Raw genomic sequence first — 55704 nt, 5'->3', positions numbered from 1 at the left:
CGAGGGCACGATCCCGTGCCACCCGCTCGACGTGCAGGACGCCCTCATCCACTACGCCCGCAAGGGCGCCATCATCAACTCCACCTACAACCTCTAGGCGCTCGCCATGACGATCGTGGGATCCGTCGCGGCCAACTTCACCCGCGACCTCGACCAGAACTACGCGCTCATCCAGGCGCTCGTGGAGGAAGGCGAGGGAGAAGCGGGTCGAGTTCCTCGCACTGCCCGAGGCCGCGATCGGCGGCTACCTCTCCTCGCTCGGCAACCACGGCGACACGATCCGCACCACCACGCGGTCGATGCCGCCGGCGATCTCGCTGGACGGGCCGGAGCTGCGCCGCGTGCGTGAGATCGCGGGCGACCTCCTCGTCGCGATCGGCTTCTGCGAGCTCGACGAGGACGGCGAGACCCGCTACAACGCGGCGGCGCTGCTGGACGGCGGGCAGATCTACGGCAGCTACCGCAAGGTGCACCAGCCGCTGGGCGAGCACCTGTCGTACTCGCCGGGGCCGGGCTATGCCGTGCACGACACCCCGGTCGGCCGGGTGGGACTGCAGATCTGCTACGACAAGGCCTTCCCGGAGGCGGCGCGCTCGATGGCGCTGGACGGCGCCGAGATCATCGCCTCGCTCTCGGCCTGGCCCGCCGCGCGCACCGCGACCGCCGAGAACCTGCAGGAGGACCGCTGGACCTACCGGTTCAGCCAGTTCGACATCGCCCGGGCTCTCGACAACCAGGTGTTCTGGATGGCGTCGAACCAGTCGGGCACCTTCGGATCGCTGCGCTACGTCGGCAACGCGAAGATCGTCGATCCGGGCGGCAACATCCTCGCGACGACGCTGCTGGGCTCCGGGATGGCGGTGGCCGAGATCGACGTGCAGGGCACGTTCGAGGCGATGCGCGGAGGCATGTTCCACCTGCGTGACCGCCGCCCCGACGCGTACGACATCGACCGGGTCTGGAGCGGAGGGCTCGTCCATGCCCGAGATGACCTTCTCCGTCCGCTGGCCCGACGGTGTCGAGGAGCGCTGCTACTCGCCGAGCCTGGTGATGCACGACTTCCTCGCCGCGGGCGAGAGCTACCCGCTCCAGGAGTTCGTCGGCCGCTCGAGCGAGGCGCTGCGCATCGCGAGCGACCGCGTGCGAGCGAAGTTCGGCTTCGCCTGCACCTCCGCGATGCAGCAGGAGGCGGACATCGTCGCCGCGGCCGCCCGCTTCGACGGCGGGCACGTCCGCGTGCTGGCCATGGATCCGCCGGCGGTGCCGTCGTGACCGCGCTCGAGAACGGCCGGCACGTCGAGGTCGCGGTGATCGGAGCGGGCCAGGCCGGTCTCTCGATCAGCCGCCTCCTCACCGACGACGGAGTGGACCACCTCGTGATCGAGCGCGACACGATCGCGCACGACTGGCTCGACCGGCGCTGGCGGAACTTCACCCTGGTCACCCCGAACTGGCAGTGCCGGCTGCCCGGGTACCCGTACGACGGCGACGACCCCGACGGCTTCATGACGCGCGACGAGGTGCACGCGTGGGTCCGCCGCTACGCCGAGTCCTTCGACGCGCCGGTCGCCGAGGGCACCGAGGTGCTGCGGATGCGCGAGCAGGAGGGCGGCGGGTTCGAGGTCGTCACCTCGCGCGGGACGATCACCGCCGACCGCGTCGTCGTGGCGACGGGCGGCTACCACCGGCCCGTGCTGCCGGCCGTGGCGCAGCGCCTCCCCGACTCCGTCGTGCAGCTGCACTCGGCCGACTACCGCTCGGCCGCGGACCTCCCGGACGGCGGCGTGCTCGTCGTCGGATCGGGTCAGTCCGGCGCGCAGATCGCGGAGGACCTCTTCCTCGAGGGCCGCGAGGTGCACCTGGCGCTGGGCACGGCTCCGCGGGTCGCCCGCTTCTACCGCGGGCGCGACTGCGTCGCCTGGCTCTCGGACATGGGCGTCTACGACGTGCCCGTGCACGCGCAGGTCGGCGGGCTCTCGAAGCGGGAGTCGACGAGACCACTACGTCACGGGGCGCGACGGCGGGCGCGACATCGATCTGCGCGCCTTCGCCCGCGACGGCATGCGGCTCTACGGCCGGCTGCAGAAGGTCGACGGCGGCGTGCTGCGCTTCGCCCCGACGGCGGAGGCGTCGCTGGACTACGCGGACTCGGTGGCGGAGTCGATCAAGAACGACATCGACGCGTACATCGAGCGCTCGGGAGTGCAGGCCCCTGCGGAGTGCGCGGTACTCGCCCGTCTGGCGCCCGGAGCGCGAGATCGAGGAGGTCGATCTCGCCGCGGCCGGGATCACGAGCGTGATCTGGGCGGTCGGCTTCCGCTCCGACTACTCCTGGGTGCAGGTCGGGGCCTTCGACGGCTCGGGCCACCCGACGCACCGACGCGGAGCCACGGCCGTCCCCGGCCTGTACTTCCTCGGCCTGCCGTGGCTGCACACCTGGGGCTCCGGCCGGTTCGAGGCCGTCGCGCGGGATGCGGAGCACCTCGTCGGGCTGCTGCGTGCGGACGCTCCGTCGCCCCGGTTCGCGGGCGCCGCGGTACGGTGACGCCGACCGGCCGCGAGCGCGGGGCCGGGAGGCGGGAGTGGGGACCATGACGACGATCACGATGGCCGCGGTGGCGGCGCACTTCGGCCGCGATCTCGAGCGCACGCTCGTGAAGCTGCCCGGGATCATCGGCGGCGCCCGCGAGAGGGGGTCGACCTGCTCGTGCTGCCCGACGCGACGCTCGGCGGCTACCTGCTCGACCTGCACCACCCGGGACCGGACGACCTGCCGCAGGCCGTCCGAGGTGGACGGGCCCGAGGTGGCCGCCGTCGCTCGGATGGCGGGCGACACGACGGTGTGCTTCGGCATCGCCGAGCGGGCGCTCGAGCGCGGCGAGGTGCGCCGCTACAACACGGCCGTCTGCGTGCAGGGCGGAGTCGTCGTCGGCACGCACCGCAAGGTCCATCTGCCGCTGGGGGAGTCGGAGGTCTACGCGGCCGGAGATCGTTTCGGCTCGTTCGACAGCCCGGTCGGGAGGATCGGCATGATGATCGACTTCGACAAGACGTTCCCGGAGTCGGCGCGCTCGCTGGCACTGGATGGCGCCGAGATCCTCTGCTGCCTGAGCGCCTGGCCCGCGAGCGTCACCGACCGCTCCGACCGCATCCGCAACGACCGCCAGGCGCACCTGTTCGACCTCTACGACTGCGCGCGGGCGGCCGAGAACCAGGTGTACCTCGTGTCCTCGAACCAGACCGGGGTGCTGGGCGGGCTGCGCTTCCTCGGCCAGGCCAAGGTCGTCGATCCGGCGGGGGAGATCGTCGCGAAGACCTGGGCCAAGGGCGGGCTCGCGAGCGCGTCCGACGATGTGTCGGCCGCGGTGGCGCGCGCCCGCCGCAGCATGGACCACCTCCGCGACCGCGCGGAGCACAGCTACCACCCGGCCGTGCGCCTCGCGCCGGGACTCGACTAGAGGGAGCCCGCCCGTGCGGATCGCGCTGCTGACCTACTCCACCCGGCCGCGCGGCGGAGTGGTGCACACCCTCGCCCTGGCCGAGGCGCTCGCCGGCCGGGGTCACGAGATGACGGTGTGGACGCTCGGGCGCGGCGGCGACGAGGCCTTCTTCCGACCCGTCGATCCGGCGGTGCGGGTGCGGGTCGTGCCGTTCGCGGCCCGCGACGACGAGAGCGTCCGGCGACCGCATCGTCCGCCCCCTCGCCGCGATGGCCGCGGCGCTGGGCGGGCAGGCCGACGTGGTGCACGCGCAGGACTGCATCTCGGCGAACGCGGCGCTCGACGCGCACTTCGCGGGGCCGGGCGGACTGCTGCGCACCGTGCACCACCTCGACGAGTTCACGACTCCGGCGCTCGTCGCGTGCCACGAGCGCGCCCTGATCGGACCGTCGGCGCTGCTCTGCGTCTCGCAGGCGGTCGCCGACGACGTGGCTCTGGGGTGGGGGCGGCGGGCGGAGGTGATCCCGAACGGAGTGGACGCGGCGCGGTTCGCGGCGGCGTCCGGGAGCGACGCGGCGCTGGCGTGGCGCGCCCGGCTCGGCCCGTACATGCTCGCCCTCGGCGGCATCGAGCCGCGCAAGGGCAGCATCGACCTGCTCGGGGCGCACGCCGGCCTGGCTCCGGGCACGGCGCTCGTGTTCGGCGGGGAGAGACGCTCTTCGACTACCGGCCCTACCGCGAGGAGTTCGAGCGGCGGGCCCGCGAGCTCGGGGTCGCACCCGTCGTGCTGGGCACGCTGGCGGAGGAGCACGTCGCGCCGCTCGTCGCCGGTGCGTCGGTGCTCGGCTTCGTCTCGACCAAGGAGGGCTTCGGCCTCGCGGCGATGGAGGCACTTGCCGCAGGGGTGCCGGTCGTCGCCCGCGATCTGCCGGTCCTGCGCGAGGTGTTCGGGGACGCGGTGGCTTACGGGGCGGACGTCGAGGGGATCCGGGCCGCACTCGCCGCGGCGCTCGACGAGGTCGGCACCGCGCGACGGTCGGGCGCTGGCGTTCTCCCACGACTGGCGCGATGTCGCCGCTCGGCACGAGGACCTCTACCGCCGGCACCTGGACCTCTGATGCGCCGCTCCTTCTCGCGCTGCCCGACGGCGCTCGCCGACGCGAGCCGGAGCGGATCGTGGTGATCGCGGACGACCGCACCCTCACCGCGGGCGAGCCCGAGGCCGAGAGCACACGGCTCGCCCGGTCCTACCTCGCGCGGGGAGTGGCGCACGACTCGCTCGTGGCCGTCTCGCTCCCGAACACGGCCGAGTTCGTCGTGGTCTGCGCGGCGGTCTGGAAGGCGGGCGCGACTCCGCTGCCCTGTCGCGGGACCTCTCGCCGCGCGAGCGGGCGGAGATCGCCGAGCTCGCGCGCCCGGCGCTGACCGTCGGCTTCGCGCTCGACGAGGTGCCGTCGGTGCGGCCGGGCACCGCGCGGACCCGGCGCTGCCCGATGCGCCGCTGCCGGACGCCGCCGCGTCCTCGTGGAAGGCGCCCGCCTCCTCCGGCAGCACCGGCCGCCCCAAGATCGTGCTCGCCACCGCACCCGCCGTCATGGACCCCACGCAGCCGGTCGCCGCGTTCCTGCCCGGAGGGTGCAGCTGGTCACGGGGCCGCTCAGCCACTCCGCGACGTTCACCTACGCCTTCCGCGGGCTGCTGACGGGTCAGCGGCTCGTGATCCTGCCGCGCTTCGACGAGCGCAGGGTGCTCGCCGCGATCCAGGAGCACCGGGTCACCTGGGCGCTGCTGGTGCCCACGACGATCCACCGGCTGCTGCGGTGGCCGGGGCACCGCGACGCCGACGTGTCCTCGCTCGAGACGGTGCTGCACCTGGGCTCGCCCTGCCCGCCGGCGGACAAGCGCGGGCTGATCGACTGGGCTGGGCGACCGGACGGTGGTCGAGGTGTACGCGGGCAGCGAGTCGAACGGGTTGACGATGATCCGCGGTGACGAGTGGCTCGAGCGGCCCGGCAGCGTCGGCCGGCCGATCGGCGGAACGAGGTGCGCATCCTCGATGCGCACGGTGCGCCGGTGCCGGTGGGGCGGCCGGGTGCGATCTGGATGCGGCGCGGCGCGGATCCGGCGTACCGCTACCTCGGCGGGGAGTCGCGGCGGAGCGACGACGGCTGGGACACGCTCGGCGACCTCGGATCGCTCGACGCCGACGGCTGGCTGACCGTGCTCGACCGTGCCGACGACCTGGTGCTCCGCGGCGGGGTGAGCATCCACCCGGCCGAGATCGAGCGGGTGCTGGAGGAGCACCCGGACGTGCGCGGCGCCGTCGCGTTCGGCGTGCCGGACGAGGACCTGGGGCAGGCGGTGGAGGCGGTGGTGGACATCGCCCAGGGCGGACGTGGGGCGGAGGAGCTGCTCGGCGTTCGCGCAGGAGCGGCTGGGGCGCGCACGGACGCCGCGGGCCCTGCGGCTGCAGCAGGAGCCGGTGCGCAGCGACGCGGGGAAGGTGAACCGGCGGCGGCTGGCCGAGGGTGAGCGCGCTCCTCCAGAAGTCGCGGTATCGGCGCGCGCTCACCGCAACTTCTGGAGGAGGAGCGCGAAGCGAAGAGGAGGAGCAGCCAGAAGAAGGAGAAGGGCGGGGCAGCCCGGACCGTCAGGCGCGCGGGCAGTGCAGCTGCGTGCGCTCGCCCGAGCGGTCGATCCCTGGTAGCAGCGCCATCAGGCGGCCGCAGAGCGAGGCAGACCGGGTCCGCGGGGGCGACGTAGGGCTCCTCCGGACGGCGCCGATGCCGACGTGGGCGGGCCCGGTGAAGGTAGATCGCGCCGTTGATCCGGTTGTAAAGCCCGGCTTGCCGTCGAACAGGTTCATCGGGTTCGGCGTCCGCTCGCGACGGTCCTCGCGTTCTTCCTTCGTGCCATAACCATTAGTATACGAACTAATCGCGGCAGGAGCCAGGAGTCGCGGGCCAGGAGTCACGGGATTCTGCTGTCGAGCGGTCGGCATCCGGGTGGCAGACTGACCGGATGAGTGCAGCCGTGCCGGCGACGTCCGGCTCGGACGCGCGAGTCGTCGGGTCGACGACGCGATCTCCTTCTACACGGACGCCTACCGCGGTTCGCGGTTCCGGGCGGAGCCGCTGCCCGACTCCTTCTTCTTCCGCTACACGGCGCTGGGCGACGAGCGGGTGAGCATCCGGACCTCGGAGTTCCGCGGCTCGGTCCGCGGCGAGATCGCTCCGGAGGGCGAGTACGTCGTCTCGTGGCTGCACGCGGGCCGCGGGATGATGGACGTCGGCCGGGACGAGACTCCGCTGCAGCGCGCCCGCCCCGCCGTGTTCCCCACCGGGCGCCCGTTCGAGTTCGACTTCGGCGAGTACGACCAGCGGCTCGTCCACGTGGACGCGGAGTTCCTCGAGGGCTCGCCGCGGAGTCGACGGGGACCGACGTGGCCCCGCCGTCTTCGACCACCACGCGGTGCCCCACCCCGCGGCGGTCGGCGAGTGGTGGAGCGCGGTGAACGACCTCTCGGGTCTGCTCGGCGGCACGGCCACCGTCCTGCAGCTGGCCGAGGCCGATCGGGGCGTGGCGCTGCGCCTCCTCGCCGCGTTCCCGCACCGGCCGGTGCGCATGCCGACCAGATCCTCCGACCGCGGAACGCGCACCTCCTGCGTGCCGCCGAGTTCGTCCACGCCTTCGCCTCGTCGCCGATCTCGCTCGCCGACATCGCCACCGCGGCGGCGCTCACCCCGCGGGCGCTGCAGCTCGCGTTCCGACGGCACTTCGGGCTCACCCCGCTGGGCTACCTCCGCGACGTGCGGCTCGACCGCGCGCGCGACGAGCTGCTCCGAGCGGAGCCGTCCCGCACGACCATCTCCGCGGTGGCGGCGCGGTGGGGATTCCCGAACGCGGGGCGCTTCGCCGGTGCCTACGCGCAGCGGTTCGGCGAGTACCCGCTCGAGACGCTGCGACGGGGGCGCTGAGGCTCGGCAGCCGAGCCGGTGCTCAGGGTCCGCCGAGCCGGTGGTCGATGCGGTGGTGGTCCGGCGTGAACCCGTGGTCGACTCCCCAGAGCACGGCCTGCGTGCGGCTGGTCGCCCCGATCTTGCCGTAGACGCTGCGGATGTAGGACTTCACCGTGTTGGGCTGAGGTAGGTGAGCGCGGCGACGTCGGCGTTGCTCTTGCCCTGGGTGATGAGCGCCAGGATCTCGGACTCGCGGTCGGTGATGCCCTCGTGCCGTCCCGGCCAGTCGAGTCCGGGCGCGCTCCGGCCCGCTGCGGAGGATCGCTGACGACCACCTCACCGGCCGCGACCCGCTCGAGGCGGTCACGAGATCGCGCGCGGGCAGGGTCTTCGAGAGGTAGCCGTGACACCCTGCTCGAGCGCGTCGGCGACGAGCGTCGGGCGAGTTCCAGGTGTAGACGACGACGTGGCGGGCTCGCGGGTTGCGCACCAGGCCGGCGATCTCGTCGTGGTCCGACTCCGGCTGCGCGAACGAGTCGTACAGCACGATGTCGATGGAGTCGGACAGGGTCGCGTTCGCGTCGATCTCGGCGACGAGCACGCGGTGCCGGTAGTGGTCGAACATGTGGGCGAGGCCGGTGAGGACCACGTCGTAGTCGTCGACGAGCGCGACGGTGAGGGCGCGGTCCGGGACATGGCTCGGACGCTACCGCACGGTGCTGAGCGGAGACCACACCCCAGGGGTGTACCGGTAGAGCCCTGCGGGTGGGACTGTTGCCTCAGGCCCCGCGCACGCGGGGCTCCCACGCGGACCCGGTCCGCAGAACGGAAGGTGACCATCGTGATCGGTCTCATCATCAGCATCATCGTCGTCGGTCTCATCGCCGGAGCGCTGGCGCGACTGGTCGTCCCCGGACGCCAGAACATCAGCATCCTGATGACCATCGTGCTCGGCATCGTCGGCTCGTTCGTCGGCGGGTTCCTCGGGTTCCTGATCTTCGGTCAGGACGCGGGCGACGGCTTCCTCCAGCCGGCCGGCATCATCGGCTCGATCATCGGGGCGATCATCGTCCTGCTGGTCTACACCCGCTTCGCCGGACGCTCGGGCTCGCGCCGCTGAGCATCCGACGCCGTTCCTGATCGCTGAGGTTTCGGACCGAGCCGGACAGGGAAGGGGAGGAGTGCACCTTCCCGGATCCGGCCCGCCGGTTCCGCAGCACCGAGAGGAACACCCCGTGGTCGCCATCGCCCCCTCCGAGCGTTTCGACGGAGTCGAGAGGATCGCCGTGCTGCGCGGCGGCGGTCTCGGCGACCTGCTGTTCGCGCTGCCCGCCGTGGATGCGCTGGCCGCCAGCCTACCCCGACGCCTCGATCACCCTGCTCGGCACCCCCGCGCACAAGGTCCTGCTCGAGGGCGGAGTGTCGCCCGTGGCGGACGTCGAGGTCCTCCCCGTCGCCCAGGGCGTCCGGGACGGCGAGGGCGAGGATCCGCGGGTCGTCGAGGACTTCACCGCCCGGATGCGCGCGCGCTCCTTCGACCTCGCCGTGCAGCTGCACGGCGGCAGTCGCTACTCCAACCCGTTCCTCTCGCGGCTCGGCGCCCGGCACACCGTCGGCTGCCGCACGCCCGACGCCGCCGAGCTGGAGCGCACGATCCCCTACGTCTACTACCAGCACGAGATGCTGCGCGCACTCGAGGTCGTCGGCCTCGCGGGCGCCGGGCCGTGCGGCGCCGAGCCTCGAGCTCCACGTCGACGTCGAGCGGCGCGACCGGCTCGCCGCGACCCTGGGCGGAGACGGCCCGCTCGTGCTGATCCACCCGGGGGCGACGGATCCTGCCGCCGCTGGCCCTCCGAGTCGTTCGCCGCGGTGGCCCGGGCCCTGCTCGAGGACGGAGCGCGCGTGCTCGTCGTCGGAGACGACTCCGATGTGCCCGCGGCCGACGATCGTCGAGCCGCCCCGGTGCCGAGTCGTGGGCCGGGCGCGTGGAGCTGCGCGACCTCGCTCCGCTGCTCTCGCTCGCCGATCTGGTGCTGGGCAACGACAGCGGGCCGCGCCACCTCGCGGCGGCGGTCGGCGCTCCACCGTCGGCGTCTTCTGGGTGGGCAACGCCATCAACGCGGCACCGCTGGGTCGCCAGCGCCACCGCGTGCAGCTGAGCTGGACGACGGCCTGCCCCGTCTGCGGTCGCGACAGCACCCAGGTCGGCTGGACGGCTCCGCGCTGCGAGCACGACCCGTCCTTCGTCTCGGACGTGCGGATCGAGGCCGTGCTGGAGGACGTGCGCGAGGTCCTCGCCGCCGCCCGGTGAGACGCGAGATGCCACTCCGGGACGCCCGCGACGGCGTGTCGCGGACCGGAGTGGCATCTCGCGGTGACCCCTAGGGGATCAGAAGGCTCACGGCCAGGACGGCTCCTCCTCGTGCGTGATGACGAGCTCGCGCACCTCGCAGCCCTGCGGCTGACCGAGGACGAACATGACGGCGTTCGCCACGTTCTCGGGCTCGTTGAGCAGGGCGTCGGGGCCCGGCTTGTACTGCGCGTCGCGGTCGTCGAAGAAGCGCGTGCTTCATGCCGGACGGGATGAGCGTCGTGACGCCGATCTCGCCCTTGGTCTCGGCGGCGAGGGCGCGGGTGAAGCCGAGGACGCCGAACTTCGACGCGCAGTACGCGGTCGCGTCCGAGACGGCCTTGATCGCGAGCGACGAGGCGACGGTGACGACGCGGCCGTGCGTCTCGGTGAGGAACGGCAGCGCCGCCCGGACCACCGCGGCGGTGCCGAGGAGGTTGACCGAGATGACGCGCTCCCACTCCTCCGGGTCGACGTCGACGAGGCGGCCGCACCGGTCGATGCCGGCGGCGGTGACGACGGCGTCGAGTCCGCCGTGCTCGCGGGCGATCTCGACGACGGCCTTCTCGGCCTCGCGGGTCTTCGCGACGTCCACCTGGTAGGCGGCGACGCCCTCCGTCACGGTCCGAGACGTCGCGGTCGAGCACGATCAGGGTGCCGCCCGCGGCGGTGACGGCGGCCGCGACGGCGGCGCCGAGGCCCGAGGCGCCTCCGGTGATCAGGACGCGGCCGATGGGGGTGGGGGTGAGACTCATGATGTCCTTCTGGGTGACGGTGCGACGGGTCGCGGAGGGCTCGCCGTCGCGGGGCGGGAGTGGTGAGGTCAGCCGACGCGGGCGAAGTGCCGCGGCGAGGTGGGTGGTCGATCGGCCCGGGTGGTACGGCACGGTGAGCACGCGCCCGCCCCACTCGGCGACGGTCGCGGTCTCGGGCAGGGACTCGGCGGAGTAGTCGCCGCCCTTCACCCAGACGTCGGGGCGGATGCGGCGCAGCGCCTCGTCGGGGGTGTCCTCGCCGAGGACGAGCACCGCGTCGACGCACTCGAGTGCGAGCAGCAGGTCGACCCGGTCGTCCTCGGGGATGATCGGGCGCGACGCCCCCTTGAGGCGGCGGACCGAGTCGTCCGAGTTGAGGCAGACGATCAAGCAGTCGCCCAGCGCCCGTGCGGCCGAGAGCGTGCGGGCGTGGCCCGCGTGCAGCAGGTCGAAGCAGCCGCCGGTCGCGACGACCGTGCCGCCGGCGCCGCGGACGGCCTCGGCGACGCGCAGCGCGTCGACTCCGGCGCTGTGCAGCACGGCGGTGTCGGTCGGAGCGGCGAGCGAGGCGACGCCTCCCGCGAGGAGGTAGGCGCCCGCGTCCGCGACGGCGTCGCTCACGGCCTGGGAGGGCGTCGCTCCGCCCGCGAGGGCCACGGCGGCCGACGCGGCGAAGCGGTCGCCCGCTCCGCACGGATCGGTCGGCGGCACGGAGGCGGCCGGGACCACCACGGGCACACCGGCGCCGCGCGAGCGCACCAGAGCCCCGCTGCCGCCCATGGTCACCGCGACGGCGCCGCACCGGCGCTTCGAGCAGGGTGGTGGCGGCCGTCTCGGCGAGGGTGACGCCGCGTCCGCTCGCGCCCGAGAACCCGGTCGCCTCGGCGAGGTTCGGAGTCGCGAGCGTCGTGCCCGCGACGGGAGCGGTGCGCGCGCGGGTGCGGATCCCACACCGGGGGGACCGCGAGTGCGTCGAGAGCCGCGCGGAGCGACTTGTCCTCGGTCAGGCGGCGGCCGTAGTCGGCGACGACGACGGCGTCCGCGCCCTGGAGCGCCTCGAGCATGCCGTCGGTGACGGTGGGGACCGGCGGGCGCTGCAGCCGCGGTCGAACCGCACGACGGCCTGGCCGGAAGCGGCCACGCGGGTCTTGACGGGCGTCGGCGCTCCGGACGGCCCGCGACCAGGCGGATCCCGTCGAGGGCCCCGCGCAGCTCGGCCACGTCGGCGTCGGAGTCGTCGGCCAGGGCCGTCCCGGGGTGACGTCGTGCCCGTCGCGGGCGAGCATCCGCGCCACGAGTCCGGCACCGCCGGCGCGCACGCCGCGCGTCGAGACGTCGACGACGGGCACCGGCGCGTCGGGGCTCAGCCGCTCGGCCGGCCCCGAGAGGTCGACGTCGAGCATCACGTCGCCGACGACGGCGATCCGCAGGCGCGCGCTCACGCGGAGGCTCCCGTGCGGACGCGGATGCGGTGCTCGAAGGCCCGGCAGAGCGCGTGCACGAGCACGAGCTGCGCCTCCTGCACGTTCGCGCCGTGTCCCTCGAGCGCGATCGCCTCGTCGCACGCGTCGGTCAGCGGGTTGGGCCCGTCGCCGGTCAGCGCCCAGGTGCGGGCGCCCGCCGCGCGGGCGGCCTCGGCCGCGTGGAGCAGGTTGGCGCTGCGTCCGCTGGTCGAGAGCAGCACGACGACGTCGCCGCTGCGCGCGTGGGCCGTGACCTGGCGCGCGAAGACGTGGTCGAATCCGTAGTCGTTCCCGATCGCTGTCAGGCTCGAGGTCTCGGCGTGCAGCGAGATCGCCGAGAAGGGGATCCGGTCGCCGTCGAAGCGGCCGACCAGCTCGGCCGTCGGATGCTGGGCCTCGGCCGCCGAGCCGCCGTTGCCGGCCGCGAGCAGCCGCGCGCCCGAGTGCAGGCGGTCGGCGAGCTCGACGCCCCAGGCGACGATCTGGTCGGAGTGCCGCTCCAGCTAGCGCGACGACGTCGAGCGAGGCGGGCGATGTGGTCGTCGACGATCCGCCGGGCGGCGTCCGTCGGGGTGTCCAGCACGGTGTCGATGCTCATCGTCGGGGGCCGCCTTCCGGGTCTTCGAGGAGTGGGAGGTGCGGGGGGCGCCGGTCGGGACGGCCTCCCCGTCGCCGAGTCCGGCGAGAGTGGTGCGGTAGGCGCGCTCGGTGTCCGCGGCGACGCGGTCCCAGGAATAGCGCGACTCGACGCGCTCGCGGCCGGCGGCGCCGTACGCGCGGGCGCGCTCGGGGTCGGCGATCAGAGCGGCGAGGGCGGCGGCCAGGGCGGCCGGATCGCGCGGCGGCACGTGCACCCCGGTCACGTCCTCGACGACCGTGTCGATGAGCCCGCCGACGGAGGACGCCACGACCGGTCGGCCGCACGCCATCGCCTCCAGCGGCACGATGCCGAACGGCTCGTACCACGGCGCGCAGACGACGATGTCGGCCGAGCGGAGCATCGCCGGCATCTCGGTCTGCGACAGCTGCCCCACGAGGTGGACGCGGTCGGCGACTCCGAGGCCCTCCGCCACGCCGTGCAGGCGCTGGTACTCGGGATCGGCCGCGAGGGCGTCGCCCGAGCCGAGCCGCCGACGATGACGAGCTCCGCGTCGTGGCCGTCCTGCACCAGACGCGCGAGCGCCTCGATCGCGTGGCCCATGCCCTTGCGGGGCATCGAGCCGCCCGATGCTCATGAGCCGGATCGGGCGGGTCTTCTCGGCGACGGGGCCGTCGGGGGAGAAGCGCTCCAGGTCCACTCCGCACGGCACGACCGAGATGCTGCTCGTCGGCACGCCGGAGCCCCTTGAGCTCGAAGGCCTCGTCGGAGCAGGTCGCCACGATGCCGTCCGCCTTCTGGCCAACCCTCGGCTCCAGCCAGGCGCGCTCCTCGGGGCTCGTGTCCTGCGCGCCCTGCTGGCGGCGCTTGACGACTCCGAGTGCGTGGAAGGTGTGGAAGACGGGCACGCGGCGGCCCGTCGCGCTCCACGCGCTCGGACGCGTCGAGCGCGGCGACCCCGGACATCCAGAAGTGGCTGTGCACGAGATCCGGGCGCGAGTCGAGCCAGTCGTTCGCGAGGTCGACGGCGAAGTCGCCCATGAAGGGGAGCAGCTCGATCCTTGGACACCTTGGCGGCCGGCCCGGCGTCGATGTGCACGACCTCGACCCCTGAGGTGAAGGGGACGCGCCGGGGGAGGGAGGGGTCGTCGCGCCGGGTGTAGACGGTCACGCGGTGACCGCGGCGGGCGAGCGCGTCGGCGAGGGCGGCGACGTGCACGTTCTGGCCGCCCGCATCGACGCCGCCGAGCGTCGCCAGCGGGCTGGCGTGCTCGGAGACCATCGCGATCGCGAGCGGTCGGGTGGTGGTGGTGTGCGTCATCGGGTGCTCCCTCCTCGGATCCCTGCGGCGGTGAGCGTCCGGCCGGTGCGGCGCGGACGATCGGAGAGGACCTCGTCCCAGTCCCGGTGGAACCGGGCGAGTCCGTAGCGCTCGAGGACGCTCTCGCGGGCGATCGCCCCGGCGGCGGCGGCCCGGCCCGGATCCTCGATCAGCTCGCGGGCGGCGGTGGCCAGTGCGTCGAGGTCGTTTCGAGACGGCACCGGCGCCCGCCGGGACCGCGCGGCCCGCCTCGGTCGTCTCGAGCGCGACGACCGGCATGCCCAGGTGCATCGCCTCGAGGAGCGCCAGGCCGAGCGAGGTCCAGCGGAAGGAGTGCAGGTAGACGCGGCGGCGGGCGAGCTGCGCGTGCATCTCGCTCGTGCGCACGTCGCCGAGCACGTCGAGCCGGCCCTCCGGGAAACCGGGCAGCTCGGTCAGGCCCTCGGTCTTCATCCCGAAAACGTCCAGCGGGGCGACCTCGGCGAAGCTGGGACAGCAGATCGGTGCCGGTGACGCGGTTGCGGCGCACCGGCTCGTTGACCACGACGCCGAAGTGCGCGAGCTCGCCCGTGTAGAGGGCCCCGGGTCGTGGATCCCGTGCTCGATCACCGTGGTGGACGTCGAGCCCGTGTCCCACATCAGCGCGTTGAAGTGCGTGACGTGCACCAGGAGGAGGTCGTCGCGGTCGGCGAGCGGGTGCCGGCTGGTCGGAGCGTCCCCGCGCGGTGTTGTGCTCGACGTACACGGCGGGTACGTCGAGGCCGAGCGCCGGCCGAGCAGCCGCTCGGCCTCGGCGAGCTCCTCGGGACGCTGCAGCACGACGACGTCGACGTCGGCGTCGCGCAGGTCCTCGGGTGCGATCTCGATCGCGTTCGGCCAGTCGCGTCCGCCGGTGCCCAGGCCCCAGCCGTCGCGGGCGTCCGTGGTGGGGAGCAGGTACTCGTGGTCGCCGCGGACGAACGCGTCCGCCCAGCCGCCGTGCACGTGCCAGAGGAGGATCCTCATGCCATCGCCTCCGTCGTGGTCGTGGTGGAGCGCCCGAGGGCGCGAGTCGCAGGACGGCGGCGACCGCCTCCTCGGCGCTCACCCCCGCCAGACAGGGGTGGCCGGGCACCGGGCGGACCCGGGCGCGGGAGCCGGCGCATGCGGCGCCCTGATCGCCGAGGAGCTCCACGGGCACGCCGTAGGGCGCCCAGCGGATCGCGGGGACGACGGGCGAGAAGAGGCTGACGACCGGAGTGCCGACGGCGGCGGCGAGGTGCGCCGGGCCGGTGTTGCCGCTGACGACGACCTCGGCGCGGGCGAGCACCTCGGCGGCGCCGGCGAAGTCGGTCGCGCCGCCCAGATCGATGCCGCGGGTGCCGGCCACTTCGGCCGTGAGCGCGCGCTCGCCGGGTCCTCCCGTGACCGCGACGGCGACGCCCGCGTCGGCGAGGAGCTCGACGGCTCGCGCCGCGTTCGCCGCGGGCCAGGCGCGCGCGGGCACCGCCGCTCCGGGGTGCACGACGACGTAGGGGCCGACGCCCTCGAGCGCGGCGGGCAGGACGCCCTCGTGGCGCACGCGCAGCCGTCCGTCGTCGCCCTCGGGCAGCACGAAGCCGGCCGCCGCCGCGATGGCGAGCGCGCGCTCCGGCCTCGGGCTGGTCCTCCTCGAGGGTCTCGCCCGGCACGAGCCGCACGTCGAGCAGGGCGCCGGCGAAGTCGACGGAGGCGCCGCTGATCCGCTCGACGCCCGCCAGGCGCAGCAGCAGCGCGAGCGGCAGCGGGGACTGGTGGAAGGAGGTGAGGATCACGGCCTCGTCGGGGGCGAACTCCTCGACGATCGCGTTCAGCTCCTCCACCAGCGCGCCGTCGACCGGTCGCGACGCGTCGCCGATCCACGGGCACCACCAGGTGCGGACGCTCGTCGGGCCGGGCAGCAGCGCCGCGGCGGGCGCCCCTGGGGGCCTGCGAGCAGCAGCACCTCGGCGTCGGCGGCGATCGCGCGGACGGCGGGGCCGCAGAGGAGCACGTCGCCCGCGCTGTCCAGGCGGGCGACGAGGACCTGGCGGGTCATGCCGTGTCCCCCTCGTCGGGCTGCATGGCCAGGAGTAGCTCGACGGCCTCGAGGAGTGTGTCGGCACGCAGCGTCGCGGCCGCCACCTCCTCGGTCCAGGTGATCCGGGGTCGGGACCAGCACGCCGCGCGCGCCGGCGTTCGCGGCGGCGCCCACATCGGCGCCGATGTCGCCGATGACGGCGAGGGAGTCGGCCGGCAGCCCGAGGGCCTCGGCGGCGCCGAGCACCATGCCGGGAGCGGGCTTGCGGCAGTCGCAGCCGTCCTCGGGGCCGTGCGGGCAGAGCATCCAGACGTCGAAGCCGCCGAAGAGCTCGTCGACCCGGCGGTTGACGGCCTCGGCCTGGCCGCGGTCGATGATGCCGCGGGCGATGCCGGACTGGTTGGTGACCACTCCGATCGCCAGGCCCGCCTCGCGCGCGCGCTCGACGGCGTCGAGGCGGTGGGCATCGGCTCGACCCGCGCGGGGTCGCCGTTGTAGGGCACGTCGACGACCAGAGTGGCGTCGCGGTCGAAGAGGATCCCGCGCAGTCGCGGGGTCCGCTCGAGCTCGGCGGTGCCGCGCTGCTCGTTCGGGTGCATCGGGTCGGTCACACCGTTCTCGTACCCTGCTTCTCCTCCTCGTAAACGGTGCCGAGGAGAAGTGGTGCCGCTCGAGGCGCGTCGGGATCGGGGCCCGCGCGTCTGAGCGTCCGGGGACGGGGTACGGGACGTCCGACAGGAAGGAGGCGCCGTGCGCGCTCTCACCGAACCGGACGGCACCCCGGAGGTCCTCGCGCTCCGCGCGCTCAAGCTCGGCGACATCCTCGTGGCGGTGCCGGCGCTCAAGGCGCTGCGCCGCGGCTTCCCCGAGCACCGCCTGATCCTCGCCACCACGCCCTGGCTCGAGCCGATCGTCGACCTGATCGACGGGCTGGACGCCCTGGTGCCCACTCTGCACGGTCTCGACGATCCACTGCCGATGGCCGCCGGCCGCGTCGAGCTCGGCGTCAACCTGCACGGCAACGGTCCGGAGTCGCGGCTGCGCCTCGCCGAGATCGAGCCGGAGCGGACGCTCGAGTTCCGCGTGCCGGCGCTGGATCCCGACGCGAGCCACGACGACCCGCGCCCGCTCTGGATCGACGGCGAGCTCGAGCGCGCCCGCTGGGCCCGCCTGGTGAACTCGATCGGCCTCGACGCCGACCCCGAGGACGTCGGCATCGCCGTCCCGGACGCCGCGCCCGCGTCGACGGCGCGGCCGTCGTGCACATCGGCGCCTTCTACGGCTCCCGCGAGTGGCCCGAGGAGCGCTTCGCCGCGGTCGCCCGCTCGCTCGCCGGCCAGGGGCACCGCGTCGTCTACACCGGAGGAGCGAACGAGGCCGATCGCGCCCGCCGCGTCGCCGAGCTCGCCGGCACCGGGGAGGTGCTGGCCGGGGAGGTCGACCTGGTCGAGTTCGCCGCCTGGTGGCGGCCGCCGAGACCCTGGTCACCGTCGACACCGAGGCCGCGCACCTGGCGTCGGCGTACGGCATCCCGTCGGTCGTGATCTTCGGACCGGCGCCGCCCGAGGCCTGGGGCCCGCCCGTGAGCGGCCCGCACATCGTGCTCACCGACGCGTCGCTCCGCAAGGGCGACGTCTTCTCCTCCGAGCCTGACCCGGCGCTGCTGGCCGTGCAGACCGAGGACGTCCTGGACGCCCTCGCCTCGCTGCCCTCGCGTGCCGAGGCCCACCTCAGGCGGACCGCAGGCGCGGCGCCTGCCGGACGGGCGTGACGGTGGCGACCCGGGCGCGGGGCGAGCGCGGCTGATGCTGGCGCGAGGGGCGCCCAGCCGGTCGGCGAGCTGCGCGAGGATCCGCCGCTGCAGGCGCGAGACCTGCATCTGCGTCGTCCCGAGCGCGTCCGCGATCTGCTGCTGGGTCATCTCCTCGACGAAGCGCATCCGGAGCAGCTCCCGCTGCCCGTCCTCGAGCTCCGCGAGGGCGGACGCGAGGCCGTGGCGGCGGTCGATGGCCGCGAGGTTCTCGTCGTCGCCGCCGAGGGTCTCGCCGAGCCGCACCCGCCGTCGCCCGTGCCGACGGTCTCGTCCAGCGAGAGCGGGTGGCTCGCCGAGCGGGCGTCGGCGACCTCCGCGGCATCGACTCCGAGGCGCAGAGCGATCTCGTGATCGGACGGGTGGCGCCCGAGCTCCTGGGACAGCTCGTCGGCGACGAGGCCGGAGCGGCGGTGCAGCTCCTGCACGCTGCGCGGCGGCCGCACCATCCAGCCGAGGTCGCGGAGGTGGCGCTTGAGCTCGCCGGTGATCGTGGGCACCGCGAAGGCGGCGAAGCTGTCGCCGCGCTCCGGAGCGAAGCGGCGGGCGGCCTTGACGAGCCCGACGTACGCGACCTGGCGGAGGTCCGCCCAGTCGCCGCCGGCGCCGCCGCCTCGGGAGACGCGCCGGGCCATCGCCTCGGCCAGGCCCAGGTGGTCCAGCACGATGCGCTCGCGGATGCGGTCCCCTTCAGCACCGTCGGCGTCGGCGGCCTCGCGGAAGAGCGCGAGAGCGTGCGAGCGTCCTTCTCCTCGCGGGCCGGATCCATCGCGGTGGCGCGAGACGTGGCGACGTCGAGATCGGTCGTGCTCATCCGAATCCCCTTTCCGGGCGTGCTGGTGCGAGGTCCGGGGCATGGCGGATGCGGTGCGCTCCTCATCGAGCGGCCCCGGAGAAGCGCTCTGCACAGAGCACCACTGCTCCTCGGAGAAGGCGAGTCCGTTGACGCGGAGCACTGCTTCGCGATAAAGGGCGTGGGAGCGCGGTCATCCGGCCGATCCGCGGACCATCCCGTCCGTGCTCGGGGCCGGCGGGCCTCGGAACCGGCGTCAGGACGGAGTGCGCACCTCCGGGACGCCCCTTGTCCAGCCCGACGGCACGGCGCCCGCCGCGGCTAGAATCGCGGGCGTATGTCTGAGCTCACCCCGCCCTCCGATCGCGCCGCAGCGGCGCGCCCGTTCACGACCGCGACCGGGAGCGACGTGCGCGTCCGCTTCTGCCCGTCCCCGACCGGGACGCCGCACGTCGGCCTCATCCGCACCGCCCTGTTCAACTGGGCGTACGCGCGTCACACGGGGGGCACGTTCGTCTTCCGCATCGAGGACACCGACGCGGCCCGCGACAGCGAGGAGAGCTACGAGCAGATCGTCGACGCGCTGCGCTGGCTGAAGCTCGACTGGGACGAGGGCGTCGGAGTGGGCGGGCCGCACAGTCCGTACCGTCAGTCCGAGCGCACCGACGTCTACCTCGACGTGATCCAGCGCCTGCTCGCCTCGGGCCACCTCTACGAGAGCTACTCCACCGCCGAGGAGATCGACGCCCGCAACGAGGCCGCGGGCCGCGCCAAGCAGCACGGCTACGACAACTTCGACCGCGGTCTCACCGAGGAGCAGCGCGCCGCGTTCCGCGCCGAGGGCCGCAGCCCCGCGCTGCGTCTGCGGGTCCACGACGCCGACCTCTCCTTCGACGACCTGGTCCGCGGCGAGATCACCTTCCCGGCCGGCTCCTTCAGCGACTTCGTCGTCGTGCGCCCCAACGGCCAGCCGCTCTACACGCTGGTGAACCCGGTCGACGACGCGATCATGCAGATCACGCACGTGCTCCGCGGCGAGGACATCCTGCCCTCCACCGCCCGCCAGATCGCGCTGTACCACGCGCTGATCGACATCGGAGTGACCACCTTCGTGCCGCGCTTCGGGCACCTCCCGTACGTGATGGGCGAGGGCAACAAGAAGCTCTCGAAGCGCGACCCGTCCTCGAATCTCTTCCACCACCGCGACCGCGGCTTCATCCCCGAGGGCCTGGTGAACTACCTGGCCCTGCTCGGCTGGTCGCTGACCCACGACCGCGACGTCTTCTCGATCGACGAGATGATCGCCGCGTTCGACGTCGCCGATGTGAACCCCAACCCCGCGCGCTTCGACCTCAAGAAGGCCGAGTCGATCAACGGCGACCACATCCGCCTGCTCGCGGTCGACGACTTCACCGAGCGCACCGTGCCGTACCTGATCGCCGCGGGCGTGCTCGAGGGCGAGCCGACTCCTGCGCAGCGCGCGTGCTCGACGCCGCCGCGCCGCTGGTCCAGGAGCGCATCGGCCTGCTCGGCGAGGCACCCGGCATGCTGGGCTTCCTCTCACCACGGCCGACGCGCTGACCTACGACGAGGACGCGCTCAAGGGCCTCCCGGCGAACGCGGGCGACGTGCTCGCCGCCTCGATCGAGGCGCTGTCCGCGGTGCCGGAGGGAGTGGCTGACCGCCTCGATCCAGGCCGCGCTCGCCTCGGCCCTGATCGAGGGCCTCGGGCTCAAGCCCCGCATCGCCTACGGACCGCTGCGCACCGCGATCTCGGGTCGCCGCGTCTCGCCCCCGCTGTTCGAGTCGATGGAGATCCTCGGCAGGGCGGAGTCGCTCGCGCGCCTCTCGCGCCTCGCCGACCGCACCTCCGCCTCCTCCGGACCGGTCTGAGCATGGCCGAGGCGGTGGGAGGTCAGTACGACGTCGTCGTGATCGGCGCGGGTCCGGCCGGTCTGTCGGCCGCGCTGAATCTGGCGCGCGCCCGCCGCAGCGTGCTGCTGCTCGACAGCAACCGTCCGCGGAACGCCGCGACGCTGCACTCGCACGGCTTCCTCACGCGCGACGGAGTCTCTCCGCTCGAGCTGCGTCGTCTGGGCCGCGAGGAGGTCGAGAGCTACGAGGCCGCCGAGGTGCACAACGCCCTGGTGACCTCGGTCGAGCGCTCCGGAGGCGAGTTCCTCGTCTCCGCGCGCGGCGTGCGCGGCGCAGCGGACCGCGCCGTCGTGGCCACGGCCGTGGTCGTCGCCGCGGGCCTCAGCGAGAAGCTGCCCCGCCTGCCCAGCCTCCGCGCCTACTACGGCACCGCGGTGCACAGCTGCATGGAGTGCGACGGCTACGAGAAGGCGGGGGAGCCGCTCGCCCTGATCGGCGAGACGTCCGATCTCGCCGAGCGCGCCATGCTGCTCTCGCAGTGGAGCACGGATCTGGTCGTCTTCACCAACGGCATCGGAGTCGTCAGCGACGCCGACGAGTCCCTGCTCGGCTCGATCGGCATCCGCGTCGAGCGCCGCCCGGTCGCCGACCTCGCGGGCGAGCGCGCGGAGATGACCGGCGTGCTGCTGGAGGACGGCGACGTGATCCCGCGCACCGGCGCCTTCGTCCGCCCGATCTGGGTCCCCGTCCTCGAGTACCTCGAGGCCGCCGGCCCCGAGACCGATCGCGACGGGTTCCTCCTCGTCGATGCAGGCGGACGCCGCGTCGGTCCCCGGCCTCTACGCCGCCGGCGAGGTCACCGCCCCCGGCCCGCAGCAGCTGATCGTGGCCGCCGGCTCCGGAGCGCCAGGTCGCCTCGGCCGTCAACCGCGACCTCGTGCGCGCCCGCCTGGGCGAGGCCGCCCCCGAGTCCGAGGCCCACGCGATCCACGAGGCCGGCGTCGATTTGAGCGGCGTGCGCCCGTAGGGTAGTGTTCTTCCTCGGCGCCGGAAGTTCTTCCGGTCGCCGCCTGGCCTCCTCCCTCACCTGTGGATGGCCATTGGGGTATGGTGTAATTGGCAACACGGCTGATTCTGGTTCAGTTGTTCTTGGTTCGAGTCCAGGTACCCCAGCAGTTCTCCGGCTCCGCTTCAGCGTGAGCGTCTCCGTCCGGCCCTTGTCGAAGGGCTTTCTCGGCGTGCGATCCGCGTCAACGCCGTTGTTCCGCGTTCGCCGCGCGGCCGCTGCCGCTCGATCCCGCAGTCCGCTCGACGCGAAGCGGGCTCGTCCGTGCGAGCAGGCCCCGGCACGCGCCCACTCGGCGCGGTCGGCCCCTCCAGTGGACGCGGAACGGGCTCGACGGTTTGTCCGAGCCCCGATCCCGGGCGATTCGCTGCGGGGCGGATGCGCCGCTCCAAGCACGCGGAACCCGATCCGTCCAGACCGTTCGGCTTCTGCGCAGCGCGAATACGCTGGCGCCATGAGGGCTGAGCGCGCGCGGAGGCTCGGAGTCGCGCGGAGCTTGGAGCCGTGGGCGTCGCCCTCGCCGCGCTGCTTCTGCTCGCCGGCTGTTCCGGCGACTCCTTCCGCGCCGACTTCGCGCGGACCTTCGGCAGCGACGAGGCGGTCGCCGATCTCGAGCTCTCGACGGTCGACAACATGCCCTTCACCGGCGGAGTGAGCGCCGAGGTGGTGGCGCGCGAGGACCTCGACGACGCCGGCCTGGAGGCGCTGGCCGGTCGTCTGAGCGCGTTCGCCTCCGAGCGCCCGGTGGGCGACGTGCGGGTCGTGCTCGACGCGGAAGGGCTCCAGCCTCCCCGTCTCGGGCGACGCGGATCTCACCGCCGGGAGGATCGCGGCGGCACTCGAGCTGCGGGACGACGCGCGGGTGTCGTCCGTCGCTCTGACCGCGGACGACAGCGACGATCGCGTGAGCGGGATGAGCCTCCTCCTCTCCGGGACGGCGACGGCGGAGGACGTCTTCGCGTTCGCCCGGGACGCCCCCGATCTCCTCCCGGACGCCGCGTCCGTGCACGTCAGCGTGCAGGCTCCGATCGGTCAGCGCTCGTCAGCGGCGACCCGGGCGAGTGGATCGACGCTGCCGAGGGCACGTGGTCCGCGGTCTCGGCGGCGGTGCCCGCGACAGGATTCCGGGCCGCGCCCGAGCGGCTCGAGGTGACGCTGGCCGACGAGGCCGACCTCGCCGACGCGGAGTCGGCGGCCGCGTCGACCGGCGGCCCCGCGGTCGCCTTCTCGAGTCCGCTGGTCGCGCTCGGCGACGGCGGCACCGGAGTCGCGGCCCGCGCCGTGCTCGCCGCTCTCGCCCCTGAGATCCTCCTCGACGTCCGCTCGGTCTGGACGGACGACGACCGCCTCCGACTGGCCGTCGACTCGCCCGACCGTGCCGCGGCCGTCGCGGAGGCGGTGTCCGCGGCTGCCGGGTCCGCCGATTTCACCACCCTCACCATCACCGTCGGCGAGGGCCCGGCTCTCGAGATCAGCGCCGCTCCTCGCTCCTTCGGCGGCGCGGTGGCCGGGGCCTCGGCGCTGCTCGCGACTCCGGGCGTCACCGCGGTGTCCAGCTCGGATCGTTCGGTGACGGTGACGGCCTCGAGGGACGACAACGACCTCGAGCGACTGCTCTCTCCGGCCCGGAGCCTCGCTCCCGAGAGCGCCCGCGTCTGCGTGCAGCGCCCCGACGGCACCGGCGTCTGCGACACCTCCTCCGAGTGACGGCGCCGAGTCGTGGTCGCTCCGCGCCGCGGCCTGCCGTCCTCCGCTCCGCCTCGAGCCGACGCATGACACGATGAACCCGTACATCGCTCAGAGGCACGTCTCCGGCGTGTCCCGAGAAGGGGGAATCTCGTCCATGCAATCCGACCTGCTCTGGATCGTCATCGCGGGGGTCGTCGCCGGCGCCCTGCTGCTGCTGGCACTCATCGGCTTCTTCATCTTCCGCGCCTGGTACCAGGTGCCCCAGGCCGACGAGGCGATCGTGATCGTCGGCAAGAAGCAGAAGGGCGATGACGGGCTGACGTCCAACATGACCGTCATCACCGGCGGCGGCGCGTTCGTCAACAAGCTGACCCAGCGGTCGGACCGCATCTCGCTGCGGTCGCGGCAGATCAAGATGGAGCCGGTCGCGCAGACCAAGAACGGGGTGACGATCCACCTCGCCGGCGTCGCGCTCGTGAAGATCGGCTCCACGGCCGACCAGGTACGCGCCGCGGCCGAGCGCTTCGCGTCGCAGGACCAGTCGATCGACGTCTTCACGACCGAGCAGCTGGAGGGCGCCCTCCGCGGTGTCGTCGCGAAGCTGAGCGTCGAGGAGGTCATGCAGGACCGGCAGAAGCTCGGTGACGAGATCGCCGAGGGCATCAAGGGCGACCTGCTCGCGCAGGGCCTCGTCCTCGACTCGTTCGCGATCCAGGGGGTCACCGACCGCAACGGCTACATCGAGGCCCTCGGCGCCCAGGAGATCGAGCGCGTCCGTCGCGAGGCCGACGTCGCCCGGATCAACGCGGCGCGCGAGGTCAAGGCCCGCCAGCTCGCCACCGACGAGGCGAACCTGATCGAGCAGACCGCCTACGACAAGAACACCGCCGCGGCGAAGTCCGAGGTCGGCCGGGCGAACGCCGAGGCCGAGCAGGCCGAGAACCTGGCCCGCGCCGAGCGCGAGCAGGCCGTCCTCGTGCAGCGCGCCGAGAACCGCCAGGCCGAGCTCGACGCCGACGTCAAGCGCGTCGCGGACGCCGAGAAGTACCGCCGGCAGACCGAGGCCGACGCCGACGCCTACGGCCGCGCCAAGAAGGCCGAGACAGACCGCCAGGTCGCGCAGCAGGTGTCCGACGCCGAGGCGTACGCCGTTCAGCGCCAGGCGGAGGCCCGCCAGGCGTCCGCCGCGGCGGAGGCCGCAGCCGTGAGTGCTCGCGCCGAGGCCGAGGCGCACGCCCTGCGGGCCAAGGCCGGCGCCGAGGCCGAGGCCCTGCGCGCGAACGCGACCGCCGAGGCGGAGGCGATCCGCGCCAAGGGCGAGGCGAGCGCGGCGGCCATCGCGGCCGAAGCGGAGGCGCTCCGCGAGAACCAGGAGGCGATCCTGGGACGCGAGCTCATCGGGCAGCTGCCCTCGCTCATGTCCGAGTTCGCCAAGGGCTACCAGAACGTCGGCACCGTCACGCTGATCGGCGGCGACACCGCCGGCACGCACATCGCCCGCGAGCAGGCGGCGAGCCTCGCCGCGACCTTCGACAGCGTCAAGTCGGCTACCGGAGTCGACCTGGGGGCGATCCTCCAGGGCCAGGCATTCGGCCGCGGAGTCGGCGCGGCCGCTCAGGGGCGGGCCAGTCGGACCCGACCGCGGTGCCCTCGACGAGCTGAGCCCAGCCGTCAGGCCGTTCGACCCGGTGCCCGGATGGAGGTGCCGGGTCGGGCTGCCGCGCGGACTCCGGGTCCGACCGGGCACGTTCTGCGACGGTCTGTCTCCTTCGGCGCTTTCCGTCATACGATATTCGGCATGAGCGACCGAGAGACGATCGACGGCCGGCCCGTGACCGAGCAGCAGATCGCGGACTGGGCGGCGGAGGCCGAGCGGGGCTACGACGTCGGCGCTCTCCGCTCCCGCGGGCGGGGTCGTCCGGCCGCGGCGCCGAGCCGTCGCAGGTCGTCGCCCTGCGCCTCACCGCCGAGGAGCTCGCCGCACTCGACGAGCGCGCCGCCCGGGAGCACAAGTCGCGCTCCGAGGTCATCCGCGAGGCGCTCGCCGCTTCTGCGGCGTGAAGGTCCACGACGCCGCCCTCAAGCGCGGAGTCGCGCCGCAGGACGCGATCCTGGCGGCGAGTCAGGCGGTGTGGGTCGAGGAACTCGACGACGACTCGCCGGCGCGCCAGCTGCGGCTAGGGTTCGATTCGAGCGGGCGACTGCTCGAGACGGTCGTCCTGACCTTCGACAGCGGCAACGAACTCGTCATCCACGCGATGAAGGCGCGTCCCGGGATGATCGACCTCCTGCCCTGACGGCACGACCTGTTGTTACGCGTGATCGATCCGTCAGTCCTGACGCTCAGTCACGATCGATTCGTCACGAACAACCGCTCAGGGTGGGGATGCACCGGCGCTTCATGACGGATCGGATCACGCCGTCACTCCGAAGCGGACCGAGTCCCTGCGGTATCGCAGGGCGTCGAACTGCGGCCGCCCGAGCGGACCGCGCCCGACTCAGAAGTAGCGCCTCAGGTGCTCCCTCAGCGCGTCGTCGCACACGTACACGTACGTCCCGCGGATCCCTCGCGTCAGCAGCACCGTGTAGATGTTGCGGACGTACGCCAGCAGATCCTCGTCGGAGTACGTGATCCCCAGCTTCGGGTTGTTCTCGCGACCCTTCGTGTCGTGGTAGTTCGAGCGGTCGAAGACGATCCGCTGCGCGACCGGATCGAAGCGTAGGTCGCGTCCGATGATCACGCCGGCGTAGTTGAGGTCGTAGCCCTGGACGGTGTGGATCGAGCCGACCTCGTCGATCGCGCCGGGGGAGTTGATCCAGTCGCGCTGGGTCTGATTCCACCGCAGCGACAGACCGTCGATCTCGATGTCGAACGCGTCCTTCTGCTTCTTGGTGATCCACTTCCAGGCGTACCCGGCGACGAGGCGGGCGAGGCCGTGCTCCTGCTCGCGGAGCAGCAGCTCCCGGCGCAGCTCGTGCACGTCGTCGAAGAAGCGCAGGTCGTATCCGCCGAAGTCCTCGCGCTGCGGAAACGGATTGTCGGACAGCACCGAACGCACGTACCCGACGTAGTCCTTGTCCGCGGCGATGCGCATCTGCGAGCGGAGCGGGTACATCCGGCTGGTCGCGGAGGCTTCTGCGAGAAGACTCCGTGTCACCGCTGCAGGGAGGTCCATCGGGCGGACCGTCTGAGCCGTGTCGAGCATCAGGATCACGTGCCTGCTCTGCGCCCGGATCCAGTCGAGCTGCGTGTACTCGAGCGCGTCCTCACCGAACAGAGTCCTGTTGATGTCCGCGAACGTCTTGTTCAGGGGGCCGGAGGGCTGGTTCGCCCGCTGGCTCAGCCGGTGCGCCTCGTCGACGAGGAGGAGGTCGAAGGGCTCGGCGCTCTTCCCCACCTCGAACGGCGTGAGCACCAGATCCTTCGACAGCCCTGGCGTGAGAGTGAAGACCCGCGCGATCGATCCGCGCAGCGACTGCTGCGGAACCACCAGCCCGATGCGGAGCATCGACAGCAGTTCCCGGTGCCCCGGCGTGAAGAAGTCGCTGAAGACGGAGTCGCTGTCCAGCGGCTCCTCCGGATCGTGCCGGCGGATGTCCTGGAGCAGCTTCATCAGGTAGATCGCGACGACGGTCTTGCCGGTTCCGGGATCCCCTGCACGACGACGGTGCTCCGCTCGCCCGACTCGAGGTCGGCGAAGAGGCCCTCGAGGATGTCCTCGACGGCGATCGCCTGATCGTGGTTGAGCGCCTTGAACGGCGACAGCTTGAAGAGGTCGCTGTTGATGATCTCCGGAAGCGTCCGCTGGAAGAGGTGCTCCTCGGTGCGCAGGACCTCGAACACCTCGTCGAACGTCCGGCGGTAGGAGTCGCGGTCGAAGTAGTCGGCGTCGGTGATACCCGCGTTGTGGTTCAGCACCTGCAGCCGGCCCTCGCCGGAGAGCATCCGCAGGAGGAAGGACTCGAGATCGAGGCACGCGGACTTGTTGAAGGTGTCGTCCAGCACGACCCGCACGCGCTCGAGTCGGCTCTTCTCGGGGGAGTCCAGATGCTGGCGGAGTCGTCCCTCCGCATTGAGGGACTCGCCGACGTAGACCTCAGCCGCACTGTCCAGCACGTACACGACGGGCCAGTTGCGATGCCGCGGGTCGGCGGCTCCCCACGCACGGACCTGATCGGAGTCGAAGGGCAGGTGCTCGAGGCTAAAGCCGGTCAGTACTTCGCGCTCCGTCCGCGAGCCTTGTCGACGGGGTACTTCTCGCGGGTCCTCTGGAGCTTCGCGAGGACGATGTCGTCCGCGTCGACTCCGAGCCGGTCGGCGAGCAGGAAGCAGTACGTCAGCACGTCCGCGAGCTCGTCGACCGCCGAGGGCAGGTCGCCCTCGCCCCACTGGAAGCACTCGAGCAGCTCGCCCGACTCGATGCTGATGCTCTTCGCGAGGTTCTCGGGGAGTGGAACTGCGCCCAGTCGCGCTCCTGGACGAACGAGCGGAGGGCATCGAGGACATCGTCACCGGGCATGGCTGCCAACCTATTCGACAGGCGGCGTCCCCGCTCCCGCGAGCCGGCACCTGCCCGGTGGTCGCGAAGCGGTCCTCGAAGGACGAGCAGACCCCGGATCGGGTCGACTCGACGTGGTCTCGGTCGCCCAGTGGACGCAGAACGGCTCCGACGGCCCGCTCGAGCCCCCGATCGCGTCCACTCGGTGCGGCGGTGATCGGCGGCGACCAGCGAGAAGGGCCCTTGCGCCCGACGAGCCCGGCCCGGGCGCCGCACTCGCCGACCGCTGCACCACGGCGGCTGCTACCTCGATACCCGGAGTTCCTTCCGCACCTGCACCGCCGTCGTCTCGTAGCCGAGCGACTCGTACAGCCCGCGGGCGGTCGTGTTGAAGCCGAAGACGTTGAGGGCCAGCGCCCGGTAGCCGAGGGCGAGCGCGTGCTCCTCGGCCAGCAGCATCGCGGCCCGCCCGAACCCGCGGCCGCGAGGGGCTCGTCCACCTCGACGTCCCAGATCCAGGCGACGCCGTCGAGCTCCTGCGGGTGGGGCCCCACCCAGATCACGCCGACCGGGACGCCGTCGTCGAGGATCCGCAGCACCTCGTGACCGGGTGCGAGCCGGCCGTCCGGGAAGAGGCGGTCGTGCGAGGCCTGCGCGTTCCGCTCGGCCGCCGCCTCGTCGTCGCCCGCGCGGAGGCGGTCGTCGACGTACGACGCGCGCTGCGCGGTCATCCAGGCGGCGAGATCGGAGGGAGGGAAGGGCGCGAGAGAGACGGTCACCGCACCACGGTCGCACGCCGTCGCCCGATCCGTCCCGGACCGGACACCGCGCGCGCCCGATCCGACCCGACCGTCACTGCGCGCGGCCGGTCCGCCCCGACCGCCACCTCACGCGACCGATGAGTCACTCCCGGACGCCGTCCTCGACCGATCCGTCGCGAACGGCCGCTCGTCGCGAGCACGCACCGCCGGTCGCGACGGATCGCCTCGGTCTCGCCGTTGGACACGATCTGCGGCTCTCAGAACCTCAGAGCAGCAGAAACCGCCCAATGGCGGCCGCTACGACCGGTCCGCGTCCTCGCGCGCCGACACCTGGTCGGCGTGCTTCTTCTTCCCGAAGCGGGTCGCGAGGAACAGCAGCGATCCGACCACGACGTACCCCGCGGTGCCGAGCCACACCACTCCGGTCTGCTGGGTGAGCAGCACGATGCTCGCGATCGTCGCCAGGATCGGGACCACGCGCGGCACCGAGAAGTGCGGGTGGTCGACGCGGTCCTTCTTCAGCACGAGCACCGAGACGTTCGCCGAGATGAAGACGAGGAGCAGCAGCAGCACGGTCGTCTCCGACAGCGTGCCGACATCGCCGAGGACGCTCAGCAGCATCGTCACGCCGCCGACGACGAGGATCGACACCCACGGGGTGCGGCGGTTCGGCAGGACGCGTCCGAAGGCGCTCGGCAGGAGCCCCGCCGTGGCCAGGCCGAAGCCGACGCGGCTCGCCATGACCATGAAGAGCAGTGCGCCGTTGGCGATCGCGACGAGCGCGATCAGGCCGAACAGCCAGGGCGGCACTCCCACCCCGCTGGCCGCGACCACGTCGAGCAGGGGTCCGGTGGACTCGGCGAGCTCGTCGATCGGGAGCACGATGACGGCGCCGAGGGCGATCAGGAGGTAGACGACGGCGGCCGTGAACAGGGCCGCGAAGAGCGCGCGCGGGTAGACCTTCGAGGGGTTCCGCACCTCCTCCGCCATGTTCGCCGCGGCCTCGAATCCGAGGAAGGAGAAGAAGGCGACGATGGAGGCGGCGAACGCGCCCTGCAGCGGAGCGACCTCGGGGTTGAACTCCAGGACCCGGGAGAAGTCGCCGTTGCCGGCGCCGAAGAAGATCGCCGCGCAGACGATCACGATCACGAGGCCGCTGACCTCGATGACCGAGGCGACGAGGTTCGCGGTCAGCGACTCCTTCACTCCGCGCAGGTTCACGAGGGTGAGGATCGCGATGAAGACGAGGGCCGTGGGCACGGGAGGCACGTCCAGCAGAGCGCCCAGGTAGTCGCCCGCGAAGGCGTTCGCGAGGGCGGCGGCGGTCGTGATGCCCGACGCCATCATCAGGAAGCCGACCAGGAACGAGAGGTACGGCTTGCCGAACGCCCGGTCGACGTAGCGGGCGGCGCCGCCGGCATGCGGGTACTTCGTGATCAGCTCCGCATAGGTGCCCGCGGTCAGCAGGGCGATCACCAACGCGATCAGCAGCGGCAGCCAGATCACGCCGCCCACGTCCTGCGCCATGGTGCCCACGAGCGTGTAGATGCCCGCGCCGAGGGTGTCGCCGACGATGAAGGCGAACAGCAGTGGCCCGGTGATGACCTTCTTCAGCGATCCCTTGCCCGCTTCGATCCCTTGCCGGTCCCCGGGGAGTTCTCGCCGGTCGTGCTCGTCGTATCCGTCATCCGGTAACTCCACCCATCCGGGGGCACTCAGCGCAAGCCCTGGTGGTCGATCGCTGCGAGATTTCTCACGGTCGAAACATCACGGCGAGCGGTCGTCGATCGGCAGCTGCGCCCCGATCACCCGCAGCAGCTCGAGCTTCTCGTGGCTCGGCGATCCGGGTGCCGCCGTGTACACGAGCAGCGCGTGCGAGTCGACCGGGTCGATCAGCGTCTGGCAGGCGAGATCGAGGCGTCCGAGCTCCGGGTGCTCGAACCGCTTGGTCTCGCCGGGCCGCACCCCCACCTCGTGCAGCGCCCAGACGCGGCGGAACTCGTCGCTGCGCTCGAGGAGCAGCTCGACGTAGCGGGCGGCGCGCGACCCGGGTCCCCGGCGGCTGAGCACCTCGCGCAGTCCCGACGCCCAGAGGCGCGACAGGTGCTCGTGACCCTCCTCGGCGTAGATCGCCCGGGTCGACGGATCGGTGAACCAGCGGTAGCCGATGCTGCGGTCGGGTCCGGTGAAGCGGGTGAGGTCGCCGGTGAGCGCGACGCCCAGCGGAGTCTGCCGCAGCGTCTCGCCCAGCTCCGTCACGATCTCGGCGGGCGTGTCCTGCAGACGGTCGAGGATCCGGAGCAGTCCCGGACCGACGTGCCCGTCCGCCGCTCCGCGCTCCGGCGGCCGGTGACCGGCGAGGTGGAAGAGGTGGTCGCGCTCGGCGAGCGTGAGGTGCAGCCCCTGGGCGATCGCGGCGAGCATCTGCTCCGGACGGCTGGAGGCTCCGGCCCCGCTCGATGCGGGCGTAGTAGTCCGGCCGACATGCTGCAGCGCGCGGCGACCTCCTCGCGGCGGAGTCCGGCGGTGCGGCGGCGCGCCGTCCGCGGCAGCCCCACGTCCTCGGGCTGCAGCGACTCCCGTCGTGCGCGGAGGAACTCGGCGAGACCCTCCCGGTCCATCGTGCGCATCGCTCCTCCAGCCGTCGGCTCTCTTCTAGCGCGGCGGGTGCCGCCCAGCCACTGCTCGCCGATCAGCGGCTGAGCGGGCCGTTCCTCCGGGTGCCGGTTCCGCGCAGGCTGGCGGCACCGCAGGACCGCACCGGTCCCGACCCCGAACAGGAGCCCGCCATGGCACGCCGACCGATCGATCTCACTCCCTCCGACCTTGCCAGGCTCGCCGGGCTGTCCGGCCGCCGCGCCCTCGTCACCGGAGGCAGCGACGGCCTGGGACTCGTCCTCGCCGGCCGCCTGGCCGCGGCGGGCGCCGAGGTGGTGCTGCCCGTCCGCGATCGGGCGAAGGGGAGGCGGCCGCCGCGAGGATCCGCGAGCGGCACCCCGGTGCCGTCGTCTCGCTCCGCGACCTCGATCTCGCGTCGCTCGACTCCGTCGCGGCGCTCTCCGCCGCGCTCGAGACCGAGGGCGCCCCGATCCACCTGCTCGTCGCGAACGCCGGGGTGATGACCCTGCCGGCCCGCCGCAGCACCGTCGACGGCTTCGAGCTGCAGCTCGGCACCAACCACCTCGGCCACTTCGCCCTGATCGGCCGTCTCCTTCCTCTGCTGCGCGCGGTGCCGCGCCCGCGTCGTCTCGCAGGTGAGCATCGCCGCCGACCGGAACGCGGTGCACTGGGAGGACCCGAACTGGGAGCGCGGCTACCACGCGTTCCGCGCCTACAGCTCGTCGAAGATCGCCCTCGGGCTGTTCGGCCTCGAGCTCGAGCGCAGGAGCGCCGCGCGCAGCTGGGGGATCACGAGCAACCTCTCCCACCCCGGAGCGGCTCCCACCAGCCTGCTCGCCGCCCGGCCCGAGACGGGGCGCGACCGCGACGGCCTCGACGTGCGGCTCATCCGTGCAGCTGTCGCGGCGCGGCCTGCTGGTGGGCACGGTCGAGACCGCGCCGCTGCCCGCGCTCCTCGCCGCGGTCCTCGACGGCGAGGGCGGCCGGTTCGTCGGGCCGGGCGGTCCGGGGCGGCTGGGCGGTGCGCCGACCGAGCAGCGCGCCTACCCGCGCGTTCGGAGCGTCGAGGACGCGGACCGCGTCTGGCGGCTCTCGGAGGAGCTCACCGGGGTGCGGTTCCCGTGACGTCCGAGTTCACCTCGTCGTCACCCGCGGCGGCGATCATCGAGCACATGTCGATGGCAGGAGCCCTTCCTCCCGTCCTCCCGGCCCGCTCGCGACGCCGAGCAGGCCGAGCGCGATCTCGACGTCGAGGTCGCCCCCGAGACGCCCGAGCCCGAGGTCGATCTCCCGCCCGCCGGCCCCTTCCGGACGCCGGAGCCCGGAGATCGCCTGAGCGCCGATCAGCTGGCCGCCGAGATCGGCGAGGGCGAGCCGGCCGACTGCGACTGAGTCAGGAGCGCGTGCTTCAGCGCGAGGACGACGGCCGCGGCCGCCGCGAGCGCGCGCACGCTGTTCCACGCCGTCCAGGTGCGGGCGTAGGCGGACCAGGAGGCAGGGTCCCGCTCGAGCCGCCGGTTCAGCGGCACGTTCACCGCCACGGTGATCGCGGTGCTCGCGAGGGACGCCACGGCGACCGCTCCGTCGGCGGGATCGGAGCGGACGAGGGCCGAGACGCCGAGGGCCGCGGCGGCGACGGCGGTCCCGCCGAAGAGCAGCAGGAACGGCCCGCGCTCGGCGGACCGGTTGATGCCGATCATGACGGCCGCGGCGTGGCCCGGGTCCTGACGGCGCAGGGCGGCACGACCATCGTGCTGAACGCCGTGTAGACGCCGGCGACGAGTCCGGAGCCGACGACCGCGGCGGCGGCGAGGGCGCTCACGAGCGCCGCGCTCTCGAGCGGGTGACCGACGGGGAGGAGGTGGGGTGTCACGCCCCCATCCCACCGCGGCGACCGTAGACGGGCAATGGTCCGAACGCCGGAGAACCTCGGTGATCGTCTACGGTGAGCCCGTGGATCCGCTCGATCACTTCCTCGCCGGTCCGCGCGCGTCGCGGGCGTTCGCGCTCCTCATGCGGATGGGGGCACCGTGGGGCGTCGCGGTGCGCGACGGTGCCGCCCTGACCCTGGTGGCCGTGACGGAGGGGTCCGCTCGGATCGACGGCCGACTGCTCCGGGCGGGGGACGTCGCGCTGGTGACCGGTGCCGATCCCTACATCGTGACCGACGCGGCCGGCAGCGAGGCGTCGGTCGTGATCGAGCCAGGCCAGGTCTGCCGCAGCCTCGACGGCCGCGACCTGACCGACGAGCTGCGCCATGGAGTCCGTCGCTGGGGCAACGCCGTCGACGGCGAGACCACTCTGCTCGTCGGCGCCTACGACCGTGCGGACGACGTCGGCGGCCTCGTCCTGCGGGTGCTGCCGCGCCTCGCGGTCGTCCCCTCCGGCGACGAGGGCGTCGTGCCCCTCCTGGTGCGCGAGCTCGACCGATCGGGGGCGGCGGGTCAGATCGTCGTGGACCGGCTGCTCGACGTGCTCCTCGTCGCGACGATCCGGCGCTGGGCCGCCGAGTCCGACGCCGACGCCTGGCTCGCCTGCAGCGACCCGGTCGTCGTGGCCGCCCTCGAGCTGCTCCACGCCGACCCGGCGGCGCCGTGGACGGTCGCCGACCTCGCGCGCCGGGTCTGCGTCTCCCGCGCCTCGCTCGCCGCCCGGTTCCGCGAGGGCACGGGCGCCCCTCCGATGACCTACCTCACCCGCTGGCGCCTCACGCTCGCGGGCGACCTCCTGCTCGATCCCGGAGTGACGATCGCCGCCGTCGCGCGCTCCGTCGGCTACGAGGACCCCTTCGCCTTCAGCTCGGCGTTCAAGCGGCACGTCGGTGCCACGCCGACCGAGTTCCGGAGGCGCCCCCGGTCCGGGTGAGCCCTCAGCCCTCCTCGAGCACGCTCCGCAGGGCCGCGTTCGCCTCGCGCCACTCCTGGGGATCCGCGTCCTCCCACAGCTCCGTGAGCTCGCTGCCGGGGGAGTCGGCGGCGCTCAGCGCGGCCAGGGCGAGCGCCACGAGCTCGTCGTCGGGCCGCCCGGCGCGCTCGACGAAGCGCCGGATCGCGTCGGCGTGCGCGCCGCCCTTCGCGGCCGAGCCCGCGGGCCACGACCTCGGCGGCCGCGATCGCGCAGTCCGCGGTGTCGGCGTCCACCTGCGCCGAGGCGACGGCGGCATCGAGCGCCTCGCGCACGTACCGCCAGTCGTCGGCCTCGTCGAGCTCGGCAGACCCAGTCGCCCGCCGTGTCGTTGCCGAACGGCTCCCCACTCCACGCACCCATGGCCCGACGCTACGGCAGTCGGCGGGAGGCCGCACGGACGAGGTCCTGCAGAGCGCCGCGGCGGCCTCGCCGTTCCTCGGCGTGACGGCGGGATGGTTCGGAGCCGTGTGGCCCGGTCCGATCCGGACCGCCTTCTCGGGGTCGTCCCACGAGAGCGCACCCACCTCGGCCAGCGGCACTCGGCGCACCGGCTCGAAGAGGTCGCGGGTGTAGAGGGCGGCGTCGGTGATCGCGAGGCCGTACACGCCGGCGAAGGTGGCGCTCGAGAGCGACACGAGGATCGCCTCCTCGGCGGGGAGCGACCACTTGGCCGCCAGCTTCGCCAGGCCCTTCGCGTCCTTCGGGCGGCTCGGCAGGAGGAGGTCGCCGCTCATGCCGCTGGCGAGGACGACGTCCTCGACGCTCTCGTCCTCCTGCGGCTCGGCGTCCGGGCTCGCGCGGACCGCGGTCACGACGGCCGCGAGGTACTCCGCCGCGTCCTCCGCACCTGCGGGCGGCAGGATCCGCGCGATCTGCGCGAGGCCGATGGCGACGCCCGCGACGAGGAGGCGCTCGCCGTCGACGCGAATCGACGCCGGATCCAGGGTCGCGGTGGGCAGGCGCACCGCGTCGCCGCGCGGATCGTCGACCACGACGGCGCGGTCGGTCACGAGCACGCCGTTCGAGTGCCGGCGCCCGAGCAGATCGATCGAGTGGAACCCCCAGTACACGAGCGGCAGCTCGCGACCGCGGAGCGAGTCGCCCTGCCGCATCTGCCGCACCGCGCGCCAGAACACGGCCTCGGCGTCGTCGAACACCGGATGCTCCGTCTCGCCGGCTCGGAAGACGAACGAGTGGTTCGACTCCGGCACCCCGACCGCGGCGACGAGCGCCGAGAGCCGGTCGAACGCGGCACGGCGCTCGGGAGGGAGGGCGGCCAACAGCTCGGCGAGGTCCCGGGGTCGCTCACGGGGTGCCGATCCGCTCCGCGAGCGCGGCGATGATCCCCTCCGGACCGCGGACGTACGCCATCCGCCAGATCGCCTCGTACTGACCGACGCCCCCGACGAGTCCGTACCCGTCGGCGTCGAGCGTCTCGGAGCACGGCCGCGAGGTCGTCGACCACGAACGCGAGACTCCGCAGCCCCGGCTCGTTCGCCTGCACGGCCGGGGGAACGGGCCGCGGCTCCGGCCGGACGACAGCGCGACAGCTCGACGGCGGTCCCGCCGCCGGGCGGGCGGAGCATGACGATCTCGGTCCGCGCGTCGGACATCCCGATCACCGTGTCGAGGAACTCGCCCTCCACCGGCGTCCTGCCCTCGATCTCGAGGCCCAGCCCGACGAAGAACGCCGTCGCCGTCTCGAGATCCTCCACCGTCACCTCGATGTGATCGAACCCTGTGATCCCCGCCACCGCCGCCTCCTCGCGTCCGCACCAGTCAGGCACCGGCGGCGCTCCGTGTCAACGAGCCGTTCGGTGCTGCAGCGCCGCCGCGCAGCTCGCGAGCAGCCGGGTCAGCCGCTCGCGGTCGCCGTCCGCCAGGTCCGCCACCATCCGGTCCTCGACCACGCGGACCGCGGCGCTCGCCGTCGCGAGCTGCCGGCGTCCGGCCTCCGTCAACTCGGTCGGCAGGACCCGGCCCGAGACCGGGCGCTCGGCCCGGCTGACCAGCCCCTGCTGCTCGAGCGACTGCAGCAGCACGTTCATCGACTGCCGCGTGACGAACGTCCCGCGCGCCAGCTCCGAGTTCGACAGGCCCGGGCGCTGCGCGAGCAGCTCGAGGCACGAGTAGTGCGTGATCGTCATGCCCAGCGGATGCAGCACCTCCTCCATGGCCGAGCGCAGCGCCGTCGACGCGACCTTCAGCAGATAGCCCGGCGAGGCGGCCAGATCGATCCTCGTCACCATGCATGTCAGAAGTCTGACATAGTCGGAGGTGTGTCAGATGACTGACACTCGATGAAAGGGAACACCCATGACAGTCTCCGGCCCCGGCTTCGTCTCGCTCCAGGTGCGCGACCTCGAGCGCTCCGCCGCGTTCTACGAGCAGCACCTCGGCTTCGTCCGCCAGGCGGGCCCGCCCCACGCGGTGGTCTTCGGCACGGCGCCGGCCGCTTTCGCGGTCCGCTCGGCGGCGCCCGGCGTCGATCTCGATGCCGCACCGCTGGGCCGCGGCATCGGGCTCTGGCTGCACGCCGTCGGAGGCGGAGTCGGTGCACGCGGCCCTCGTCGCCGCCGTCGTGCCGATCGCCGTGGATCCGGTGCAGGGTCCGTTCGGGTTCACCTTCACCTTCGAAGACCCGGACGGCTACCTCATCACCCTCCACGACCGCGCCTGAGAGCACTTGCCGTCGTCGATCGACGCCCGTTACCGTCGTGGCACGCCGCCGACGACGAGGACTGCGAGGCACCCGTGGGACAGCTGATCTACTCGATGATCACCTCGCTCGACGGCTACGCCATCGACGCGGAGGGCGGCTCCGAGTTCCTCGAGGTGGGTCGGGAGGCGCACGACTTCTTCGCCGAGCGGCTGCGCTCGGTCGGCACCTTCCTCTACGGCCGCCGCATGTACGAGACGATGCTGTTCTGGGAGACCGCGCATCGGAACCCCGAGCACCCGCCGTACATCGTCGATTTCGCGCGAGCGTGGCAGGCCGCCGACAAGATCGTCTACTCGACGACGCTCCAGGAGGTGTCGAGCGAGAGGACGCGGATCGAGCGCTCCTTCGATCCCGACGAGGTCCGTGCACTCAAGGCCGCGTCGGCACCCGACCTCGACCGTCGATGGACCGGAGCTCGCCTCGCACGCGATCCGCGCGGGCCTCGTCGACGAGTTCCAGCCCGTCCTCGGGCCCCTCGCGGTCGGCGGAGGCACCCCTTCTTCCCGGCGGGGGTGCGGCATGGATCTGCGGCTGCTCGATCAGCACCGCTTCGCCTCCGGCGGCCTGTGGCTGCGCTACGCGGCGGTGCCGTCCGCCGGCTGAGCGCGGCCGGTCTGCGAAGACCCGGTGCCGCCGGTGCTCCCGGTCGGGCGTCCGGCTCGCAGGATCGGGTTCGGCTCGCGAGCTCGACCTCTTCTTCCTGAACGCCGGGCCGATCGCGGCGCGCCTGGACCGTCACGTCGACGATCGGCTGACGCGGCCTCCTCCCCGTGGCGGGCCCCGGTAGACTGGAGCGCTTCGCAGTCGAGAGCGGAGCGGTCGCGGAGGAACGATGGGCAAGAAGCGCAATCAGGGGACGATCCGCAGCGGGCGCTCCGGCGGCGGTCAGGGCGGGTCCGGAGGCGGGCGCACCGCCGAGACCGCGATGATGGTCCGGTTCCGCAGCTGGTACCGCGCGCACCTCGTCGAGGTCGGCGCCCTGCACGAGCACCTCGATGTCGACGAGGCCGTGGAGGTCCTCACCGACCTCTTCGCCATGACCCGCGACCTCCGCCCCCGCGGCTCGTTCGCGCAGCCCGACGCCGAACTGCTCGAGGCGATCTTCGACCAGATCGAGTCCGACCTCTCGGGCGAGGAGAGCGAGGCCGATCTCGACGACACGCTCTTCACCGTCGCCGAGGTCATCGAGCACTTCCTCGACTTCCTGACCGACGAGGACCTCTGGACCGGCACCGATGAGGAGCTCGACGACTGCCAGGCCGTCCTCGACGAGGTCCTCGACCTCGCCGGCTCGTTCGTCGAGCCGCCGTCCTCGACGACCTCACCGCCGTCGAGGACGTCCCGGCCGACCGGCAGCTCGTCGCCGCGCGGGCCACCGCGCTCGTGCACGGCCGCCGACGTCGTCGTCGAGCACCTCGCGGGCGCCGACGACGCGTCGCTGTCCGAGCGCGCCGCTCGCGAGCTCGCCGTCGAGGCGGGCATCGCCTCCGCCGGCTCGACCCCGAGCGACGACGCCGTCCGCATCCCGGTCTCGGCCTGGTGGGACGCGCTCGTGGCCTCCGCCGTGCTCGACTCGGAGGGGTCCGTCGCCGTGCTCGGCGACGCCGCGCCGCTCTGGCGCAGCTCCGACGCCGCCGAGGCCGCCGCCGAGCGCGTGGCCTACATCGCCCGGTTCCTCGAGCAGTGGATCGTCAGCGCCCAGGCCGCGCTCGCCTCCTCCGACACCCAGAGCGGAGCCTTCGCACCGCGCGACCGCGCCGTCACGACGACCGATGCGGTCCTGCTGCGCATCGCCGTCGCCTGCCAGTCGCAGATCCACCCGGGCCTCGTCGTCGGCGAGCTGGTCGACGAGCTCGCGGCCGACGCCGACGTGGCGCTCGAGGAGTCGCTCGACGAGCGCGAGCGCATGGTCGGCGCGGCCGAGCGGATGCTCGACGACGCCGCCGAGCTCGGCCTCCTCCTGCACTCCCCGGAGTTCGGCTACGTGGTGCCGGAGGGTCTGCAGCCCGTGCTCGCCTCGGTGGTGCGCGCGAGCACGTGCTGCTCGGCGAGCGCGACGCGTCGCGACTCCGAGATCCTCGACGAGGCCACGCAGGACTCCGCCTCCGCCTACGCCCTGCGGGTCTCGCTGCTCGGCACGAAGCCCGTGGTGTGGCGCCGGCTCGAGCTCTCCTCCGAGTCGCCGCTGCGCGACCTGCACCTGGCCCTCCAGCTCTCGCTGGGCTGGACCGACGCTCAGCCGCACTACTTCAGCGTCGGCGTGCCCGACGAGGAGGCCGCCCGCATCGGCTCGCCCGCCGACGCCGAGGAGCTCGGCGCCGACCTCGTCGACGAGGCCTCCGTCGCCCTGGCCGAGGTGCTCGAGAACGTCCAGGACGAGCTCTTCTACGTCTACGACCTCGAGGACGAGTGGCGCCACGTCATCCGGCTCGAGGCGGTCTCGCCGCTCGGCGCGGCCCTTCCGCGGTGCACGGAGCGCGGGGCGCGGCTCCGATCGACGCCCCCGGCGGCCCGGCGGCCTGGGCCGACACGGTCCGCGCGGCCACCGACGCGTCCTCGGCCGACCACGCCGAGGCGCTCGAATCGCTCGGCCTCGCCGAAGGAGCCTCGTTCGATCCGGCCGCGGTCGACGTCGACGGCATCAACCGCTCGCTCGGACTGCTCCGCTCGAGGGTCTGAGCCGGAACCTCGGCCGAGGGTGCTCGTCAGCGGCGACGGCCGCTGCCGGGCACCCCGAGGTCCGGCACGGTCACGGGGTCAGCAGCAGCTTGCCGATGTGGCCGGACGCCCGCATCCGCTCGTGCGCCGTCCCGGCCTCGGCCAGCGGCAGCACCTCGTCGATCACCGGGCGCACCGTGCCGTCGGCGACCAGCGGCCAGACCTTCTCGCGCACCTCGGCGATGATCGCGCGCCGCTCCTCGAGAGGCCGCGCCCGAGAGGGTCGTGGCGTGGACCGCGCCGCGCCGGCGCATCAGCGCGCCGACGTCGAGCGCTCCCTGCGCTCCGGACTGGTTGCCGATGAAGACGATCCGGCCGCCGGTCGCCAGCGCCTCGACGTCGCGCGCCAGGTAGTCCCCGCCGATCGGATCCAGGATCACGTCGACCCCTCGGCCGCCGGTCTCCTCGCGGATCCGCTCGACGAAGTCCTCCTCGCGGTAGTCGATCAGGATGTCGGCGCCGAAGCGCGCGGCACGCGTCGAGCTTGCGCGGACTGCCGGCGGTCACCGCGACCCGCGCGCCGATCGCGAGGGCGATCTGGATCGCGGACGTGCCGATCCCGCTGCCGCCGCCGTGCACCAGCACCGTCTCGCCCGCTCGGAGCCCCGCCGTCATCACCAGGTTCGACCAGACCGTGGCGGTCGCCTCGGGCAGCGCCGCGGCCGAGATCAGCCCGATCGACGCGGGAACGGGGAGCAGCAGCCCCGCGTCGACCGCGACGTACTCGGCGTACCCGCCGCCGGACAGCAGCGCGCAGACCTCGTCGCCCACTCCGACGCCGGTGACGCCCGGGCCGAGCGCGACGACCGAGCCCGACACCTCCATCCCGAGGATCCCGGAGGCGCCGGGCGGCGGCGGGTAGACGCCGGCCCGCTGCCCGAGGTCGGCCCGGTTCACGCCCGCCGCGGCGACGTGCAGCAGCACCTCGCCCTCGAGGGGGACGGGATCGGGCACCTCCTCGAGGACGAGGCGGGAGTCGGGTCCGGGTGCGTCGACGCGGATGGCATGCATGCCGCGATGCTACGCCGCGCGATCGGGGCCGGGGTCAGGCGTGCTCGGCGAGGAACGCGAGCACCGCGTCCTTGAAGGCGCGCGCGGGCACCGTGCTGGTGTGGTCGCGCCCCGGGACGCTGACGAAGCGGGCGCCCGCCTCGGCCGCGAGCCGCTCTCCTCCGGGAGCGATCGGGTCGGCGTCGCCGGTGACCAGCAGCATCGGCAGCGCCGGATGCTCGCCCGCCTCGGGGTGGGCACCGCCGCGCACGCCGTCGGCCACGGCCACGAGCGCCGCGAGGTCGTTGCCGGCGACCCCCTCGGCCATGCCGAGGAAGGCGCGGGTGAAGGAGTCGTCGATCTCCCCTCCGCTCGCCACGCGCCCGGGCCGCCTCGGCGTCGAACCGGGCGAGCGGCTCGCCGACGGTGAGCCCGCCGAGGCTGAGCGTGGTGACGAGCTCCGGGTGCCGGAGCCCGAGCACCCAGCTCATCCGCGCCCCGAGCGAGTAGCCCAGGACGTGCGGAGCGAGGAGGTCGTAGGACTCGATCACCCGCACGAGGTCCTGCACCATCACGTCGACGCCGTAGGCGTCCGGGCGGTGCGGCTTCTCGCTCGCTCCGTGCCCGCGCTGATCCAGCGCGACGACCTGGTACCCGGCGCGGACGAGGGTGCGCAGCCAGCCCGCCGTCTCCCAGTTGAGCACCGCGTTCGAGGCGAACCCGTGCACGGCGAGGACGGTGGGCGCGCTCTCGTCGCCGACGGAGTAGGTGGCGAGGCGGGTCCCGTCGTCGGCGACGACGAGGACGGGGGAGGGGAAGGCGATCGGGGTCACCGCTCCACCCTGCCGCATCCGGAGGGCGCTCCGACGCCGTCGGTCAGCGCGGAGACCGGGAGGAGCGCACGAACGGCACCGCGATCGGCAGACGGACGGTGCGCCCTCGCCCCGAGCGGATCCCGAGCACCACGCAGAGCACGAGGTTCAGCACGGCGAGGGCGAGGATCGCCGAGATCGTGACCACGGGCCAGTCGGCCGCGAGGGAGTCGCGCACCGAGACGAGGGCGAGGTGCAGCGGCACCAGCATCAGCTGCAGGGCGAGGTAGGTCAGCTGCCAGTTGACGGCGACGACGCCGTTGCGGTCGCTGAGGGCGCCGGTGCGGCGGCGGGCTCCCCACGTCATCACGGTCGCGGTGAGGGAGATCAGCGGCGACAGCAGCACGAAGCCCGCGATCGCGGACAGTCCCGCGAACCAGACGGCCCGCGCTCCGCGGCTGTCGCGGGTCCGGTGCCGGATCTCGTCGTCGTCCATCCGCCACCGCCTCCTCGCGTGCGCCCGGTGGAGCACCGGTCGTCCCAGTCTCGCACCCGCCCCCGCTTGTGCGCGGGGGTTCCCCTCGCCCTCCGGGGGTTCACCGGATGGGCCGCCGCCGGCGCGTCCGTAGCGTGGAGTCATCGCCGGAGACACCGGCCACCACCCTGAACCAGGAGCAGCACGCATGTCCAGCGACGAGCCCACCACCCGCAGCACCACCGCCTCCGAGCAGCCGACCGAGGACCTGGGGACGCGCGCCACGGCCGTGCTCCCCGACCTTGCGGCCGAGGAGCGCGAGTCGTCGCTCCCGGGCGCGGAGCCGTCGCGCGCCGAGGAGCCGGCGGCCGGTACGCCGCGTCCGGAGCGGCTGCGCCCCGAGAACCCGCGCGCCGCGCAGCCCGCGCCGTACGGCTCCCCGAGCGTGCCGGCGTACGCCGCCGCTCCGGCGCCGTCGACCCCGTTCTCGCTGACCAGCCTGATCCTCGGCGTGACCTCCGTCTTCTTCGGTCTGACCGTCGTCGCGCCGGTCGCCGGACTCGTGTTCGGCATCCTGGGGCTGCGCCGCGAGCCGACGGGCCGCACGCTGGCCATCTGGGGCATCGTCCTCAACTCGGTGATGCTCGGGTTCGTCGCCCTGATCGCCGTCTTCCTGATCTTCGCCGGACTGCTCGTGCCGTTCATCGCGTATGCGAGCGGCGACTACTCCGATCCGGAGCGCGTCGACCCGTCGCGAGCGGTCGTCGGCGCGGAGCGATCCGTCGGCGGTGCACCCGCCGCTCAGACCGCCGTTCGCGACGGATCGGCCGCCGTCCTCCGGTCGCGGTGCGCACGCGCAGCCGCCACGAGACCGCTGAACAGGCGGTCGTCCGCGGCGTCCTCCTCCGGATGCCACTGCACGCCGAGCACGAACGGCCGACCCGGCAGCTCGAGGGCCTCGATCGTCCCGTCGGCGGTGCGGGCCGAGACGACGAGCCCGTCGGCCACGCGGTCCACCGCCTGATGGTGGTGGACCTGCGCCACCACGGCGTCCTCGCCGAGGAGGGTCCGCAGGTGCGACTCCGGCGCGATCGCGACGTCGATGCGCGAGAACACCCCGCCCTCCGCCTGGTACCGGCGGTCGCCGACGACGTCGGGCAAGTGCTGGTGCAGGGTGCCGCCGAGACTCACGTTGAGCAGCTGCGCCTCGCGGCAGACCCCGAGCACGGGCACGTCCCGCTCGAGCGCGGCGGTGAGCAGCGCCTCTTCCCACGCGTCGCGGTCGGGCCGGGGCGCGTCGGTCTCGGGATGCGGCTCCTGGCCGTAGAGAGCGGGATCGAGGTCGAGTCCGCCCGTGAGCACCAGGGCGTCGAGCCGGTCGACGACGGCGCGGGCGACCTCCTCGGTGACGGGCTGCGGAGGGGCAGCAGGAGCCCGACTCCGCCGGCCCGCGTCACCGCGTCGAGGTAGCCGGCGGGGGTAGGGCGCCCTCGAGGTCCCAGACGTCCGAGACGATGCGCTCGCGGTACGTGGTGAGGCCGATGATCGGCCGGGGTGCGCTCGCGTGCGGCACGGGTCCTCCTGTCGTCGCTCCGCGCCGGGCGTGCGGAGCGGATCCGGGACGATGCAACCACGGACCGGGGGCGGCGTCCGTGCGATCCGCAGGTGTTCCGCCCGGGAAGGCGCCTCCCGCCGCATCGGCCGGCTCCGTGGCCGCCGGATCCCCTGCGGATCGCACCGTCGACTGCGGATCGCGCCGTCCCCTGCGGATCGCACCGTCTCCTGCGGATCGCACCGGCCCGCACCCGCTCCGGGCCCGGGACTGGTCCGGCGTAGGCTGGCGGCGCAGTCCGCGGACCCCCTGCACCCCCGGGGCCGCACCGACGACAGCAACGGAGCCGACGTGACCCTCGCACCGAGCACCCTCCCCGAGAGCGACCAGGAAGGATCCGCCGTGACCCGCACCGAGAGCGACTCGCTGCCCCGAGATCCCCGGCGACGCCTACTGGGGCATCCACACCGCCAGGCCCTCGAGAACTTCCCGATCTCGAAGCGGCCCATCTCGATCTACCCCGATCTCGTGCGCGCGCGCGACCGTGAAGCTCGCCGCCGCCCGGGCGAACACCGAGATCGGCAGCCTCCCGCAGCACAAGGCCGAGCTGATCGAGGCGGCCTGCCGCCGGATCCTCGACGGCGAGTTCCACGACCAGTTCGTGGTCGGCGTCATCCAGGGCGGAGCAGGCACCTCCACCAACATGAACGCGAACGAGGTCGTCGCCAACGTGGCGCTCGAGATCGCGGGCCGTCCCAAGGGCGACTACGCGACCCTGCACCCGCTCGACGACGTCAACCGGAGTCAGTCGACCAACGACGTCTACCCGGACGGCCATCAAGATGGCGATGACCTGGTCGCTGCGGCGCCTCCTCGACGAGCTGGCGCTGCTGCGCGAGTCGTTCTCGCGGAAGGCGGTGGAGTTCGGCGGCGTCCTCAGCAGTGGCCGCACCCAGCTGCAGGACGCGGTGCCGATGACCCTCGGCCAGGAGTTCCACGGCTTCGCCACGACCCTCGGCGAGGACCACGCGCGGCTCTCCGAGACGATCTGGCTGCTCGCCGAGGTCAACCTCGGCGCCACCGCGATCGGCACGGGCATCACCGCCGACCCGCGCTACGGAGCCGCGGCCGTCCGGCACCTCAACGAGCTCACCGACCTCGACCTCGAGATGGCGCTGGACCTCGTCGAGGCGACCAGCGACACGGGTGTCTTCTATGTCGTTCCCGAGCGCGCTGAAGCGCTCGGCGATCAAGCTGTCGAAGATCTGCAACGACCTGCGCCTGCTCTCCTCCGGCCCGCAGGCGGGCTTCGGCGAGATCAACCTCCCGCCGCGCCAGGCGGGGTCGAGCATCATGCCCGGCAAGGTGAACCCGGTGATCCCGGAGGCGGTCAGCCAGGTCGCCTACTCCGTCGCCGGAGCCGACGTCACGGTCACGATGGCGGCCGAGGCGGGCCAGCTGCAGCTGAACGCCTTCGAGCCGGTGATCGCGCACTCCCTCCTGCAGAGCATCACCTGGATGACCCAGGCCTGCCTCACCCTGCGAGTGAACTGCATCGACGGCATCACGGCCAACACGGCGCGGCTCGAGGCGATGCGCTTCCTCCGTCGGCGTCGTCACGGCGCTCACCCCGAGCATCGGCTACACCGCGTCGGCCGCGATCGCGAAGGCGGCCCTCTCGACGGGCCGCAACGTCGCCGACCTCGTCGTCGAGGCGGGACTGGATGTCGCGGGAGGAGGTGCTGCGGCTGATCTCGCCCGCGCGCCTCTCGGCATCGAGGCGATGACGGCGTCTCTGCCGACATCATCCTCGCCCGCTTCGGACCGGTAGCCGCTCGCCACAGGTGCATCCCGGCGTAGCTGCGCCAGGGCGCTCAGCGCGCGGCCGGCCTCGGCCAGCGCGCGGATCGGCGGGAGACCCGCGGTGGCGGGCTCCATCCTCAGCGCCAGGTCGCCCGTGAGCAGCACGTCCGGATCGCCGGGGTGACGCGCATCGCCACGTGCCGGCGGTCCAGGGCCTGATGCCCGGCACCGCGAGCAGGTGCTCCGGACAGCTCCTCCTGGCTCCAGCCCGGCGTCCAGGCGCAGCCCGCCGTCGGCGAGGAGGGCGCAGACGCGGAGCACCGTGTCGATGCGCGCGCGGCCGCGCAGCACCTCCGCCCCGCGCTCGGCGATGACGGCGGGGAGGGGAAGCACCGGTGATCGAACCGGTGGCGATCGTCGCCGCGCAGGTCGCCGCCGAGGCGCGCCACCAGGCGGGTCAGCGCGGTGCGGGCGGCGGCGACCGAGACCCGCTGCCCGAGCAGGGTGCGCACCAGCGTCTCGGCCGGATCGACGGAGCCGGGCAGCCGGATCCTCGGGGGCGGCCGCGACGAGGGGCGTCGAAGAGCGTCCGGCGGCGAGCGCCTCGTCGATCGCCGGGGCGTCGGCATCGAGGTCGAGCGCAGGCGGCGCGCGCGCGCGACGAGGGGGCCGATGTCGGTGGCCGAGGCGAGGGTCGCCGTGCAGCGCACCGCCGCGCCGTCGTGCTCGAGCCGCATCACCGCGGGGCCGCCCGGCAGCGCGAGCGAGCGCGCGGTAGATGCCGGCCGGGTGCTCCTCCTCGATCCCGCCGATGGCGCGCACCGCGAGGAAGTCGAGCAGCACCCGCGTGGAACGGCGCCCGCACCGGCGGCCGGAGCCGAGGCGTCGTCGCGCCCTCGCCTGCACCCCGACGCCGCTGCGGGGCGCCGCGCAGCGCCAGCGCGCAGGGTGCCGGGCGTGCGCTCGCACGACCTCCGCGATCGTGGCGTTGAACTGCCGGATGCTCGCGAAGCCGGCCGCGAACGCGACTTCCCGGACACCGGCAGCCCTTCCGTCCCTCGCCGGCAGCAGCCGCGCCAGGCCCGCGGCGAAGGCTGCGCGCGGGCGAGGGCGAGCGGCGGCGCTCCGAGCCCTCGCGCAGATCCGCCCGAGGTGCCGGGCCCCCGAAGCCGAGCCGGGCCGGCGAGGCGTCCTCGACGCCCTCGCGGTCGACGACCCCGTCGCGCGATCAGGCGCATCGCGCGGGCCGCGGTGTCGTCGCGCAGGTTCCACTCCTCCGGGGCGAGCCGGGACCGCAGCCGTCGGCAGGCAGCGCTTGCACGCCCGCAGCCCTTGCCCTCGTGCGCCGCCGCGGCCGCTGTCGGGCAGAAGCGCGCTGGCGGGTCGGGGAGTGGCGGCGGGGCCAGCTGGGGCGGCAGTAGATGCCGGCGGAGTGCAACCGGTGATGAACCGGCCGTCGAAGCGGGCGTCGCGGAGGCGACGGCGCAGGTAGCGCTCGTCGAACAGCGGATCGGCGGTGGGCACGACACGAGCCTGTCACGCTCGAGCGCGGGGCGATCGCGGGACGGACGCCGGCGTCCGCTGTCAAGCTCCGGGGAAGTGGAGCACCCGTGCCCTACTGTCGGTCCCCATGAGCGCACGCGCGGCTGTCCTCGCCCGCCCTCCATCGTCCCGACCGTGCTCGGCGCGATCTACCCTGCTGGGCATCCCGCTGCTGCTCGTGCTGGCGTACGTGGTCCTCGGTCAGAGTCAGCGCCGCCGCCGTCTGCGCGGTCGTCGCCCGTGCCGCTGCTGGTCGTGCTCTCCGGGGTGCGCTGGACGGACTGATGGGAGCCGGAGGCGCCGCTGGGCCTCTGGTTCGTTCCTGGGCGCCGCGGGGTCGGTCGCGATCTCGCTGCTGGTCGATCTGGGCGTGCAGGTGGCGGTCTACGCCTGCCAGCAGCGCCGAGCGGATCTCGACTTCGTCGGCGCCGTGATCCAGGCGCTTCGTCGAGGAGAGCGCGAAGGGCGCGGGCGTCCTGCTGATCCTGTTGATCTGGCGCCGCACTGACGGCCAGGACGGCATCGTTTCCGCCGCGGTCGTCGCCTCGGGCTTCGCGTTCGTCGAGAACATCCTCTACTTCGGCAGCGCGCTGGTGGAGGGCGGGCCGGCTCGCTCGCCGTCACGTTCTTCCTCCGCGGGGTGCTCGCCCTTCGCCCACGTGCTCTTCACCTCGTGCACCGGGAGCGGCCCTGGGCTTCGCGGTCGGCCGCCGCGCCGCGGGCGTGCCGATCGTGCGCTGCTCGGCCTCGCCGCGGCCGTGTTCCTGCACGCGCTGTGGAACGGCTCGTCGTTCCTGGTCGCCGACGGGTTCGGCTTCTACGAGCGGTGCAGGTGCCGCTGTTCGTGGTCGCGGTCGTGGTCGTCGTGCTGCGCTGCAGGCGGGCAAGGAGCGCCGGGTCACCCTCGAGCGGCTCGGCGACTACGCCTCGGCCGGCTGGGCCTTCGCCCTGGCCAGCCGAGGTGCGATGTATCGGCACGGCGGAGGGGCGCCGGACGGCGATGCGCTGGGCGCGTGACCGCGGGCGGCGACCGTCCGCGCGCGATGAGCGCGTCCCTCCGTACGGCGCACGCGCGCCTGGCGCACCTGCGGCAGCGCGAGGTGGCGGGGCGCGGCGGGCGCATCGGGCGCCGTGGACGAGAAGCGGGTGCTGCTCGGACGAGCTGGTCGCCCGCCGGTCGGTGCTGACCGGGCGGTGAGGCCCTAGGCGCCCGCGAGCCGGGTGGCGACCCGCCTTGCGCCGCAGATCGAGGAGGGCGACGACCTCGGCCGCGACGCAGAGCACCGCGACGACCGGAGCGACGAGGTCGCCCAGGGCGAAGCCCGAGCCCGAGGGACGTCGCCAGGGCGCCGGCGGCGATCGCGACGGCCGCCTGGCCGAGGCAAGCCTGGCCGAGGCACACGGCCGAGATCGTCGAGCCCCGGTGCTCGGCGGGGGCCGCCCGCCCGGACGAGCGCGAGACCGCCCGAGAAGCCGGAGCGAGTAGCCGACTCCGCTGACCACGCTGAAGGCGAGGAAGAGGGCGAAGGATCCGCTCGCCGCAGCACCCCCACCAGTCCGAGGCGCCGCCGATGGCGGTGATCGCCCCGCTGATGATCGCGGTGTGGGCGGGGACCCGCTGGATCGCGAGCGCGGTGATCCCGATGACGATCGAGGACAGGGCGAGAGCGTGGAGCCGATGACGAGCAGATCGGTCGCGCCGGTCAGCTTCGCGGGCCATCTGCGCGCCGAGCGAGAGCACGAGCGCCCCGCTGGCGGTAGGCCACCGACACGGCGAGCGTCGCTCCTGGGCGTAGACCGTGTGCAGTTCCGCGGGGACGTGGGGGAGCCGGGGCCGCCAGCGCCGCGAGCCGCCGGGCCGGTCGTCGCGGGTGAGCGCGAGCAGCACGAGCGCCAGCACGCCCACCAGCGCGAGGACCCAGTAGCTCAGCTGCGGGGCAGCGGCGCGTACTGCGCCAGGGCCCCCGAGAGCAGGAGCGGCGAGCGCCGCGCCCGGTGGCGGTCGACACCGTCGTGAGCGACGAGAGGGCGAAAGCCGGGGGTTCGCCGAGACGTTGTCGTCGACGAGGGAGGCGCTCGCCGCACTGAGCGCGCGAGCGCGAGTGCCCACGCGCCCTGCAGGGCGCCGGCCGTGCGTAGAGCAGCGGCGACCCGAAGGCTCGCGAGCGAGAAGGCGATCGCCGAGATCAATACCGCGATGCGATGCGCGACCACCAGCAGCATCGTGCAGCCGGCGCCCGATCACGTCCGAGAGGTCGCCGACGACGAGCAGGCTCAGCAGTGAGCGCCGCGGGTAGGCCGCGAAGACCGAGGTGACGACGACGGGGGCGAGATCCCACTGGGCCGCGAAGCCCGGGTAGAGCACCGACGGCGCTCCGCTGGACCACAGGCGAGAGCGCGAGGACCAGGGTCGACACCCAGAACGCTCCGCGGCGCCCGAAGCGGATCATGCGCGGGGAGCGATCGGCTCCGCGGGCGCCGCTCACGCCGCTGCGGCGCGCAGCAGGCGGGCGCTCGCCGGCGGTCACCGGGACGCCGAGGCGGCGCCCTGCGCCGGGGGGAGCGGGCGAGCTGTAGCGCGGCGGCGCCGCACGGCGCGGTGTTGTAGGCGCGGTTGAAGTCCAGGAGGACGGGCCCCGGCGTCGGCGTCGGCCGCGCCGCCCAGGCGCTGCACCACGAGGAGCGCGGCCCACGGGGTAGCTCCGCGAGCTCCGGGTCGTCCGAGCGGTTGGTCGGGTCGCCGAAGGGACGAGCAGCGTTCCTCCGTCGTCGAAGGCCGCCACGGTGTACTCGCGGGCGCTGCCGTCGTCGACGAGCGAGAGAGGTGCATTCGCCCGGGACCACGAGCTCGCGCGTCGCGCCGTTGTCGCGCAGGTGCTCGAACGGGATGGTGCGGTCCTCGTCGACCGGCTCGAACCAGGCCTCGAGCACCCAGGCGGCGTCGAACGGGAAGGTCTCGATCGCGTCGAACGAGCGGATGCCCTCCGAGGCGGCGTCCCACACGCGGTAGCCGTACTCCTCCTCGCCGGTGTCGAGGCTCGGACGGCGCATCCGGGTGAGGGTGGCGGTGGGGCCGTAGCCGGCGAGCGCCGCCTCGTCGACGCTCCACCCGGCTCGAGCCAGCGGGTCTCGACCAGGGCGAGGTCGCCGCGGGGGCCGGTGACGCGCTCGGCGCGGCGGGCGAGCCACGACCCCAGCCGGCGCGGGCCGACTCGGGTGTCGATCGAGGCGCGGGAGGGGCGGTGATGCTGCTGCTCGTCGGAGGCATGCGGCGTGCAACGCACGGGCGCCTCGAAGTGTTCCCCGGGGTGCGGGACCGCAGATGAGACGCCTCTCATCCTCGTCTCACACCGGGCTTACGCCCCGTCGGGGAGGGCTGGGGCACGGGTCGAGGATCCGCCGTGTCCCCGGGACGCGATCGCCGCTCCGAGGGGAACGCCATGGTCATCCGCATCGCCCTGTACCTCGCACGACTCCGTGGGGCTCGGCCACGTCCGGCGCAACGTCGCACTCGCGCACGCCCTGAACACCGCGCTGCCCGAGCTGCTCGGTGAGGAGGTGACCGGGCTGCTGGTCACGGGGCAGTCCTCCGCCACCGCGTTCGCCGCTCCCGACGGCTGGGACTGGCTGGCGCTCCCCGGGGTCACCACCGGCGACCAGGGCTACCGCTCGCGCCACCTGGACGTCGAGCTGCGCACCCTCACGAGCCTGCGCGGAGGGTCGTCCAGGCCGGGCTCGCCGCGTTCGCCCCCGACATGGTGATCGTCGACCGGCACGCGTTCGGCGTGCACGGCGAGTTCGAGCCGGCGCTGTGGGCGGTGCGCGCAGCGAATTCCGCCGCGGTCGTCGTGCTCGGGCTGCGCGACGTGCTCGACCGCCGCTCCGCGACCTCGGCCGAGTGGAAGGCGATCGGCGGAGCGGCCGCCGTCCGCGAGCTCTACGACGCCGTCTGGGTCTACGGCGACCCGACGGTGCACGACCCGACGGCCACGGGGAGATCCGCCCGGTGCACGACCTCGTCGCCCGCACCGGCTTCCTCGCGAACGGACGGCTCGGCGCCGGTCACTCCGTCGTCGAGGAGCCCTTCGTCCTCACCACCGTCGGCGGAGATCGGACGGCCGCGCGATCGCCGAGGCGGCCGTCGCGGCCGAGGTGCCGGCGGGCTACCGGCACGTCGTCGTCACCGGGCCGCAGATGCCCGCCGAGCACCGCCGCGCGATCCGGCCGCCGCCGGCCCTCGACCACGGTCGTCCGCTCGGTGCCGGATGCGCTCGCGCCGCTGCGCCGCGCCTCCGCGGTGGTGAGCATGGGCGGCTACGGCACGGTGTGCGAGGTGATGAGCACCACCGCCCCCTCGCTGGTGGTGCCCCGAGCGCACCGCAGGCAGGAGCAGAGGCTGCGGGCAGAGGCGCTCGCCGCTCGCGGAGCCGTCGAGGTGCTCGAGCAGGACGACGTCACCGCCGAGTCGCTCGGCGCCTGGTTCGCCGCGCGGGTCGGCACCCGGGTGCACCGCTCGGGGATCGACCTCGACGGGCTCCTCGGCCGTCGGCCGCTCGCCGCCGGGCTCGTCGCCGCCGCCCGCGCCACCGCACGCAAGGACGCCGACCGTGCCGTCTGAGACCCCCGTCCCGAATCCCCCAGGAGCCCCGATGCCCCGCACCGCCTACGTCCTCAAGGTCTACCCCGCTTCCGAGACCTTCGTCGTCTCGGAGATCCCGGCTCGCGAGGCCGCCGGCGAGGACCTCGTGATCGTCTCGCTCCGCGCGCCCGACGACCCCCGATTCCCACCCCGAGCTCGCCCGGGTGAGCGCCCCGGTCCGCTACCTCGACAAGCCGCTCAAGGCGTCCGCGCGCCCGGCAGGGGCTGCGGGCCGCCGAGCAGTCGCCCGAGCTGATGGAGTCCGCCGCGCGCCTGCTGCCCGAGCTGCTGCGGGCGAGCCCCGAGGACGCCTCGCAGGCCGTGCAGCTCTGCCGCCGCCGTGCAGCGCGAGGGGGTGACGCACCTGCACGCGCACTTCGCCTCCAGCGCCACGACCGTCGCCCGGCTCGCGTCGCTGCTGACCGGGGTGCCCTCTACTCCTTCACCGCCCACGCGAAGGACCTCTTCCACGAGTCCGTCGACGCCGCCGACCTCCGGCGCAAGCTCGCCGACGCGAGCTTCAGCCGTCACGGTGAGCGACTACAACGTGCCGCACCTCGCCGCACGGTTCCCTCGAGCCTCGGGGCGCGTCCGCCGCGTCTACAACGGCCCGAGCCTCGAGCGCTTCGCCTTCTTCGCCGCGTCCCGGCGCGCACCGGCGTGCTCCGTGCCGCCGCGGTCGGCCGCCCTGGTCGAGAAGAAGGGCTTCCGCACTGCTCGTCGACGCCGGCCGCGGATGCTCGCCGCCGGCGGGCAGGACGTCGAGGTCGAGATCGCGGGGGGCGGCGAGCTGCACGGACGCGGCTCGACGATGCGGATTCGCCGCCCGCGTGGCCCGGAGTCGCGCGTCCGGCTCCTGGGTCCCGTGCCGCAGAACGGGGTGGCCGGCCCTGCTGCGCCGCTCCGACGTGTTCGTCGCGCCGTGCATCGCCTTCGGCGGCGACGGCAACGCCGACGGGCCGCCGACCGTGCTGCTGGAGGCGATGGCGACGGGAGTGCTGCGTGGCACCTCCGACCGCGGTCACGGGGATCCCCGAGGTGATCCGCGACGGCGACACCGGGATCCTCTGCCGCCCGGGCCGCGTCGACGACCTCGGCCCGGGCGCTCCAGCGCGTGGCCGACCCGGCCTTCGACGCTCGCCGGCGTCGGCACGTCGCGCGCGCGGCCCTGGTCGAGAGCGAGTTCGATTCACCGGGTCCAGGCCCGCACCCTCGCGGCTCTGACCCGCGACGCCTCCCGCGGCGGAGGTGGCGCGATGCGCGTCGCCTTCGTCTGCGCCGACCTCGGCGTGCCCGTGTTCGGGAGCAAGGGCTCCTCCGTCCACGCCCAGGAGAACCTCCGCGCCCTCCGCTCGCGCGGCGACGACGTGCGCGTCTGCTCGCGCCCGCGCCGTGCGGCAGCGTCCCGGCCGACCTCGCCGATGTCCCCGCGCCCGAGCACCGCACCCGGGTGCAGGATCCTGGCCGAGCGCGAGCGCGCGGCGTCGCCGCCGCGGCCGTGCACCTCGCCGAGGCGGTCCTGCTCGACGGGTGCGACCTGGTCTACGAGCGCTACTCCCCTCTTCAGCCGCGCCTCGGCGCTCGTCTCGGTCGGGCTCGGCGTCCCCGCAGGTCCTCGAGGTCAATTCGCCGCTGAAGGATCGACGAGCAGCGCGAGCACCGCGTGCTCCTCGACGAGGACGCGGCCCTCGACGCCACCCGCGCGGTCCTCGACCAGGCGGCGGTCGTCGCGTGCGTCTCCGCCCCGGTGGCGCGCCGGGCCGCCGAGCGCGGCGCCCGCGCTCCGCTCGTCGCTCCCAACGGCGTCAACACCCGCCGCATCCTCGAGGCCCTGCCCCGCGACGGCCACCCGCTCAGCGTCGGCTTCGTCGGCACCCTGAAGCTGCAGTGGCACGGAGCCGGCACGCTGCTCGACGCGGTCGCCCGCCTGGATCCCGCGCCTGTCCGCCCCGTCGTGGTGGGGGACGGACCCGAAGGCCCGGCGTCTCCGCGAGCAGGCCGACCGCCTGGGTATCGACGTCGAGTTCAGCCACCGGCGCGCGTCGCCCCCGAGGACATGCTCGGTGCAGCTCGCCCGCCTCGACGTCGGGGTCGCGCCGTGGCCCGGGCTCGCTCCGCCGAGGACTACTTCTCGCCGCGTTGAAGGTCTACGAGCGCGCTCGGCGGCGGGGCTCCCGGTCGTCGCCTCGGCGTCGGCCAGATCCCGTCGATCCTCGAGCACGGGGTCGCCGGTCTGGTCGGTCGCTCCGCGGGCGGCGAGGCGCCGTCGCCGCGGCGATCGCCGACCTCGCGGCCGATCCCGGCCCGCCGCCGCGATGGGAGCCGGGCGCCGCCCGCGCCGTCGCGGTCGCCGAGCACGACTGGTCCCGGGCGCTCGGGCGGATCCTCGACGCCCTGCCCGACGCCGGGGAGGCCGCCGCATGAGCCGCGCCGGCCGCACCACCCCCGACCCCGGTGCGCTGCGCCGCAGCCTCCACATCGTGCGCCCGCACTCAGCGCGAGCACCGCCTCCTGATGCTCGGCGGACTCGTCGCGCTGCTGGCCGAGGTGATCCTCCGGGTGCTCGGAGCCCTGGCCGCTGAAGATCGTGATCGACAGCGTCAAGCGCGAGCCTGGGCGCCACGGCCGGCGCCAACGCTGGGACGCTCTCCGGCGACGATCGGCCTCCTCGTCGCGTGCGGAGCGATCCTGCTCGGCCTCGTGGGCCTGCGCGCGATCACCGCGTACCTCTCGACGATCGCCTTCGCCCTCGTCGCCCCGCGTCGCGACGTCGCTGCGCGCCCGCGTCTTCGCGCACGTGCAGGCCCTGTCGCTGCGGTGCCTACACCCTGTCCTCGGCGGGCGACACCGTGCAGCGCCTCGTCGGCGACATCGGCCGCCTGCAGGAGGTGGCGGTCACCGCCGGCCTCCCGCTGGTCGGCAACGTCATCACGCTCGTCGTGCTCACCGTCGTGATGCTGTGGCTGGATCCGCTGCTCACGTCGCCGTCGCTCGGCGCGGCCATCGTCTACCTCGTCTCCCTCCCGGCGCAGCTCGTCGTCGATCACCAGCGCCTCGCGCTCCACCCGCAAGGGCGAGGGCGCGCTCGCCGACACCGCCCGGCAGACGCTCGGGGCGATCCGCGTCGTGCAGGCCTACGGACTCGAGAAGCGAGGTCGGCGGGAGCTGCTCAACCGCGGCAACGCCACCATGCGCTGCACCAGGGCGTGAAGGCCCGCCGTCTCGCCGCCGCGCCCGAGCGCCGCACCGACGTGATCGTGGGAGTCGCGACCGCACTGGTCCTCACCGGCGGCGGCTGGCGCGCGCTCGAGGGCAGATGACGCCGGGCGACCTCGTCGTCTTCACGATGTACCTCAAGATCGCCATGCGCCCGCTGAAGGACCTCGCCAAGTACACGGCCGCATCGGCGCGCGCCGCGGCCTCGGGGAGCGGGTCGCCGACCTGCTCGACGAGGAGATCGAGGTGCGCGACCGCCCCGGCGCCCGGCCGCTCGTCACGACGCGCGTGCCGCTCTCGTTCGAGGCGATCGGAGTCGACGACGGCTACGGCCGCCCGCTCTTCACCGACCCGTCGCTGCGGATCGGCGGCGGCGAGAACGTGTGCCTGCTCGGCGCCTCCGGAGCCGGCAAGTCGACGCTCGCGAGCCTGCTGGTGCGCGCGTCCGATCCCTGTCGCGGACACCGCGATCGGACGGCACCGATCTGCGCGACGCCACCCTGGCGAGCCTGCGCGAGCATCTCGCTCCTGCTGCAGGACTCGGTCCTCTTCGCCACGTCGGTCCGCGAGAACATCCGCTACGGACGCCTGGACGCGACCGACGCCGAAGTCGAGGAGGCGGCCCGCCGCGCGAACGCGAGCGACTTCGCCGAGGCGCTGCCCGACGGCTTCGAGACCGTGCTCGGCGAGCGCGGCGGCACCCTGTCCGGCGGTCAGCGCCAGCGCATCGCCATCGCCGGCACCGCTGCGCGACGCCTCGGTCGTCGTCCTCGACGAGGCGACGACCGGCCTCGATCCCGAGGCGCGCGCCCAGGTGGGCAGTCGCTCGCCGAGCTCACCCGAGGCCGCACGACGATCTCCATCACGCACGACCCCGCCGCGATCGCCGGCGCCGACCGCCTGCTCTGGCTCGAGGACGGCCGCATCGTCGAGGACGACCCCGAGGAGCTGCTCGGCAGCGACCCCGCGTCGCCGCCTGGTTCCGCCGCGCCGCGGTCCCCGGGACGACCGAGGAGGTGCGCGCATGACGCCCGGCACGGAGGCGGCCGTCGCCGACCTGGCCCGCCGCGACCCGGCGCTCCTCGGCCCTCGCCAGCTCCTCGACGCGCGGCGCCTCGACGACGCCCTGGGCCTCGCGGTCCGCGTCACCCGTCGGCGCTGAAGCGCGGGCGGACGTCGTGGTCGCGTTCGACGCCGCCGCCGGCCCGGGCTGGATCGCCTCGTACGCCGACCCGGCCAAGCTCGACAAGACCCGGGAGCGCGCACGGCGCATCGGGGTCGAAGCTGCGCGA

52 protein-coding genes, 1 tRNA gene and 21 pseudogenes (2 of these 74 only partly in view) are annotated in these 55704 nt (G+C 73.7%); 47 read left to right on the top strand and 27 right to left on the bottom strand.

Annotated features, from left to right (window positions below; genetic code table 11):
• The 12 genes and pseudogenes from AC0CII_RS00710 to AC0CII_RS00655 all read left to right on the top strand — a co-directional run.
• A protein-coding gene (locus AC0CII_RS00710) for an MSMEG_0572/Sll0783 family nitrogen starvation response protein (RefSeq protein ID WP_056867650.1) crosses the window boundary here: on the top strand, nt 1-97 show its final stretch. 428 nt of this gene lie to the left of the window's left edge; the window shows 97 of its 525 coding nt (coding positions 429-525); its start codon lies beyond the left edge, outside the window; its stop codon occupies nt 95-97.
• Between the two features lie 9 nt (nt 98-106).
• Nucleotides 107-349: a hypothetical protein gene (locus AC0CII_RS00705; RefSeq protein WP_465228392.1), complete on the top strand. Its 243-nt coding sequence runs from the start codon at nt 107-109 to the stop codon at nt 347-349.
• Nucleotides 237-824, top strand: a pseudogene (locus AC0CII_RS00700) (carbon-nitrogen hydrolase family protein); the annotation flags it as partial. The gene AC0CII_RS00705 and the pseudogene AC0CII_RS00700, both read left to right, overlap by 113 nt.
• A 154-nt stretch (nt 825-978) precedes the next feature.
• Complete coding sequence (locus AC0CII_RS00695) at nt 979-1272, top strand: MSMEG_0570 family nitrogen starvation response protein (RefSeq protein WP_465226147.1); 294 nt, start codon at nt 979-981, stop codon at nt 1270-1272.
• Complete coding sequence (locus AC0CII_RS00690; RefSeq protein ID WP_465228391.1) at nt 1269-2300, top strand: flavin-containing monooxygenase; 1032 nt, start codon at nt 1269-1271, stop codon at nt 2298-2300. The genes AC0CII_RS00695 and AC0CII_RS00690 overlap by 4 nt, the downstream gene beginning before the upstream one ends.
• Nucleotides 2297-2545, top strand: coding sequence for a hypothetical protein (locus tag AC0CII_RS00685; RefSeq protein ID WP_465228390.1), 249 nt, complete (start codon nt 2297-2299; stop codon nt 2543-2545). Before AC0CII_RS00690 ends, AC0CII_RS00685 begins: the two co-directional genes overlap by 4 nt.
• A gap of 46 nt (nt 2546-2591) precedes the next feature.
• Nucleotides 2592-3458, top strand: coding sequence for a carbon-nitrogen hydrolase family protein (locus AC0CII_RS00680; RefSeq protein ID WP_465228389.1), 867 nt, complete (start codon nt 2592-2594; stop codon nt 3456-3458).
• Between the two features lie 251 nt (nt 3459-3709).
• Nucleotides 3710-3928 (top strand): annotated as a pseudogene (locus tag AC0CII_RS00675) (MSMEG_0565 family glycosyltransferase); the annotation flags it as partial.
• On the top strand, nt 3862-4623 hold the full coding sequence (locus tag AC0CII_RS00670) for a glycosyltransferase (RefSeq protein WP_465228410.1): 762 nt from the start codon (nt 3862-3864) through the stop codon (nt 4621-4623). The pseudogene AC0CII_RS00675 and the gene AC0CII_RS00670, both read left to right, overlap by 67 nt.
• On the top strand, nt 4617-4865 hold the full coding sequence (locus AC0CII_RS00665) for an AMP-binding protein (protein ID WP_465228388.1): 249 nt from the start codon (nt 4617-4619) through the stop codon (nt 4863-4865). The genes AC0CII_RS00670 and AC0CII_RS00665 overlap by 7 nt, the downstream gene beginning before the upstream one ends.
• 99 nt (nt 4866-4964) lie before the next feature.
• Nucleotides 4965-5432, top strand: coding sequence for an AMP-binding protein (locus AC0CII_RS00660; RefSeq protein ID WP_465228387.1), 468 nt, complete (start codon nt 4965-4967; stop codon nt 5430-5432).
• A 51-nt stretch (nt 5433-5483) separates the two neighbouring features.
• Nucleotides 5484-5972: an AMP-binding enzyme gene (locus AC0CII_RS00655; RefSeq protein ID WP_465228386.1), complete on the top strand. Its 489-nt coding sequence runs from the start codon at nt 5484-5486 to the stop codon at nt 5970-5972.
• Nucleotides 5973-6090: 118 nt separating this feature from the next.
• On the opposite strand, the gene AC0CII_RS00650 is transcribed toward AC0CII_RS00655, so the two are convergent.
• Nucleotides 6091-6306, bottom strand: a complete 216-nt coding sequence (locus AC0CII_RS00650; RefSeq protein WP_465228385.1) for a hypothetical protein — start codon at nt 6304-6306, stop codon at nt 6091-6093.
• Nucleotides 6307-6622: 316 nt separating this feature from the next.
• Between AC0CII_RS00650 and AC0CII_RS00645 the strand changes: the two genes are divergently transcribed.
• Complete coding sequence (locus tag AC0CII_RS00645; RefSeq protein ID WP_465228384.1) at nt 6623-7417, top strand: helix-turn-helix transcriptional regulator; 795 nt, start codon at nt 6623-6625, stop codon at nt 7415-7417.
• 22 nt (nt 7418-7439) lie between these two features.
• Here the strand turns inward: AC0CII_RS00645 and AC0CII_RS00640 are convergent, their stop codons facing one another.
• Nucleotides 7440-8048, bottom strand: coding sequence for a MalT transcriptional regulator family protein (locus AC0CII_RS00640; protein ID WP_465228383.1), 609 nt, complete (start codon nt 8046-8048; stop codon nt 7440-7442).
• 192 nt (nt 8049-8240) lie between these two features.
• Here AC0CII_RS00640 and AC0CII_RS00635 point away from each other — a divergent pair, with 192 nt between their 5' ends.
• Nucleotides 8241-8519, top strand: coding sequence for a GlsB/YeaQ/YmgE family stress response membrane protein (locus AC0CII_RS00635; RefSeq protein ID WP_207404727.1), 279 nt, complete (start codon nt 8241-8243; stop codon nt 8517-8519).
• Between the two features lie 218 nt (nt 8520-8737).
• Nucleotides 8738-9784 carry a glycosyltransferase family 9 protein gene (locus AC0CII_RS00630; RefSeq protein ID WP_465228382.1) on the top strand — a complete coding sequence of 349 codons (1047 nt, stop codon included), beginning with the start codon at nt 8738-8740 and terminating at the stop codon, nt 9782-9784.
• A 13-nt stretch (nt 9785-9797) separates the two neighbouring features.
• On the opposite strand, the pseudogene AC0CII_RS00625 reads toward AC0CII_RS00630, so the two are convergent.
• From AC0CII_RS00625 to AC0CII_RS00595, 7 genes and pseudogenes are all read right to left on the bottom strand, one after another.
• Nucleotides 9798-10504: pseudogene (locus AC0CII_RS00625) on the bottom strand (SDR family oxidoreductase).
• Nucleotides 10505-10572: 68 nt separating this feature from the next.
• Nucleotides 10573-11934 (bottom strand): annotated as a pseudogene (locus AC0CII_RS00620) (PfkB family carbohydrate kinase).
• An 8-nt stretch (nt 11935-11942) separates the two neighbouring features.
• Nucleotides 11943-12416: a D-sedoheptulose-7-phosphate isomerase gene (locus tag AC0CII_RS00615; RefSeq protein ID WP_465228408.1), complete on the bottom strand. Its 474-nt coding sequence runs from the start codon at nt 12414-12416 to the stop codon at nt 11943-11945.
• A 54-nt stretch (nt 12417-12470) separates the two neighbouring features.
• Entirely contained in the window at nt 12471-13847 is a 1377-nt protein-coding gene (locus AC0CII_RS00610; protein ID WP_465228407.1) for a glycosyltransferase, read from the bottom strand.
• An 83-nt stretch (nt 13848-13930) separates the two neighbouring features.
• Nucleotides 13931-14891: pseudogene (locus AC0CII_RS00605) on the bottom strand (glycosyltransferase); the annotation flags it as partial.
• 43 nt (nt 14892-14934) lie between these two features.
• Nucleotides 14935-15942, bottom strand: a pseudogene (locus AC0CII_RS00600) (glycosyltransferase family 9 protein); the annotation flags it as partial.
• Between the two features lie 168 nt (nt 15943-16110).
• Nucleotides 16111-16335, bottom strand: a pseudogene (locus AC0CII_RS00595) (HAD-IIIA family hydrolase); the annotation flags it as partial.
• Between the two features lie 236 nt (nt 16336-16571).
• On the opposite strand from AC0CII_RS00595, the pseudogene AC0CII_RS00590 reads away from it, so the two are divergent.
• Nucleotides 16572-17695, top strand: a pseudogene (locus tag AC0CII_RS00590) (glycosyltransferase family 9 protein).
• Nucleotides 17696-17809: 114 nt separating this feature from the next.
• On the opposite strand, the pseudogene AC0CII_RS00585 reads toward AC0CII_RS00590, so the two are convergent.
• Both AC0CII_RS00585 and AC0CII_RS00580 read right to left on the bottom strand, forming a co-directional pair.
• A pseudogene (locus AC0CII_RS00585) lies at nt 17810-17980 on the bottom strand (sigma factor-like helix-turn-helix DNA-binding protein); the annotation flags it as partial.
• Between the two features lie 20 nt (nt 17981-18000).
• Nucleotides 18001-18591: pseudogene (locus tag AC0CII_RS00580) on the bottom strand (sigma factor); the annotation flags it as partial.
• A gap of 273 nt (nt 18592-18864) precedes the next feature.
• Here AC0CII_RS00580 and gltX point away from each other — a divergent pair.
• The 7 genes and pseudogenes from gltX to AC0CII_RS00545 all read left to right on the top strand — a co-directional run bounded on the left by gltX (nt 18865) and on the right by AC0CII_RS00545 (nt 25454).
• Nucleotides 18865-20420: pseudogene (gene gltX / locus AC0CII_RS00575) on the top strand (glutamate--tRNA ligase).
• Nucleotides 20421-20422: 2 nt separating this feature from the next.
• Nucleotides 20423-21412 (top strand): NAD(P)/FAD-dependent oxidoreductase, encoded by a 990-nt coding sequence (locus AC0CII_RS00570; RefSeq protein WP_465228381.1) that lies wholly within the window; start codon nt 20423-20425, stop codon nt 21410-21412.
• Between the two features lie 91 nt (nt 21413-21503).
• Nucleotides 21504-21575, top strand: a tRNA-Gln gene (locus tag AC0CII_RS00565).
• Between the two features lie 397 nt (nt 21576-21972).
• On the top strand, nt 21973-23175 hold the full coding sequence (locus AC0CII_RS00560) for a hypothetical protein (protein WP_465228380.1): 1203 nt from the start codon (nt 21973-21975) through the stop codon (nt 23173-23175).
• Nucleotides 23176-23248: 73 nt separating this feature from the next.
• A pseudogene (locus AC0CII_RS00555) lies at nt 23249-23896 on the top strand (flotillin family protein); the annotation flags it as partial.
• Nucleotides 23897-24955: 1059 nt separating this feature from the next.
• Nucleotides 24956-25218 (top strand): annotated as a pseudogene (locus AC0CII_RS00550) (ribbon-helix-helix protein, CopG family).
• Nucleotides 25215-25454, top strand: a complete 240-nt coding sequence (locus tag AC0CII_RS00545; protein WP_465226128.1) for a toxin — start codon at nt 25215-25217, stop codon at nt 25452-25454. Before AC0CII_RS00550 ends, AC0CII_RS00545 begins: the two are co-directional and overlap by 4 nt.
• A 201-nt stretch (nt 25455-25655) precedes the next feature.
• Here AC0CII_RS00545 and AC0CII_RS00540 read toward each other — a convergent pair whose 3' ends face one another.
• The 6 genes and pseudogenes from AC0CII_RS00540 to AC0CII_RS00515 form a co-directional block, all read right to left on the bottom strand.
• The gene (locus AC0CII_RS00540; RefSeq protein ID WP_465226127.1) at nt 25656-26771 is read right to left on the bottom strand and encodes a DNA/RNA helicase domain-containing protein; all 1116 of its coding nucleotides are present in this window, start codon (nt 26769-26771) and stop codon (nt 25656-25658) included.
• The gene (locus AC0CII_RS00535; RefSeq protein WP_465228379.1) at nt 26771-27274 is read right to left on the bottom strand and encodes a GIY-YIG nuclease family protein; all 504 of its coding nucleotides are present in this window, start codon (nt 27272-27274) and stop codon (nt 26771-26773) included. Before AC0CII_RS00535 ends, AC0CII_RS00540 begins: the two co-directional genes overlap by 1 nt.
• A 95-nt stretch (nt 27275-27369) precedes the next feature.
• Nucleotides 27370-27677, bottom strand: a pseudogene (locus tag AC0CII_RS00530) (nucleotide pyrophosphohydrolase).
• A 282-nt stretch (nt 27678-27959) separates the two neighbouring features.
• On the bottom strand, nt 27960-28115 hold the full coding sequence (locus tag AC0CII_RS00525; protein WP_465228378.1) for a GNAT family N-acetyltransferase: 156 nt from the start codon (nt 28113-28115) through the stop codon (nt 27960-27962).
• A 599-nt stretch (nt 28116-28714) separates the two neighbouring features.
• Entirely contained in the window at nt 28715-30118 is a 1404-nt protein-coding gene (locus tag AC0CII_RS00520) for an APC family permease (RefSeq protein WP_465228377.1), read from the bottom strand.
• A 66-nt stretch (nt 30119-30184) separates the two neighbouring features.
• A pseudogene (locus AC0CII_RS00515) lies at nt 30185-31038 on the bottom strand (helix-turn-helix transcriptional regulator).
• Between the two features lie 168 nt (nt 31039-31206).
• On the opposite strand from AC0CII_RS00515, the gene AC0CII_RS00510 reads away from it, so the two are divergent.
• Nucleotides 31207-31536, top strand: a complete 330-nt coding sequence (locus AC0CII_RS00510) for a hypothetical protein (RefSeq protein ID WP_465228376.1) — start codon at nt 31207-31209, stop codon at nt 31534-31536.
• A gap of 391 nt (nt 31537-31927) precedes the next feature.
• Nucleotides 31928-32161: a hypothetical protein gene (locus tag AC0CII_RS00505; protein WP_465228375.1), complete on the top strand. Its 234-nt coding sequence runs from the start codon at nt 31928-31930 to the stop codon at nt 32159-32161.
• Nucleotides 32162-32379: 218 nt separating this feature from the next.
• Here the strand turns inward: AC0CII_RS00505 and AC0CII_RS00500 are convergent, their stop codons facing one another.
• Both AC0CII_RS00500 and AC0CII_RS00495 read right to left on the bottom strand, forming a co-directional pair.
• Complete coding sequence (locus AC0CII_RS00500) at nt 32380-32736, bottom strand: anthrone oxygenase family protein (protein WP_465228374.1); 357 nt, start codon at nt 32734-32736, stop codon at nt 32380-32382.
• Nucleotides 32733-32909 carry a hypothetical protein gene (locus AC0CII_RS00495; protein ID WP_465228373.1) on the bottom strand — a complete coding sequence of 59 codons (177 nt, stop codon included), beginning with the start codon at nt 32907-32909 and terminating at the stop codon, nt 32733-32735. The genes AC0CII_RS00500 and AC0CII_RS00495 overlap by 4 nt, the downstream gene beginning before the upstream one ends.
• Before the next feature lie 59 nt (nt 32910-32968).
• Here AC0CII_RS00495 and AC0CII_RS00490 point away from each other — a divergent pair, with 59 nt between their 5' ends.
• Entirely contained in the window at nt 32969-33901 is a 933-nt protein-coding gene (locus AC0CII_RS00490; protein ID WP_465228372.1) for a cupin domain-containing protein, read from the top strand.
• 4 nt (nt 33902-33905) lie between these two features.
• Here the strand turns inward: AC0CII_RS00490 and AC0CII_RS00485 are convergent, their stop codons facing one another.
• Complete coding sequence (locus tag AC0CII_RS00485) at nt 33906-34199, bottom strand: DUF4259 domain-containing protein (RefSeq protein WP_465228371.1); 294 nt, start codon at nt 34197-34199, stop codon at nt 33906-33908.
• A gap of 329 nt (nt 34200-34528) precedes the next feature.
• Here AC0CII_RS00485 and AC0CII_RS00480 point away from each other — a divergent pair, with 329 nt between their 5' ends.
• The gene (locus AC0CII_RS00480; protein ID WP_465228370.1) at nt 34529-35674 is read left to right on the top strand and encodes a hypothetical protein; all 1146 of its coding nucleotides are present in this window, start codon (nt 34529-34531) and stop codon (nt 35672-35674) included.
• 71 nt (nt 35675-35745) lie between these two features.
• On the opposite strand, the gene AC0CII_RS00475 is transcribed toward AC0CII_RS00480, so the two are convergent.
• Nucleotides 35746-36192 carry a MarR family winged helix-turn-helix transcriptional regulator gene (locus AC0CII_RS00475; RefSeq protein WP_465228369.1) on the bottom strand — a complete coding sequence of 149 codons (447 nt, stop codon included), beginning with the start codon at nt 36190-36192 and terminating at the stop codon, nt 35746-35748.
• A 67-nt stretch (nt 36193-36259) separates the two neighbouring features.
• Here AC0CII_RS00475 and AC0CII_RS00470 point away from each other — a divergent pair.
• The 3 genes and pseudogenes from AC0CII_RS00470 to AC0CII_RS00460 all read left to right on the top strand — a co-directional run.
• Nucleotides 36260-36623: pseudogene (locus AC0CII_RS00470) on the top strand (VOC family protein).
• Nucleotides 36624-36697: 74 nt separating this feature from the next.
• Nucleotides 36698-37369 (top strand): dihydrofolate reductase family protein, encoded by a 672-nt coding sequence (locus tag AC0CII_RS00465; protein ID WP_465228368.1) that lies wholly within the window; start codon nt 36698-36700, stop codon nt 37367-37369.
• A gap of 128 nt (nt 37370-37497) precedes the next feature.
• Nucleotides 37498-39129, top strand: a pseudogene (locus AC0CII_RS00460) (plasmid pRiA4b ORF-3 family protein); the annotation flags it as partial.
• Nucleotides 39130-39414: 285 nt separating this feature from the next.
• On the opposite strand, the pseudogene AC0CII_RS00455 reads toward AC0CII_RS00460, so the two are convergent.
• The 4 genes and pseudogenes from AC0CII_RS00455 to AC0CII_RS00440 all read right to left on the bottom strand — a co-directional run bounded on the left by AC0CII_RS00455 (nt 39415) and on the right by AC0CII_RS00440 (nt 43022).
• Nucleotides 39415-40394, bottom strand: a pseudogene (locus AC0CII_RS00455) (NAD(P)H-quinone oxidoreductase).
• Nucleotides 40277-41206, bottom strand: coding sequence for an alpha/beta fold hydrolase (locus tag AC0CII_RS00450; protein ID WP_465228367.1), 930 nt, complete (start codon nt 41204-41206; stop codon nt 40277-40279). Before AC0CII_RS00450 ends, AC0CII_RS00455 begins: the two are co-directional and overlap by 118 nt.
• 43 nt (nt 41207-41249) lie before the next feature.
• The gene (locus tag AC0CII_RS00445; protein ID WP_465226109.1) at nt 41250-41681 is read right to left on the bottom strand and encodes a magnetosome magnetite crystal formation protein family; all 432 of its coding nucleotides are present in this window, start codon (nt 41679-41681) and stop codon (nt 41250-41252) included.
• A 780-nt stretch (nt 41682-42461) separates the two neighbouring features.
• Nucleotides 42462-43022, bottom strand: coding sequence for a gamma-glutamyl-gamma-aminobutyrate hydrolase family protein (locus tag AC0CII_RS00440; RefSeq protein ID WP_465228366.1), 561 nt, complete (start codon nt 43020-43022; stop codon nt 42462-42464).
• Between the two features lie 626 nt (nt 43023-43648).
• On the opposite strand from AC0CII_RS00440, the pseudogene AC0CII_RS00435 reads away from it, so the two are divergent.
• From AC0CII_RS00435 to AC0CII_RS00410, 6 genes and pseudogenes are all read left to right on the top strand, one after another.
• Nucleotides 43649-43984 (top strand): annotated as a pseudogene (locus tag AC0CII_RS00435) (lyase family protein); the annotation flags it as partial.
• A 70-nt stretch (nt 43985-44054) separates the two neighbouring features.
• Nucleotides 44055-44360, top strand: a pseudogene (locus tag AC0CII_RS00430) (lyase family protein); the annotation flags it as partial.
• A gap of 67 nt (nt 44361-44427) precedes the next feature.
• Nucleotides 44428-44571, top strand: a pseudogene (locus AC0CII_RS00425) (lyase family protein); the annotation flags it as partial.
• Nucleotides 44572-44848: 277 nt separating this feature from the next.
• Entirely contained in the window at nt 44849-45043 is a 195-nt protein-coding gene (locus AC0CII_RS00420; protein ID WP_465228406.1) for a hypothetical protein, read from the top strand.
• Nucleotides 45044-46645: 1602 nt separating this feature from the next.
• Nucleotides 46646-47065 carry a hypothetical protein gene (locus AC0CII_RS00415; protein ID WP_465228365.1) on the top strand — a complete coding sequence of 140 codons (420 nt, stop codon included), beginning with the start codon at nt 46646-46648 and terminating at the stop codon, nt 47063-47065.
• Nucleotides 47046-47744, top strand: coding sequence for a PrsW family glutamic-type intramembrane protease (locus AC0CII_RS00410; protein WP_465228364.1), 699 nt, complete (start codon nt 47046-47048; stop codon nt 47742-47744). The genes AC0CII_RS00415 and AC0CII_RS00410 overlap by 20 nt, the downstream gene beginning before the upstream one ends.
• A gap of 739 nt (nt 47745-48483) precedes the next feature.
• Here AC0CII_RS00410 and AC0CII_RS00405 read toward each other — a convergent pair.
• Nucleotides 48484-48771 (bottom strand): hypothetical protein, encoded by a 288-nt coding sequence (locus AC0CII_RS00405; RefSeq protein ID WP_465228363.1) that lies wholly within the window; start codon nt 48769-48771, stop codon nt 48484-48486.
• A 60-nt stretch (nt 48772-48831) separates the two neighbouring features.
• Nucleotides 48832-49746, bottom strand: coding sequence for a DUF1684 domain-containing protein (locus AC0CII_RS00400; RefSeq protein ID WP_465228362.1), 915 nt, complete (start codon nt 49744-49746; stop codon nt 48832-48834).
• Between the two features lie 288 nt (nt 49747-50034).
• Between AC0CII_RS00400 and AC0CII_RS00395 the strand changes: the two genes are divergently transcribed.
• From AC0CII_RS00395 to AC0CII_RS00345, 11 genes are all read left to right on the top strand, one after another.
• Entirely contained in the window at nt 50035-50319 is a 285-nt protein-coding gene (locus tag AC0CII_RS00395) for a hypothetical protein (protein WP_465228361.1), read from the top strand.
• A complete protein-coding gene (locus tag AC0CII_RS00390) occupies nt 50313-50861 on the top strand; it encodes a hypothetical protein (RefSeq protein ID WP_465228360.1) in 549 nt (182 codons plus the stop codon). Before AC0CII_RS00395 ends, AC0CII_RS00390 begins: the two co-directional genes overlap by 7 nt.
• The gene (locus AC0CII_RS00385) at nt 50816-51175 is read left to right on the top strand and encodes a glycosyltransferase (RefSeq protein WP_465228359.1); all 360 of its coding nucleotides are present in this window, start codon (nt 50816-50818) and stop codon (nt 51173-51175) included. Before AC0CII_RS00390 ends, AC0CII_RS00385 begins: the two co-directional genes overlap by 46 nt.
• 31 nt (nt 51176-51206) lie before the next feature.
• Nucleotides 51207-51452: a hypothetical protein gene (locus AC0CII_RS00380; RefSeq protein WP_465228358.1), complete on the top strand. Its 246-nt coding sequence runs from the start codon at nt 51207-51209 to the stop codon at nt 51450-51452.
• 99 nt (nt 51453-51551) lie between these two features.
• Complete coding sequence (locus AC0CII_RS00375; protein ID WP_465228357.1) at nt 51552-52238, top strand: hypothetical protein; 687 nt, start codon at nt 51552-51554, stop codon at nt 52236-52238.
• Nucleotides 52239-52310: 72 nt separating this feature from the next.
• Entirely contained in the window at nt 52311-52832 is a 522-nt protein-coding gene (locus AC0CII_RS00370; RefSeq protein ID WP_465228356.1) for a hypothetical protein, read from the top strand.
• 27 nt (nt 52833-52859) lie between these two features.
• On the top strand, nt 52860-53339 hold the full coding sequence (locus AC0CII_RS00365) for a hypothetical protein (RefSeq protein WP_465228355.1): 480 nt from the start codon (nt 52860-52862) through the stop codon (nt 53337-53339).
• Entirely contained in the window at nt 53336-53620 is a 285-nt protein-coding gene (locus tag AC0CII_RS00360) for a hypothetical protein (RefSeq protein ID WP_465228354.1), read from the top strand. Before AC0CII_RS00365 ends, AC0CII_RS00360 begins: the two co-directional genes overlap by 4 nt.
• A gap of 90 nt (nt 53621-53710) precedes the next feature.
• The gene (locus AC0CII_RS00355; RefSeq protein ID WP_465228353.1) at nt 53711-54151 is read left to right on the top strand and encodes a hypothetical protein; all 441 of its coding nucleotides are present in this window, start codon (nt 53711-53713) and stop codon (nt 54149-54151) included.
• Complete coding sequence (locus AC0CII_RS00350; RefSeq protein ID WP_465228352.1) at nt 54085-54516, top strand: 6TM ABC transporter family protein; 432 nt, start codon at nt 54085-54087, stop codon at nt 54514-54516. Before AC0CII_RS00355 ends, AC0CII_RS00350 begins: the two co-directional genes overlap by 67 nt.
• A gap of 142 nt (nt 54517-54658) precedes the next feature.
• Nucleotides 54659-55704, top strand: the 5' portion of a protein-coding gene (locus AC0CII_RS00345; RefSeq protein WP_465228351.1) for an ATP-binding cassette domain-containing protein. 175 nt of this gene lie beyond the right edge of the window; the window shows 1046 of its 1221 coding nt (coding positions 1-1046); its start codon is at nt 54659-54661; its stop codon lies off the right edge, out of view.

The organism is Rathayibacter sp. AC182, assembly GCF_979253875.1.
Note: the sequence above shows the minus strand (reverse complement) of the source record. Positions and strands in the feature narration are given on the sequence as shown.

What these genes read in the sequence shown, in the direction of transcription:
- AC0CII_RS00705 (WP_465228392.1), top strand. Translation starts at nt 107, where the DNA reads ATGACGATCGTGGGATCCGTCGCGGCCAACTTCACCCGCGACCTCGAC.
- AC0CII_RS00695 (WP_465226147.1), top strand. Translation starts at nt 979, where the DNA reads ATGCCCGAGATGACCTTCTCCGTCCGCTGGCCCGACGGTGTCGAGGAG.
- AC0CII_RS00680 (WP_465228389.1), top strand. Translation starts at nt 2,592, where the DNA reads ATGACGACGATCACGATGGCCGCGGTGGCGGCGCACTTCGGCCGCGAT.
- AC0CII_RS00650 (WP_465228385.1), bottom strand. Translation starts at nt 6,306, where the DNA reads ATGAACCTGTTCGACGGCAAGCCGGGCTTTACAACCGGATCAACGGCG.
- AC0CII_RS00630 (WP_465228382.1), top strand. Translation starts at nt 8,738, where the DNA reads ATGCGCTGGCCGCCAGCCTACCCCGACGCCTCGATCACCCTGCTCGGC.
- AC0CII_RS00610 (WP_465228407.1), bottom strand. Translation starts at nt 13,847, where the DNA reads ATGGTCTCCGAGCACGCCAGCCCGCTGGCGACGCTCGGCGGCGTCGAT.
- AC0CII_RS00570 (WP_465228381.1), top strand. Translation starts at nt 20,423, where the DNA reads ATGGCCGAGGCGGTGGGAGGTCAGTACGACGTCGTCGTGATCGGCGCG.
- AC0CII_RS00540 (WP_465226127.1), bottom strand. Translation starts at nt 26,771, where the DNA reads ATGAAGCTGCTCCAGGACATCCGCCGGCACGATCCGGAGGAGCCGCTG.
- AC0CII_RS00525 (WP_465228378.1), bottom strand. Translation starts at nt 28,115, where the DNA reads ATGCTGCTGGCCGAGGAGCACGCGCTCGCCCTCGGCTACCGGGCGCTG.
- AC0CII_RS00510 (WP_465228376.1), top strand. Translation starts at nt 31,207, where the DNA reads ATGGCACGCCGACCGATCGATCTCACTCCCTCCGACCTTGCCAGGCTC.
- AC0CII_RS00500 (WP_465228374.1), bottom strand. Translation starts at nt 32,736, where the DNA reads ATGATCGGCATCAACCGGTCCGCCGAGCGCGGGCCGTTCCTGCTGCTC.
- AC0CII_RS00485 (WP_465228371.1), bottom strand. Translation starts at nt 34,199, where the DNA reads ATGCCGCCGTCGCCTCGGCGCAGGTGGACGCCGACACCGCGGACTGCG.
- AC0CII_RS00475 (WP_465228369.1), bottom strand. Translation starts at nt 36,192, where the DNA reads ATGGTGACGAGGATCGATCTGGCCGCCTCGCCGGGCTATCTGCTGAAG.
- AC0CII_RS00445 (WP_465226109.1), bottom strand. Translation starts at nt 41,681, where the DNA reads ATGGACGACGACGAGATCCGGCACCGGACCCGCGACAGCCGCGGAGCG.
- AC0CII_RS00415 (WP_465228365.1), top strand. Translation starts at nt 46,646, where the DNA reads ATGAGCGCACGCGCGGCTGTCCTCGCCCGCCCTCCATCGTCCCGACCG.
- AC0CII_RS00390 (WP_465228360.1), top strand. Translation starts at nt 50,313, where the DNA reads ATGGTGATCGTCGACCGGCACGCGTTCGGCGTGCACGGCGAGTTCGAG.
- AC0CII_RS00380 (WP_465228358.1), top strand. Translation starts at nt 51,207, where the DNA reads ATGCCCCGCACCGCCTACGTCCTCAAGGTCTACCCCGCTTCCGAGACC.
- AC0CII_RS00355 (WP_465228353.1), top strand. Translation starts at nt 53,711, where the DNA reads ATGCTCGGCGGACTCGTCGCGCTGCTGGCCGAGGTGATCCTCCGGGTG.